This window comes from Niveispirillum sp. (genome assembly GCF_017996735.1).
GTDB lineage: Bacteria > Pseudomonadota > Alphaproteobacteria > Azospirillales > Azospirillaceae > Niveispirillum.
The window spans coordinates 1-57,671 of the sequence record NZ_JAGOGJ010000001.1; the positions used below are offsets into that span (position 1 = coordinate 1).

At 63.6% G+C, this 57,671-nt stretch carries 50 protein-coding genes; 24 read left to right on the top strand and 26 right to left on the bottom strand.

All coding sequences use genetic code 11. From position 1 onward, the window contains the following. Positions 1–213 precede the first annotated feature (213 nt). From KBA48_RS00005 to KBA48_RS00020, 4 genes are all read left to right on the top strand, one after another. A complete protein-coding gene (locus KBA48_RS00005) occupies positions 214–1,002 on the top strand; it encodes an SDR family oxidoreductase (RefSeq protein WP_292902480.1) in 789 nt (262 codons plus the stop codon). A 258-nt stretch (positions 1,003–1,260) separates the two neighbouring features. Continuing rightward, entirely contained in the window at positions 1,261–3,651 is a 2,391-nt protein-coding gene (locus KBA48_RS00010; RefSeq protein WP_292902482.1) for a TonB-dependent receptor, read from the top strand. A gap of 80 nt (positions 3,652–3,731) precedes the next feature. Next, positions 3,732–5,219 (top strand): aldehyde dehydrogenase, encoded by a 1,488-nt coding sequence (locus tag KBA48_RS00015; RefSeq protein ID WP_292902484.1) that lies wholly within the window; start codon positions 3,732–3,734, stop codon positions 5,217–5,219. Continuing rightward, positions 5,216–6,520 carry an MFS transporter gene (locus tag KBA48_RS00020; RefSeq protein WP_292902486.1) on the top strand — a complete coding sequence of 435 codons (1,305 nt, stop codon included), beginning with the start codon at positions 5,216–5,218 and terminating at the stop codon, positions 6,518–6,520. Before KBA48_RS00015 ends, KBA48_RS00020 begins: the two co-directional genes overlap by 4 nt. Here the strand turns inward: KBA48_RS00020 and KBA48_RS00025 are convergent, their stop codons facing one another. The 4 genes from KBA48_RS00025 to KBA48_RS00040 all read right to left on the bottom strand — a co-directional run bounded on the left by KBA48_RS00025 (position 6,521) and on the right by KBA48_RS00040 (position 11,044). Then, entirely contained in the window at positions 6,521–7,627 is a 1,107-nt protein-coding gene (locus KBA48_RS00025; protein WP_292902488.1) for an epoxide hydrolase family protein, read from the bottom strand. It abuts the gene before it with no gap. A 22-nt stretch (positions 7,628–7,649) separates the two neighbouring features. After that, a complete protein-coding gene (locus KBA48_RS00030; protein ID WP_292902490.1) occupies positions 7,650–8,507 on the bottom strand; it encodes a metal-dependent hydrolase in 858 nt (285 codons plus the stop codon). A 93-nt stretch (positions 8,508–8,600) separates the two neighbouring features. Beyond that, positions 8,601–9,830: a CaiB/BaiF CoA-transferase family protein gene (locus KBA48_RS00035; protein ID WP_292902492.1), complete on the bottom strand. Its 1,230-nt coding sequence runs from the start codon at positions 9,828–9,830 to the stop codon at positions 8,601–8,603. A 17-nt stretch (positions 9,831–9,847) separates the two neighbouring features. Continuing rightward, complete coding sequence (locus tag KBA48_RS00040) at positions 9,848–11,044, bottom strand: acetyl-CoA C-acetyltransferase (RefSeq protein WP_292902494.1); 1,197 nt, start codon at positions 11,042–11,044, stop codon at positions 9,848–9,850. A gap of 172 nt (positions 11,045–11,216) precedes the next feature. Here KBA48_RS00040 and KBA48_RS00045 point away from each other — a divergent pair, with 172 nt between their 5' ends. The 9 genes from KBA48_RS00045 (at position 11,217) to KBA48_RS00085 (ending at position 19,792) form a co-directional block, all read left to right on the top strand. Continuing rightward, positions 11,217–12,359: a 12-oxophytodienoate reductase gene (locus tag KBA48_RS00045; protein WP_292902495.1), complete on the top strand. Its 1,143-nt coding sequence runs from the start codon at positions 11,217–11,219 to the stop codon at positions 12,357–12,359. Next, positions 12,359–12,919: a nuclear transport factor 2 family protein gene (locus KBA48_RS00050; RefSeq protein WP_292902496.1), complete on the top strand. Its 561-nt coding sequence runs from the start codon at positions 12,359–12,361 to the stop codon at positions 12,917–12,919. Before KBA48_RS00045 ends, KBA48_RS00050 begins: the two co-directional genes overlap by 1 nt. Beyond that, complete coding sequence (locus tag KBA48_RS00055; RefSeq protein ID WP_292902497.1) at positions 12,916–13,680, top strand: SDR family NAD(P)-dependent oxidoreductase; 765 nt, start codon at positions 12,916–12,918, stop codon at positions 13,678–13,680. The genes KBA48_RS00050 and KBA48_RS00055 overlap by 4 nt, the downstream gene beginning before the upstream one ends. A 110-nt stretch (positions 13,681–13,790) precedes the next feature. Beyond that, positions 13,791–14,378, top strand: a complete 588-nt coding sequence (folE, locus tag KBA48_RS00060; protein ID WP_292902499.1) for a GTP cyclohydrolase I FolE — start codon at positions 13,791–13,793, stop codon at positions 14,376–14,378. Positions 14,379–14,468: 90 nt separating this feature from the next. Continuing rightward, positions 14,469–15,617 (top strand): acyl-CoA dehydrogenase family protein, encoded by a 1,149-nt coding sequence (locus tag KBA48_RS00065; RefSeq protein ID WP_292902501.1) that lies wholly within the window; start codon positions 14,469–14,471, stop codon positions 15,615–15,617. 4 nt (positions 15,618–15,621) lie between these two features. Continuing rightward, entirely contained in the window at positions 15,622–16,737 is a 1,116-nt protein-coding gene (locus tag KBA48_RS00070; RefSeq protein WP_292902503.1) for an acyl-CoA dehydrogenase family protein, read from the top strand. 16 nt (positions 16,738–16,753) lie between these two features. Then, the gene (locus tag KBA48_RS00075) at positions 16,754–17,788 is read left to right on the top strand and encodes an acyl-CoA dehydrogenase family protein (RefSeq protein WP_292902505.1); all 1,035 of its coding nucleotides are present in this window, start codon (positions 16,754–16,756) and stop codon (positions 17,786–17,788) included. Beyond that, on the top strand, positions 17,785–19,008 hold the full coding sequence (locus KBA48_RS00080) for an acyl-CoA dehydrogenase family protein (RefSeq protein ID WP_292902507.1): 1,224 nt from the start codon (positions 17,785–17,787) through the stop codon (positions 19,006–19,008). Before KBA48_RS00075 ends, KBA48_RS00080 begins: the two co-directional genes overlap by 4 nt. A gap of 28 nt (positions 19,009–19,036) precedes the next feature. Beyond that, on the top strand, positions 19,037–19,792 hold the full coding sequence (locus KBA48_RS00085) for an SDR family NAD(P)-dependent oxidoreductase (protein WP_292902509.1): 756 nt from the start codon (positions 19,037–19,039) through the stop codon (positions 19,790–19,792). A gap of 23 nt (positions 19,793–19,815) precedes the next feature. Here the strand turns inward: KBA48_RS00085 and KBA48_RS00090 are convergent, their stop codons facing one another. The 17 genes from KBA48_RS00090 to KBA48_RS00170 form a co-directional block, all read right to left on the bottom strand. Continuing rightward, positions 19,816–21,420 (bottom strand): GMC family oxidoreductase, encoded by a 1,605-nt coding sequence (locus tag KBA48_RS00090; RefSeq protein WP_292902510.1) that lies wholly within the window; start codon positions 21,418–21,420, stop codon positions 19,816–19,818. Positions 21,421–21,438: 18 nt separating this feature from the next. After that, positions 21,439–22,590 (bottom strand): serine hydrolase, encoded by a 1,152-nt coding sequence (locus KBA48_RS00095; RefSeq protein WP_292902512.1) that lies wholly within the window; start codon positions 22,588–22,590, stop codon positions 21,439–21,441. A gap of 18 nt (positions 22,591–22,608) precedes the next feature. After that, a complete protein-coding gene (locus KBA48_RS00100) occupies positions 22,609–23,874 on the bottom strand; it encodes a cytochrome P450 (RefSeq protein ID WP_292902514.1) in 1,266 nt (421 codons plus the stop codon). A gap of 16 nt (positions 23,875–23,890) precedes the next feature. Continuing rightward, a complete protein-coding gene (locus KBA48_RS00105) occupies positions 23,891–24,688 on the bottom strand; it encodes an SDR family oxidoreductase (RefSeq protein WP_292902516.1) in 798 nt (265 codons plus the stop codon). 25 nt (positions 24,689–24,713) lie between these two features. Further along, a complete protein-coding gene (locus KBA48_RS00110; RefSeq protein ID WP_292902517.1) occupies positions 24,714–25,925 on the bottom strand; it encodes a cytochrome P450 in 1,212 nt (403 codons plus the stop codon). Positions 25,926–25,982: 57 nt separating this feature from the next. Then, the gene (locus KBA48_RS00115; RefSeq protein WP_292902518.1) at positions 25,983–26,651 is read right to left on the bottom strand and encodes a TetR/AcrR family transcriptional regulator; all 669 of its coding nucleotides are present in this window, start codon (positions 26,649–26,651) and stop codon (positions 25,983–25,985) included. 479 nt (positions 26,652–27,130) lie between these two features. After that, complete coding sequence (locus tag KBA48_RS00120) at positions 27,131–28,306, bottom strand: serine hydrolase (RefSeq protein ID WP_292902519.1); 1,176 nt, start codon at positions 28,304–28,306, stop codon at positions 27,131–27,133. 42 nt (positions 28,307–28,348) lie between these two features. Beyond that, on the bottom strand, positions 28,349–29,509 hold the full coding sequence (locus KBA48_RS00125; protein ID WP_292902520.1) for an acetyl-CoA C-acetyltransferase: 1,161 nt from the start codon (positions 29,507–29,509) through the stop codon (positions 28,349–28,351). Between the two features lie 43 nt (positions 29,510–29,552). Continuing rightward, entirely contained in the window at positions 29,553–30,695 is a 1,143-nt protein-coding gene (locus KBA48_RS00130; protein WP_292902521.1) for an acyl-CoA dehydrogenase family protein, read from the bottom strand. 26 nt (positions 30,696–30,721) lie between these two features. Continuing rightward, positions 30,722–31,867, bottom strand: coding sequence for a CaiB/BaiF CoA-transferase family protein (locus KBA48_RS00135; RefSeq protein WP_292902522.1), 1,146 nt, complete (start codon positions 31,865–31,867; stop codon positions 30,722–30,724). Between the two features lie 4 nt (positions 31,868–31,871). Next, positions 31,872–32,360, bottom strand: a complete 489-nt coding sequence (locus tag KBA48_RS00140) for a MaoC/PaaZ C-terminal domain-containing protein (protein ID WP_292902524.1) — start codon at positions 32,358–32,360, stop codon at positions 31,872–31,874. A gap of 65 nt (positions 32,361–32,425) precedes the next feature. Next, the gene (locus KBA48_RS00145; protein WP_292902526.1) at positions 32,426–33,910 is read right to left on the bottom strand and encodes an aldehyde dehydrogenase family protein; all 1,485 of its coding nucleotides are present in this window, start codon (positions 33,908–33,910) and stop codon (positions 32,426–32,428) included. A 16-nt stretch (positions 33,911–33,926) separates the two neighbouring features. Then, positions 33,927–35,531 carry a GMC family oxidoreductase gene (locus tag KBA48_RS00150; RefSeq protein WP_292902528.1) on the bottom strand — a complete coding sequence of 535 codons (1,605 nt, stop codon included), beginning with the start codon at positions 35,529–35,531 and terminating at the stop codon, positions 33,927–33,929. Then, positions 35,512–36,411 (bottom strand): alpha/beta hydrolase, encoded by a 900-nt coding sequence (locus tag KBA48_RS00155; protein ID WP_292902530.1) that lies wholly within the window; start codon positions 36,409–36,411, stop codon positions 35,512–35,514. The genes KBA48_RS00150 and KBA48_RS00155 overlap by 20 nt, the downstream gene beginning before the upstream one ends. Positions 36,412–36,557: 146 nt before the next feature. Beyond that, positions 36,558–37,724 carry a thiolase family protein gene (locus KBA48_RS00160; RefSeq protein ID WP_292902532.1) on the bottom strand — a complete coding sequence of 389 codons (1,167 nt, stop codon included), beginning with the start codon at positions 37,722–37,724 and terminating at the stop codon, positions 36,558–36,560. Further along, entirely contained in the window at positions 37,721–38,152 is a 432-nt protein-coding gene (locus KBA48_RS00165; RefSeq protein ID WP_292902534.1) for an OB-fold domain-containing protein, read from the bottom strand. The genes KBA48_RS00160 and KBA48_RS00165 overlap by 4 nt, the downstream gene beginning before the upstream one ends. A 78-nt stretch (positions 38,153–38,230) precedes the next feature. Continuing rightward, the gene (locus KBA48_RS00170) at positions 38,231–39,034 is read right to left on the bottom strand and encodes an enoyl-CoA hydratase/isomerase family protein (protein WP_292902535.1); all 804 of its coding nucleotides are present in this window, start codon (positions 39,032–39,034) and stop codon (positions 38,231–38,233) included. 307 nt (positions 39,035–39,341) lie between these two features. Between KBA48_RS00170 and KBA48_RS00175 the strand changes: the two genes are divergently transcribed. The 6 genes from KBA48_RS00175 (at position 39,342) to KBA48_RS00200 (ending at position 47,916) form a co-directional block, all read left to right on the top strand. Continuing rightward, positions 39,342–40,844, top strand: coding sequence for an AMP-binding protein (locus KBA48_RS00175; protein ID WP_292902537.1), 1,503 nt, complete (start codon positions 39,342–39,344; stop codon positions 40,842–40,844). A 91-nt stretch (positions 40,845–40,935) separates the two neighbouring features. Continuing rightward, positions 40,936–41,847 carry a LysR family transcriptional regulator gene (locus KBA48_RS00180; protein ID WP_292902539.1) on the top strand — a complete coding sequence of 304 codons (912 nt, stop codon included), beginning with the start codon at positions 40,936–40,938 and terminating at the stop codon, positions 41,845–41,847. Positions 41,848–41,989: 142 nt separating this feature from the next. After that, the gene (locus KBA48_RS00185; RefSeq protein ID WP_292902541.1) at positions 41,990–43,624 is read left to right on the top strand and encodes an MFS transporter; all 1,635 of its coding nucleotides are present in this window, start codon (positions 41,990–41,992) and stop codon (positions 43,622–43,624) included. Between the two features lie 160 nt (positions 43,625–43,784). After that, positions 43,785–44,675, top strand: coding sequence for an enoyl-CoA hydratase (locus KBA48_RS00190; protein WP_292902543.1), 891 nt, complete (start codon positions 43,785–43,787; stop codon positions 44,673–44,675). Positions 44,676–44,694: 19 nt separating this feature from the next. After that, positions 44,695–45,513: an SDR family oxidoreductase gene (locus tag KBA48_RS00195; protein ID WP_292902545.1), complete on the top strand. Its 819-nt coding sequence runs from the start codon at positions 44,695–44,697 to the stop codon at positions 45,511–45,513. A gap of 231 nt (positions 45,514–45,744) precedes the next feature. Next, positions 45,745–47,916, top strand: coding sequence for a TonB-dependent receptor (locus tag KBA48_RS00200; RefSeq protein ID WP_292902546.1), 2,172 nt, complete (start codon positions 45,745–45,747; stop codon positions 47,914–47,916). A gap of 85 nt (positions 47,917–48,001) precedes the next feature. Here the strand turns inward: KBA48_RS00200 and KBA48_RS00205 are convergent, their stop codons facing one another. After that, positions 48,002–48,778: an enoyl-CoA hydratase-related protein gene (locus tag KBA48_RS00205; protein ID WP_292902548.1), complete on the bottom strand. Its 777-nt coding sequence runs from the start codon at positions 48,776–48,778 to the stop codon at positions 48,002–48,004. Positions 48,779–48,810: 32 nt separating this feature from the next. Next, entirely contained in the window at positions 48,811–49,575 is a 765-nt protein-coding gene (locus KBA48_RS00210) for an SDR family NAD(P)-dependent oxidoreductase (RefSeq protein WP_292902550.1), read from the bottom strand. A gap of 373 nt (positions 49,576–49,948) precedes the next feature. On the opposite strand from KBA48_RS00210, the gene KBA48_RS00215 reads away from it, so the two are divergent. From KBA48_RS00215 to KBA48_RS00225, 3 genes are all read left to right on the top strand, one after another. Beyond that, positions 49,949–50,779: an SDR family oxidoreductase gene (locus KBA48_RS00215; protein ID WP_292902552.1), complete on the top strand. Its 831-nt coding sequence runs from the start codon at positions 49,949–49,951 to the stop codon at positions 50,777–50,779. A gap of 74 nt (positions 50,780–50,853) precedes the next feature. After that, a complete protein-coding gene (locus KBA48_RS00220) occupies positions 50,854–51,675 on the top strand; it encodes an SDR family NAD(P)-dependent oxidoreductase (RefSeq protein ID WP_292902554.1) in 822 nt (273 codons plus the stop codon). Between the two features lie 69 nt (positions 51,676–51,744). Then, positions 51,745–53,229 carry an AMP-binding protein gene (locus KBA48_RS00225; protein ID WP_292902556.1) on the top strand — a complete coding sequence of 495 codons (1,485 nt, stop codon included), beginning with the start codon at positions 51,745–51,747 and terminating at the stop codon, positions 53,227–53,229. A gap of 22 nt (positions 53,230–53,251) precedes the next feature. On the opposite strand, the gene KBA48_RS00230 is transcribed toward KBA48_RS00225, so the two are convergent. Next, the gene (locus KBA48_RS00230) at positions 53,252–53,410 is read right to left on the bottom strand and encodes a hypothetical protein (RefSeq protein WP_292902558.1); all 159 of its coding nucleotides are present in this window, start codon (positions 53,408–53,410) and stop codon (positions 53,252–53,254) included. A gap of 50 nt (positions 53,411–53,460) precedes the next feature. Between KBA48_RS00230 and KBA48_RS00235 the strand changes: the two genes are divergently transcribed. Further along, entirely contained in the window at positions 53,461–54,288 is an 828-nt protein-coding gene (locus KBA48_RS00235) for an enoyl-CoA hydratase-related protein (RefSeq protein ID WP_292902560.1), read from the top strand. Positions 54,289–54,597: 309 nt separating this feature from the next. Here the strand turns inward: KBA48_RS00235 and KBA48_RS00240 are convergent, their stop codons facing one another. Next, positions 54,598–56,085 carry a PepSY domain-containing protein gene (locus tag KBA48_RS00240; protein WP_292902562.1) on the bottom strand — a complete coding sequence of 496 codons (1,488 nt, stop codon included), beginning with the start codon at positions 56,083–56,085 and terminating at the stop codon, positions 54,598–54,600. Beyond that, positions 56,082–56,645 carry a hypothetical protein gene (locus KBA48_RS00245; protein WP_292902564.1) on the bottom strand — a complete coding sequence of 188 codons (564 nt, stop codon included), beginning with the start codon at positions 56,643–56,645 and terminating at the stop codon, positions 56,082–56,084. The genes KBA48_RS00240 and KBA48_RS00245 overlap by 4 nt, the downstream gene beginning before the upstream one ends. 150 nt (positions 56,646–56,795) lie before the next feature. Between KBA48_RS00245 and KBA48_RS00250 the strand changes: the two genes are divergently transcribed. Continuing rightward, on the top strand, positions 56,796–57,599 hold the full coding sequence (locus tag KBA48_RS00250; protein WP_292902566.1) for a helix-turn-helix domain-containing protein: 804 nt from the start codon (positions 56,796–56,798) through the stop codon (positions 57,597–57,599). Positions 57,600–57,671 lie beyond the last annotated feature (72 nt).

Genomic DNA, 57,671 nt, shown 5'->3' on the forward strand with positions numbered 1-57,671 from the left:
GATCTCCTCCACCCGGATCTTATCCATTGCATCTCCCCGTATCGAGCCTTCCAGCCCGTCTGATTTCCATCTGTGTACGTCGAGCCATCAGGCGGGGGGAGGGGGTGGCGCAAGGTCATCGCCGATATGATCGTTTCAGGTCCTCGTCTGCCCACCACCCGGACCGCGTCGTATCAAAGGAAGGATAGACATGGCTGAACGGGGAGAAATGCGATGGAGGAATTGTTTTCGCTGGCTGGCCGGCGGGCGGTGGTGACGGGGGCGTCCAGGGGATTGGGGCGGGCCATCGCGCTGGGCCTGGCGCGTGCCGGTGCCGATCTGGTGCTGGCGGCACGTGATGGCGCCAAGCTGGCAGAAGTGGCATCGGAAGTCCGCGATCTCGGACGCAGCGCCGATATCATAACTTTCGAACTGGGCGACCTGCCGGGAGTGGAGGCGGCAGCGAAAGGGCTGGCCGCCGAACAGCGCCCCATCGATATCCTGGTCAATAACGGTGCCATCGCCGGCTGGGGCAGCCTGCCTGACAGCAGCCTGGAGGGCTGGCAGAACATGTTCGACGTCAATGTTGCGTCGATGTACCTGCTCTGTCGTGAATTGTCGGCCGGCATGGCGGCACGCGGCTGGGGCCGCATCATCAACTTCGCCTCCTATGTGGCGCAGACCGGCCGGCCCAACCTGTCCGCCTATACGGCCAGCAAGCATGCCGTGCTGGGCCTGACGCGGGCCGTGGCGGCGGAACTGGCACCACGCGGCGTCACCTGCAACGCCATTGCTCCCGGCTTTTTCGACACCGACATGGCAGCCCCCACGGTGGGCAACCCGGCGCGGGCGAAGATATTCCGCGACGCCATCGCCATGGGCAGATTCGGCAATCCGTCGGAAATCGTCGGTCCGGCCCTGTTCCTGGCGTCGGACGCCGCCTCCTACGTCACCGGTCACATGCTGCATGTGGATGGCGGTGTGGCTGGGGTCTTGTCGCTGCCGGTGGTGGTGCAGACCTGATTTTTGCTTGTCAGTGAAGGGTTTGCATGGTGCAAGCGATGGAGTTGGGGGGGGATCGGGGATCACGTATCTGATCCCTCCCGTCTAGGGACAGGCACCCGCTTCCCTTGTGGAAGGCTTCGATTTTAATGGGTGTCGGAGCGCATCGTTATCCATACAAAGGAATGAGGACAGGCCAATCCGCCGTCCCGGCTGTAGGGCCGAATTCATTCAGCGGGCGCTTAAAATAACAATGGATGAATGTAGGGGAGGATACTCATGAAGCTGCGCGGTTTGACCTTGGCGCTATTGGCGACTTCAACCCTGTGCGGCCCGCTGCCGGTCATGGCACAGGCGACATCCACCGAAGCGTCGCCGGCGAGCGGCCTGTTAGAAGAGATTATCGTCACGGCCCGCCGACGCGAGGAAGTGCTGAAGGATGTGCCCATCGCCGTCACGGCACTGTCGGGTGATGCATTGGAGAAAGTGGGCGTGGCGGATGTGCAGTCGCTGCAATATCAGACGCCGTCCCTGTCCATCACCACCGGGGCCAGCCAGCGCAACGTGGTCTCCTTTGCCATGCGTGGCCAGCGCGCCCAGGAAAGCCAGTTGTTCACGGACCCGCCCGTCGGCACCTATTTCGCCGAAGTGGTGCAGCCGCGTCCCTATGGTTTCGGCAATGCGCTTTATGATCTCCAGTCGGTGCAGGTGCTGAAGGGGGTCCAGGGCACATTGTTCGGCCGCAATATGACCGGTGGCGCGATCCTGGTGGAACCCCACCATCCGGTGCTGGAGGAGACGCAGGGTGAGATCAAGCTGTCGGCTGGCAATCGCGACATGCGTGAGGTCTATGGCATGGTCAATGCCCCGCTGGGCGAGAAGTTCGCGGTACGTGTGTCGGGCAAGGTGCGGCGCCGTGACGGCTGGTCGCAAGAGGTCACGACCGGCCGCGACTATGACAATCAGCATTATGACAGCGCCCGCATCTCCCTGCTGGCCAAGCCGTGGGAGGGGGTGGAGAACCTGACTGTGTTCGATCATTACACCAGCGACGAGCACGGCACGGCGGCCTTCCTGACCTCGATCGGTCTGCCATCGGCATTGTCCAACTATGAAGGGCTGCGCGCCGCGGGGCAGATCACCGACAATATCCCGGCACAGTTCGCCGCAGCCCAGCAGTTGTTCAAGAACAAGCGTTATTCCCTGGACATGGGTGCCGGCGAGGGTGGCAACCTTGACGCGTTCGGCCTGCCGTTCGAAAAGACCCGTAATAACGGTCTGGTCAACAAGACCACCATCGAACTGAACGATACGCTGACGTTGAAGAATATTTTCGGCTATCGGAACCAGGGCCGCAACGTCGTGCAGGATTACGACGGCATACCCGCCTTTCTGATCACACCGCGCCAGTTCGCCTATATCGAAAATATCAGTGAGGAGCTGCAGCTCCAGGGGGAAGCGGCCGACGGCGACTTTACCTATATCCTGGGCGGTTTCTATTTCAAGGAAAAGGGTATCGATGGGTCCTTCACCAACACCCTGCCGCAACTGACCTTCGCCGGCGCCCGCGTGCCGCAATCCACCTCCGCCGCGCTGTTCCAGGGATACAGCGCCGGCGAGGGCTACTCGACGACCTATGCGGGCTTTGCGGCCGGCACCTACAAGCTGACGCCAGACCTGACCGCGTCGGGCGGTATCCGGTACAATTACGACAAGCGGCAGATCACCGTATCACCGACCCGGCCCAACTTGCGCACCTGCGAGTTCGACCTGGACCTGCTGACCGCCGGGGTGCAGTCGGTACCCTACGACCAGTGCCATTTCAGCAGCCAGAAAAGCTTCGACGAGTTCACCTATGACGCAACGCTGCAATATCAACTCACCGGCGACGTGACCAGCTATGCCTCTTATCGCCATGGTTTCCGCGCCGGGGGCTATTCCACCCGCGCGCAGAACAATGCGGCCCTCAAACCTTTCCTGCCGGAAAAGGTGGATGAGTATGAGTTGGGCGTGAAGGCGGATACGTTCGTGGGCGACGGGCGCCTGACCACCAATCTGGCGCTGTTCCAGCAGAATGGCAGCAATGTTCAGAAGCAGCGGGCCAGCAGCCTGGACGTCAATGGGGATGGGGTTGCTGATACGGTGGTCACGGTCGTCGACAATACCGCCAAGCAGCGCAATCGGGGCGGCGAAATGGAATTCGGCTATACCACCGAGGCCTTCAGCCTGACGGGCTTTTATTCATATACCGACGTGGACATCCTGCGGGGGGCGTCTTCGCAGACCCTGCCCAACCGTACCGTCCTGCCGGAGTTCGAGCAGCGGGGCACGCCCAAGCACCAGTTCGGCCTGACGGGTGTGTTCAACCTGCCTGTCGAGGACCATCTGGGCTCCGCTTCCTTCACGGCAAACTACACCGTGCGCAGCAAGATCTATCTGGATGATTTTGAGATCCAGGGGCTGCAGCCGTCTTACAGTCTGGTCAATCTGCGGCTGGAATGGAACGACATCAACCGGTCCGGCATCAACGCGGCCTTGTTCGGCACCAATGTCTTCAACAAGGAATACCGCGTCGGCGTGCTGGGCCTGATCGCCGAGGGCCTGGGCTTCCAGTCCAGCGTCTATGGCGAACCGCGCATGTTTGGCGTGGAACTGGGCTACAAGTTCTGATCACCCGGCATGTTGAAGGCGGACGGAGAGACAACCCGTCCGCCTTTTTCTTGATGAGCATCCACCAGCAGGAACCAGACATGACCGCCAACCTCGCCAACCTGTCGCATCCCGATCGTCTGTTCATCGCTGGCCAATGGGTTCGGCCGCGTCCCGGCGGGGGCTGGATCGAACTGGTATCGCCTTCCACGGAAGCATCGCTGGGGGCCGTCGTGGCCGCCTCGCCGGCTGATGTCGACCGGGCGGTGGCGGCGGCCCGCCATGCCTTCGATCACGGTCCCTGGCCACGCATGACGGGTGGCGAGCGGGCGGCGGCCCTGCGCCGGGTGGCTGACAGTCTGGCGGCGCGGGCGCCCGATTTCGCCCAGGCGTGGACCTTGCAGGTGGGCATGCCCATCGCTCATTCCAGTATGTTCGCCCCCTATGCACGGGCCTATTTCGACTATTTCTGTGGATTGGCGGAAAATGTCGGGTTCGAGGAGTTGCGGACCCCGGGCCAAGGCGGAACCTGTGTTGTGGTGCGCGAGCCCGTGGGCGTGACCGTGGCCGTCGTGCCCTGGAACGCGCCGCTTGCGACTTTGCTGCTGAAGGTGGCTCCGGCACTGGCCGTAGGCTGTACAGTCATTGCCAAACCGTCGCCGGAAACGCCGCTGGAGGCATTGCTGCTTGCCGAATGTGTGGCGGAGGCCGGGCTGCCCGAAGGTGTATTTTCCGTCCTTCCTGCCGATCGGGAGGTGTCGGAATATCTGATCCGTAAACCGGAAGTGGACAAGGTCAGCTTCACCGGTTCCACCGCCGCTGGCCTGCATGTTGCCGCGATCTGTGCCGCGCGGTCGGCGCGGGTCACCACCGAATTGGGGGGTAAGTCAGCAGCCATTGTGCTGGAGGATGCCCCCATCGAAACCGTTGTGGCTGGCATCATGCCCAACCTGATCGGCTTGTGCGGACAGCAATGTGCCGCCTTCAGCCGTATTCTGGTGCCCCGCGCCCGCCAGGGGGAGATCGCGGAGGCCCTGGCCGCCGCCTTCCAGTCGGTTCAGGTCGGTGATCCGTTCGCGGCGGAAACGCAGATGGGGCCGCTGATCGCCAAACGACAGCTCGACCGCGTCTGTTCCTTCATCGACCGGGGCCGGGCGGAAGGGGCGCGGTTGATCAGCGGCGGCGGCCGCCCTGCGCATCTGTCGCGCGGCTGGTTCATCGAGCCGACCCTGTTCGCCGACGTCGACAATGCCATGACCATCGCGCGGGAAGAGATATTCGGCCCCGTCGGCAGCATCATTCCCTTCGATGATATCGAACAGGCCGTAACCATCGCCAATGACAGCCCCTATGGCCTGTCCGGGGGCGTTTTCACTGCGGACACCGATCGGGCCTATGCCATCGCACGGCGTATCCGGACAGGCAATTTCGGACAGAACGGCCGTGTCATCGACTTCACCTTGCCTTATGGCGGGTTCAAACAGTCCGGTATCGGCCGTGAAGGTGGCATCGAGGGGCTGCATGGTTTTACGGAAGTGAAATCGGTGTTCCTGCCGCACCCGCCGTCGCATCTGGGATCACGCGCATGAAGCCGGTCGACGGTTACGCCCCGGGCTATACGCCGCTGAAGGCCTGGTGGGCCGTGCTGGTGATCGTATTGTTCCAGATCGTCTCCCTGATCGACCGTACCGTCATCGCCGTGCTGATCCCGGAGATGCGGGCGGAACTGGGGTTGAACGATTTTCAGATCAGCCTGATCCAGGGCATGGCCTTTGCCCTGTTCTATGGCGCCATGGGTTTATTCATCGGGGGGCTGGTGGATCGCTGGTCGCGTAGGGGCATCATGTTCGCGGGTATCACCATCTGGTCGCTGGCGGCGGGAGCCACTGGCTTGGCGCGCGATTATGTCCAGTTGTTCGGTGCGCGGTTGCTGGTCGGGTTCGGTGAGGGGGCGATCTCACCGGCAGCGCAGTCGCTGCTGTCCGGCATCTTCCCCCGTCATCGCCTGTCCACCCCCATGTCCTGTTTCGTGGCGGCCGGCATCGCCGGCATCAGCCTATCCTTCGCCCTGGGCGGCTATCTGCTCGACCTGTTCACGGCACATCCGCTGGGCGGGTGGCTGGACGGGCTGGCGCCCTGGCGTCAGGTGCTCGTGGTCACCGGCCTGCCGGGCGTGGCCGTGGCGCTGCTGGCCTTCACCCTGCGCGAACCGGTCAGGGCCACGGTCAGCCGGCAGGAGGCCGGTTGGCGCGCGTTTTTCGGTTTCCTGCGTGGTCACGGGCGGTTGATGGGCGGTATCATGGGTGGCTATGGCTTGACGGCCATGGCCACGCAAGGCGCCATGATCTGGGCGCCGACATATGCCCGCCGTGTACTGGAATTGGGTCCGGCGGAAGTTGGCGGCATGATGGGGCTGGCCGTCGGGGTCGGCGGCATCCTGGGCGGGCTGTCCATGGGTCTGCTGGTCGACCGGATGTTCGCGCGCGGTCGGCGTGACATCGCACTCCGCCTCAGTTTCTGGATGCTGCTGCTGGTGCCGCCGGTCACCGCTGCCGGGTTCCTGTCAGGATCGGCGGATTGGATGTTTGCCGGCATCCTGTTGATGATGTTCACCATCGGCGCCTCCTTCGGGCCGGTGCTGGCAGCGGTGCAGATGATCGCACCCGACGCCATGAGGGGGCGGTTCGGTGCGCTGGCCGTGCTGATGGCCAATCTGGGCGGGCTGGCGCTGGGGCCGATGCTGATCGGTGCGCTGACCGATTATGTCTTCGCCGACCCGGCCCAGGTGGGGACGGCCATCGCCCTGTCCCTGCTGGGACTGGGGGCGGGGGCCGCGATGCTGATCGCCTGGGCTTTGCCGGCGTTCCGCCTGCGCATCGGTATGGCCTGATCAGAAATCCTTGAAGAACTCCGCAATCTCGCGCGTGAAGGCGACCGGTTCTTCCATGGCAGCGAAATGGCCGCCGGCCGCCATCTCCGTCCAGCGGGTGATATTGTAGCATCGTGCCGCCACCGACCGGGGCGGATAGGGCAGGAATTCCGCCGGGAACAGGGCGCAACCCGTGGGCACTTCCACGCGGGCGCCAGACCTGGGCTCGGTGAACATGCTGCGATAGATCCAGATCGACGATTGCACGGCGTCATTCACCAGATACAGCATCAGATTGGTCAGCAATTGATCCTTGCTGAACCGACCATCGATATCGCCCTTGGTGTCAGCCCAGCCGTGGAATTTCTCCATGATCCAGGATGCGAAGCCCAGTGGGCTGTCGGCCAGGGCCAGACCGATGGTCTGCGGCTTGGTCGCCTGTTCCATCATATAGGCGGATTGGGATTGTTGTACGGCCATCAGACGCTGACGCCAGACCAGCGTTTCCGGGTCGGTGTCGGCAGGGTCGGTCGGACCGAGGAACAGGTTCAGGTGGATGGAAGCCACCACATCCCCATGGTCGCGGCCCAGCCAGGTGGTCACCGCCGATCCCCAATCCCCCCCTTGCGCGCCAAAGCGCGGATAGCCCAAGACATCCACCATCAACCGGCGCCACAGGCCGGCGACATGGCGCGGCCCGACAATCCCGTCCGGGCGGCTGGAAAAGGCGAAGCCCGGCAGCGACGGGATGACGACATCAAATCCTAGTGCCGCCAGCGGCTCCGCCACCTGATCAAATTCGAAACAGGATCCTGGCCAGCCATGGGTAAGGATCAGCGGCAGGCGTGACCCGTCGCCGCGCAGATGGATGAAGTGGATATCGATCCCGTTGATGCAGGCCTTGAAATGCGGCAACCGGTTCAGGTGCCGTTCCGCCGCTCGCCAATCATAGGTATCCAGCCAGTACCGCCGTAACCCGGCCAGCCAGCCGGCGTCCGTACCATAGGCCCAGCCCTTGTCGTCGGCGGGCGCGTAACCGTCGCGCGACAGGAGCAACCGTGCCCGGATCAGGTCCAGGGTGGCGTCCGGGATGTCGATACGGAAGGGGCGCGGTGAAAGATCGGTCATGCTGCTGTTCCCTGGCCCCTGGTCAATGGGCTTGATTGCCCAGTCCCATATCCCCGCCCTTTTCGAACCGTGCCAGATATTCGACGATCCCGCGCGGCGGCGGCTTATGGGCAGGGTTGTAGAAGGGCGACAGCACGGCCAGCAGCGACGGCAGCATATGGCGGCGCGTATGGCGCGAAACCGCCTTCAGATTGTCCTGAGATTGTTTCAATTCCGCGGCTGACATGCGGGCGCGGTCGGTGGCGATCAGATAGGTGCGCACCGACCTGGAATAGGCCCCCAGATGCGCCACGGCGCAGATGAACCCATAGACGCGGTACAACCAGCCGTTCCAGAACCGCTGCCATCGTGTGCGGGCAAACAGGGTCATGAACAGACGATGGCAGATCTCGCGATGTTCGAACTCCTCCGCCATATGCCATTTCCACAGGGCCACGGCCTCTGCGTCGGCACCGGCCAGGAAATCGTCGGAATGTTCGAACCACAGGGCGGCGGCCGGCGGCCCCATGGATTCGAACCCCTCCGAATAGGCCAGATTGAATTTCAGGGACCGCTTGTCCAGAAACTCCACATAATCCTGTTTCAGCTTTTCTTCAAAATGGGCGATGCCGGGATAGCCCGCGGCACGGACGCGCCGGTTGAAGGCATTATGCTGCCGCAGATGCTGGGATTCTTGGGCGATGAACCAGTCGATCTGCTTATGCAGGTCCGCATGTTCCGCCGGCAGCGCGGCCTTGGCCCGATGCATCACCTTGATCAGGTAGGGTTCGACATATGTCGGAATGGTGGAGGCGGCATTGCGGTCATGGGCGAATTCACGGTTGGGCGCCCAGTCCGGTCGGATATTGGCATAGTCGATCTTGGGTGCACGGACTTGCATCGCGATTACTCCCCTTTGGCGATATCGATTATAGGGCGGACCGGCCACCGGACCGAGGGCAGGGGCATCGCAATCACAGGCGTGATGTTTCGATCAGATCACGCCGTCGGCCCGGAGTGCCTGCAGCGCCGCCGCATCCAGCCCCAGTTCGGCGGACAGCACGTCAAAGGTATGTTCGCCCAGCATCGGGGGGGCTTTGTACCGGTCGATCGGCGTTTCGGAGAAATTCAGCGGGCTGCGGATGACCGACAGGTCGGGCGCCAGCGGATGGTCAACGGGTACGGCCAGACCGCGATGGCGAACCTGCGGGTCGGCGAAGACCTGGCCGATATCGTTGATCGGGCCGCTGGGAATGCCGAACGTTTCCAGCCTGTCCAGCCATTCGGCGACAGTGCGGCGGCGGAAAATGGCGTCGAACGTATCGGTCAGGGCGTCGCGGTTCTCCACACGCAGGATATTGGTGCAGAACTGCGGGTGGTCGGCAAGGTCGGGGCGTTCCACCGCCCGGCACAGGCGTACATATTGCGTATCGTTACCGGCCGTCAGCATGATGGCGCCATCGGCACAGGGAAACAGGGTGGACGGCATGCCACCATTACCCTGCGTTCCTCGCCGCACCGGTACCTCACCGCTGGTCAGGTAGATCTGGGCATAGTGCGACAGGGCGGCGATGCCGCAATCCAGCAGCGCCACGTCTATTTGCTGACCCTGGCCGCCATTGGCGTCACGGCTGTACAGAGCCGCCAGGATGGCGTTGGACACGTTAAGGCCCGTCAATACGTCCACGATACTGGGGCCGACCTTCATGGGGCCGCCGCCCGGTTTGTGATCGGGCAAACCGGTCACGCTCATCAACCCGCACTGGCCCTGGAATACCGCGTCATAGCCGGGCTTGGCGGCATAGGGGCCCGTCTGTCCGTAGCCGGTGACGGAGCAGTAGATGACGCGCGGGTTCAGCGCCTTTACCGCTTCATAATCCAGGCCATAACGGGCCAGATCACCGACCTTGTAGTTTTCCAGTATGACATCGGCCTTGGCGGCCAGGGCGCGGACAATCTCCTGCCCCTTGGGATGGGCGATATTGACGGTCACGGAGCGCTTGTTGCGGTTGGCCGACAGATAGAAGGCGTTTTCCCTCGTAGGCTTGCCGTCCTTGCCGGACAGGTAGGGGGCGCCGAAGACACGGGCGTCGTCGCCATTGCCCGGCCGCTCGATCTTGATGACATCGGCGCCCAGGTCACCCAGCATCTGTCCCGCCAGGGGGCCGGCCAGCACGCGCGACAGGTCCAGTACCCGGATATTGTCCAAGGGCAGTTTCGCCATGGTTTCCGTTCCCCCGCTCACAGCCGTTCGAAGATGGCGGCCACGCCTTGTCCACCGCCGACGCACATGGTTTCCAGCCCGTAACGGGCCTTTCGCCGCTGCATCTCGTGCAGCATCGTCACCAGGATGCGCACGCCCGTGGCCCCGATCGGGTGACCCAGGGAGATACCCGAGCCATTGACGTTCAACCGCGACGGGTCGTCCCAGCCCCAGCCCTTCAGCACGGCCAGCACCTGCGCCGCGAACGCCTCGTTCAGTTCCACCAGATCCATGTCGTCCCATGACAGGCCGGTGCGGGCGAACAGCTTGGCGACAGCCGGCACGGGGCCGATGCCCATGATGGCGGGGTCGCAACCGGCAGAAGACCAGCCAACCAGCCGGGCTACGGGCGTCAGGCCCAGGGCAGCGACGCGATCCTCCGCCACCACCAGGCAGGCGGCGGCGGCATCATTCTGCTGTGCGGCATTGCCGGCAGTAACGGTGCCACCCTTGATGATGGGGCGCAGGGCGGACAGGCTTTCAACATTGGTATCGCCCCGCACGCCTTCATCCCGCTCGAACAGGTCGATGGCGCCCTTGCGTCCCGGCACGGGAACCGGGACAATTTCATCCGTGAACAGGCCCGTCTCCCAGGCCGCGGCGGCGCGGGCCTGGCTGCGGGCAGCATAGGCGTCGGCCGCCTCCCGGCTGATTCCGTCGCGCTTCGCCAGATTTTCCGCCGTTTCGATCAGTCCGGAAATGGGGCCGAACCGTTCTACCGGCTGCGACCGTTCGCGGCCCCGATCCAGCCGGTCGTAAAAGGCAACGGTCCCGGCGCGGGCACCCTTGCGCATGCTTGTGCTGTAATATTCAATGTTACTCATGCTTTCGACGCCACCGGCCAGCACGACATCGGCCGCCCCGGTCTCCACCATCATCACGGCACTGGCGATGGACAACAGGCCGCCACCGCAGCGCCTGTCCACCTGGATGCCTGCCACCTCCAGCGGCAGGCCGGCGGCCAGGGCCGCCCAGCGGCCGATGCAGGGCGCCTCGCTGTTGGCATAGGACTGGGCGAACACCACCTCGTCGATGGCGGCGGGATCGATGCCGGATCGGTCGACGACGGCCCTGACGATGTGGGCGGCCAGCGCCTCCGCCGGCACATCCTGCAACCGCCCCAGGAACTTGGCCACGGGCGTGCGCAGCGGGGTCGCGATGACGGCGCGTCTCATCTTCATGAAGTCCGGTGTCGTTGAAGGGCCCGGTCTGATTAGCGCATGGCCGGCTGGCCTGTTCAGCCCCCTGGCCCACATCATCACGTTTGCGATGGCTTTGGCCGGCCTCTTGTCCCGGCCGCGCGCTTGTCTTGATGTTCCGGGCGTTGATGGGAAGGGAGGGCCTTTGGTGGAACTGGAACCGTTGCTGCGCCCTTTTCGGCTGCGCGGGCTGGAATTGCCCAATCGGGTGGTGATGGCGCCCATGTCGCGTTACGCCTGTCCGGGAGGTGTGCCCGGCCCCGACGTCGCCGCCTACTACGCCCGCCGGGCAACCCATGGTGTCGGGCTGATCGTCACCGAAGGCGTGGCGATTGATCACCCGCTGGCGGTGGACCATCCGAATGCCCCGCGCCTGTTTGGCGCCGACGCGCTGACGGGCTGGTCCGGCGTCATCGACGCCGTTCGCCGGGCGGGCGGGCGCATCTGGCCCCAGCTCTGGCACCAGGGGCCGATGTGGAATGTGGAAAGTGCGCAGCCGGGGATGTTCGCGCCGTCCCTGCGTCCGTCGGGCATCTGGGGACCGGGGGACGGTACTATCTCCATCCCGCTGGCGGGGCGGGAAGCAGCCCTGCCGGCAACAGGGCCGGCCAGCGACAGCGACATCCAGGATGTCATCGACGCCTATGGCAAGGCGGCGGCCACCGCACGCCGGCTGGGTTTCGACGGCGTTGCGATCCACGGCGCGCATGGCTATCTGATCGATAGTTTCCTGTGGTCCTTCACCAACCAGCGGGATGATCGCTGGGGCGGGGATGCGGAACGGCGAGCGGCCTTCGGGGCGGCCGTGGTGCGCGCCGTGCGGGCCGCGGTGGGACCGGACCTGCCCATCTGTCTGCGCCTTTCGCAGTTCAAGATGCAGGATTACCGGGCCGTCCTGGCCGACAATCCGGATGACCTGGGCCGGCTGCTCAGGCCGCTGGCCGATGCCGGCGTGGACCTGTTTGATGGCAGCCAGCGCTATTTCGACACGCCGATCTTCGCCGGATCGCCCCTGAACCTGGCCGGCTGGATGCGCCGCCTGACCGGGCTTCCGGCCATGGCCGTGGGCGGTGTCGGGCTGGATAAGGCGCGAGGCCCTGCCCGTCATATCGATGATAGCCAGGGCGCCGCCAACAACCTTCCGCTTTTGCTGGACCGGATGCGGGCCGGGGAGTTCGACCTGATCGCTGTCGGCCGGTCTCTGCTGAACGATCCACGCTGGTTCGAACGGGCGCGCCACGGTGAACCGTTTCTGCCCTTCGATCCCGCCAATCTGCAAAGGCTGATTTGATGACATCCATCCTCGAACAAAGGCTCGACCGGGTGGAATCCCACCTGGCTATCCAGCAATTGCCCGTGCGTTACGCCCTGGCCGTGGATGGTCGGGATATCGACGCCTGGATGGGCCTGTTCGTGCCCGATGTCGATTGCGGCCGGCACGGGAGGGGCCGCGATGTCCTGAAATCCATCATCACGCCGGCCCTGCGCAGCTTCTATCGCTCCGTCCACCTGATCTGCGGACACAAAGTGGATTTCACCGACGCCAACCATGCCACAGGTGCCGTCTATTGCCGGGCGGAACATGAGGAGGCGGGCCGCTGGATCACCATGGCCATCATCTATTTCGATGAATATGCCCGTGTCGAAGGGGAATGGCTTTTTGTCCGGCGTCGGGAAAAGCACTGGTATTGCACGGATTGGGCTGACCGGCCGAGCCCCCCTTTCAACGACTGGCCGGGGCGTGATCTGCCGCCGCGCCTGCCGGGGGATTTCCCCGGCTGGATCGATTTCTGGCGCGGGGTGGATGTGACGGGCCTGACCGACCTGCCATTGGAAGGAGCAAAGAAATGACCCTTGCACAGCGTTTCGCAGGCCGTTCCGTCCTGGTGACGGGTGGTGCTTCCGGCATCGGCCGGGCCACGGCGCTGGCCCTGGCCCGGGAAGGGGCACTGGTGACCATCGGTGACCTGGACGGTGAAGGTGGCCAGACTGTGGTGGCGGAGATCAACGCCCTGGGCGGCAAGGCCCTGTTCCAGCGCGCCGATGCAACGGTCGAGGGTGACATTGCCGCCCTGGTTGCGGCGGCGGTGGCGACACACGGCCCGCTGGCCCACGCTTTCAACAATGTCGGCCTGTCGCGCCATGGCGGGATGGAGGATATGTCGCGGCAGGATTGGGACTGGACCCTGGCCGTATCACTGACATCGGTTTTCCTGTCGATGAAGCATGAACTGCCGGTGATGGCGGCGCGCGGTGGCGGGTCCATCGTCAATACCGCGTCCATGTCGGGAAAGATCGTTACGCCGGTGGCCTCGCCTGCCTATTGCGCGGCCAAGGCCGGGGTGGTTCACCTGAGCGCCTATGCGGCCCACAGCCACGCCGCCAAGGGCATCCGCGTCAACAGTGTATCGCCGGGGCTGGTCGCGACGCCCATCGTTGCCCTCATGCTGACACCGGAACAGCAGGTGGCCGTGGCGTCGGGATCGCAACTGATCGGCCGGGCCGTGACGCCGGACGAGGTCGCGGCCACTGTCCTTTTCCTGCTGAGCGACGATGCCGCCATGATCACCGGGACAGATACGGAGGTCTGCGGCGGACGGCGCCAGGGGTGAAGGATCAGAAGCATGATCCATTCGACTTCCGGTGGCGCCATCGCTGGCGGCCCCCGGATCGGCCTTTCTATGATGCGGGTCAGACATAGAGGCAACCGATCCCCGAGACCATGACGACATCATTCCAAGCCGGTGCCGAAATCCCGGATGACATCCAGGACGCCATCCGCCGCCTGATCCGCTGGGCCGGCGACGATCCCGACCGCGAAGGTCTGCTCGACACCCCGCGCCGGGTCGCCAAGGCCTGGAAGGAATATTGCCGGGGCTATGGCGACGATCCGGCTTTCCATCTGTCGCGGATCTTCCATGAAGTCGGCGGCTATGACGAGATCGTGCTGCTGAAGGATATCCCGTTCCAGTCGCACTGCGAACACCACATGGCGCCCATCACGGGCAGGGCCCACATCGCCTATCTGCCTGACAAGCATGTCGTCGGCATTTCCAAACTGGCGCGCGTGCTGCACGCCTTTGCCCGGCGGCTGCAGGTGCAGGAAAGGCTGACGGCGGAGGTGGCGGACTGTATCTGGGAAAACCTGAAGCCGCTCGGCGTGGCCGTGGTGATCGAGGCGACCCATGGCTGCATGACTTCACGCGGGGTCAATACACCGGGTGTCGCCATGAAGACCAGCCGCATGATGGGCGTGTTCCGCGATGACGAGAAAAGCCGCAAGGAAGTGCTGGCCCTGATGGGGGGCTAGGCAGCCATCACATTCCTGATGAGGTTTGCCGGCGGGCTTTACCGCGCAACGACGCGGACCATCATCAGCAGCGGCCAAGGAGAGGTAAAGATGCAGGATTGGAATGCGCTGTCCGATGAGGCGTTCCGCGCCGCGGCCCGCCAGTTCATCGAAACCCATTGCCCCGCCCATATCAGGCGCGGCGAGGAGCATGTGCGCTGGGAACAGTCGCAGGGCTGGTACAAGGCCATGGCCGCGCATGGCTGGCTGGCCCCCGGCTGGCCGGTGGAACATGGCGGCATGGGGCTGAAACAGGCCAAGCACCTGATCTATCTGGAGGAATGGGCGCGCGCCGGCATTTCGCGCGTCATGGAGCAGGGCGTGCTGAATGTCGGCCCTGTGCTGCTGGCCCATGGCACACCGGAACAGGTGGCGCATTATCTGCCCAGGATCGTTTCGGCCGAACACCTCTGGTGCCAGGGATTTTCCGAACCGGGGGCCGGGTCGGACCTGGCGGCGCTGCGCACCGAGGCGCGGATCGACGGTGATGAATTCATTATCAACGGGCACAAGATCTGGACCTCCGGCGCCGTCGATGCCAACCACATCTTTGTCCTGGCGCGCACCGACAAGAATGTGCGCAAACAGGCGGGCATCAGCTTCATCCTGGTGGATATGCGCCAGCCGGGCGTGACGGTGAAGCCCATCGTTACCATCAATGGCGACGCCGAATTCGCCGAGGTGTTTCTCGATGATGTGCGCGCGCCGGTGGCCAATCTGGTTGGCGGCCTGAACAATGGCTGGAAGGTGGCCCAGTCCCTGCTGGGGTTTGAGCGGGTCTGGGCCGGTTCCCCCCATATGGGTCGGCAGGCGATGGACCGCCTGGTGCGGGTCGCGCGTCTGGCCGGACGGGATCGCGATCCGGTCACGCTGGACCGCATCGCGCAGTTGCAGATTGATCTGGCCGACAATGCCGAGATGTATGAACGTCTGGCCCAGGAAATCCGCGCCGGCCATTCCTTCGGGTTCGAGGTGTCGACCCTGAAGATCGTGGCCACGGAAACCTATGCCCGGATCACGGAATTGACCCAGGAGATCGCCGCCGAGCGCGGTGGTCTGGGGGGCGAGGTGCCGTTTGATGAGGGGACGGCCGATTTGCTGCGCGATTACCTGACCGCGCGGGCCCCCATGATCTATGGCGGCACTGTGCAGATTCATCGCAACATCCTGGCCAAGCGTGTGCTTGGCCTGCCGGGTTGAGGACATGATGGACCCGATTTCCACCGATGACAGCATGATCGCCGAACTGCGGGACGGTGCGCAGCGTCTGGTTGCCGATTATACGGACCATGGGCGCACCCGTCGGATGCGACGGACCTTGCCGGGTCATGATCTGGAACTGGCGGCTACTTTTGCCGAACTGGGCTGGTTTGGAGTGCTGGTGCCCGAGGCCGATGGCGGCATCGGCCTGGGTCTGGCCGAAATGGCCACCTTGGTGCGGGAGCTGGAAAAGGGCCTGATCGCTGAACCGCTGCTGGCCCAGGCGGTGCTGGCTGCACGCGTGCTGGTCCATGCACCTGCCGGTCCGGCGCGGTCGCGGCTGCTGGCCGGGCTGGCTGCGGGTGAAATTCGCCCCGCCCTGGCCCTGGATTTCGATGATGCGCTGCCCACCGTGACCGCGACGGACGAGGGGGAGGGGTTCCGCCTGTCCGGCACAGCCTTGTCCGTGGCGGGTGCGGCGGGGGCCACCCATCTTCTGGTGCCGGCGCAGTTGGACAAAGGCTATGGCCTGTTCCTGCTGCCGGCGGATGCGCCGGGTATCACCCTGTCCTGGCTGTGGCGCGCGGATGACAGCCCCTTGGGCCAATTGACGCTGACCGGCGTGACCGTCCCGGATGAGGTGCTGCTGGCCCCGCCCATGGCGGCCGAGGCCGCGATCAGCCGGGCCCTGGATGAAACCCGCGTGGTGGCGGCGGGCGCGCTGCTGGGCCTGACCGAGCATATGCTGGCCATGACTCTCGAATATATGGGTATCCGCCGGCAATATGATCAGTTGATCGGCAGTTTCCAGGCGTTGCAGCACAAGGCCGTCGATCTTTACATCGAAAAGGAACGGGCCGTGGCCGCCCTGGGCTTTGGCCTGTCGCGGGCCATCGATCCCACGACCCTGCCGCTGGCGGCCCTGCGCGCCAAGGGCCGTTGTTCGGAGGCCGCCAGCCGTATCGCCCGCGAAGCCATCCAGTTGCATGGTGCCATCGGCTTTACCGAGGAACATGATCTGGGCCTGTATGTAAAGCGGGCCTTGACCCTGTCGGCCTGGCTGGGCAATGCCGGGGAACAGCGGCGACGGTTCGTGTCCATGGGACTGGCCTTGGCCTGACGCGCGGGGTGGTGAAATGAGTGACGGGATCGATCTGACCGAACTGCGCCAGGGTTTCCGGGAGGTTCTGTCTGCGGAGGCCGGGCCGGAGCGGGTGCGTCGGCATGTGCATGAAGGTGGTGCCTTCGACCGCGATCTGGCCGGAACGATCGCGGGTCTGGGGTGGAGCGCGCTGGGCGTCGCCGAAGCCGATGGCGGCCTCGGCCTTGGACTGCCGGCCCTGGCCGTCCTGTATGAGGAGTTGGGGCGCGGGCCGGCTTGCCTGCCACTGATGACGACCTTGCTGGTTATCGACGCACTGAAAGACGCGCCTGACTCGGTTCGGGGGCGATGGCTGCCCCCGCTAATGTCGGGTGATCTCTTCGCCGCATTGGCACTGGATGTGGGTCTGTCGGCTGGGGAGCGTGTCACGGGACGGGCCGTGCATGTTCTGCACGGGGATGCGGCGGGCCTGTTCCTGTTGTCCGCCACGGACGGGCGCCATCTGCTGGTTCCGCGTGAGGCAGCGGGCTTGACAGTCTTGCCAACGGCCCTGGTTGATCGCACGCGGGGGGCGGCCAGTCTGGACCTGTCAGACACGCCGGTCCTGCCGGTTCCGGTCGATGGCGCTGCCCTGCGCCGGCACACGGCCCTGGCGCTGGCCTGCGACAGCGTCGGCGGGGCGGACGCCATCCTGGAAAAGACCGTTGAATATCTCAAGATCCGCACCCAGTTCGGGCAGCCGATCGGCGGGTTCCAGGCGCTGAAGCACCGCACCGCCAATCACAAGCTGCGGCTGGAATCGGCGCGTGCCCTGGTCGATCTGGCGGTGCGGGGCGATGGTGACGGGCAACGGGTCCTGGCCCTTGCCCATCTGGCACGCGCCCATGCGGTGGAAGCCTATGTCACCATTGCCGACGATGCCGTGCAATTGCATGGCGGCATTGGCTTCACCTGGGAACATGAGTGCCACCATTACCTGAAGCGCGCCTGGTTGAATCGGGCGTTGTTCGGGGGCGAGGACGTGGCGCTGGACGCCGCTGCCGCCCTGTTGACGGAGGACGTCGCATGACGACCCATCCCATGCCGCTTGACCATCTACATGACGAGGCCGCGTTCCGGGCCGCGCTGCGGCAATGGCTGAGCGCTGTGCTGCCGGGCGACTGGAAGGGCAAACTGGTCGCGGCACCGGAAGCGGATTATGTCACCTTCCAGCATTGGTGGTTCGATCAATTGCGCCGGGTTGGTCTGGCGACCCCGCATTGGCCGCGCGCCTGGGGCGGGGAGGAACTGTCGCTGCGCAACGCCGTGATCCTGAACGAGGAACTGGCCCGCGCCGATGCCCCGCGCCCGGACATGTTCACCATTTCCCTGTTCCACCTGCCGGCGACCCTGTTCGCCCATGGCACGGCGGAACAGCGCGACCGCTATCTGACCGGCGTGCGTGATCATGGGGAGGTCTGGTGCCAAGGTTTCTCCGAACCGGGGGCGGGGTCCGATCTGGCGTCCCTGCGCACCAAGGCGGAGAAGCGGGAAACGCCCGATGGCCGCACCGTCTATGTGGTCAATGGCCAGAAGGTCTGGTCCTCCTATGGCATGTATGCCCGCTATTGCCTGCTGCTGGCCCGCACCAACCCGCAGGCGCCCAAAAAGCAGGCCGGGATTTCCTATTTTATCCTGGATATGGACAGTCCCGGTGTCACCCGCCGGCCGATCCCGCAGATCAATGGTGGGGCGGAATTCTGCGAGCTGTTCCTGGATGACGTGGAAATCCCGGCGGAAAACCTGATCGGGGCCGAGAATGACGGCTGGCGTATCGCCCAGTCCACCCTGTCGGCCGAACGCGGCCTGATCATCGTGGATCTGGCCGCCCGGCTGCAATTCGGGATGGACATGGTTCTGGCCGATGCTGGTGCGGGCAAGGTTGCCTGGTGGCCGGATATCGCGCATCGCCGCGCCTATATGCGGCTCTATGCCCGGCTTCTGGCCGTGCGCGCCATCATCGACCGTATGATGGCGGAGGTGATCGCCGACCCGCATATGGGCAATTCGCCCCTGCCCAGCTATGTGAAGCTGCTCTATTCCGAACTGCTGCACGACCATTGGGCCTTCATGTTGGCAAGGGGCGGGATGGAGGCGCAGGTGGCGATGCCCAGGATGACGGGCGACAGCAACCAGACCACCGACAGTTACGATGCTTATCTCTGGTCCTATGCCTGGACCATTTCCGGCGGCACCAACGAGGTGCTGAAGAACGTCCTGGCCGAACGCGTGCTGGGTCTGCCGCGCTGAGGCGGAAATCCAACAGGGGAGGGGACTTATGGCTCAATTGAAGGGCAAGGTGGCCATCGTCACCGGCGGCGGCCAGGGTGTCGGGCTGGGCATCGCCACCGCGCTGGCCGGCGCCGGGGCGTCGCTGGTTATCACCGGTCGCGACGCCGCCAAGCTGGAAGCGGCGGCGGTTGGGCTTCGTGCCTTGGGTGGTGCGGTCGAATGTGTGACGGCCGATGTCCGCCGCCGTGCCGATGCGCAACGGGTGGTCGCCAGCACCATCGCCCGGTTCGACCGGCTGGATGTGCTGGTCAATAATGCCCAAAGCTCCCATCCCGGCCAGAAGCTGGAGGAGATCGACGACGAGACCATCGCCCTGACATTGGAGAGCGGCCCCGTCGGCACGCTCTATCATATGCAGGCGGCCTTCCCCCACCTGAAGGAACGTGGCGGGTCGATCATCAATCTGGGCTCGCGCGAGGGTATTCACGGGGGACCCGGCTTCGGCATCTATGCCGCCGCCAAGGAGGGGGTGCGGGCCCTGTCGCGCGTGGCGGCCCGTGAATGGGGCCAATATGGCATCCGGGTTAATGTCATTTGCCCGGCTGCCCTCAGCCCCATCGCCGTCAAGTATCTGGAGGAACATCCGCAAGAGGCGGACATGTACCGCAAGGAAATCGCGCTGGGCCGCTTCGGCGATCCGGCTTCCGATATCGGGCCGGTCGCCGTTTTCCTGGCTGGCGATGACAGCCGCTATGTCACGGGCCAGACCATCAACGCTGATGGCGGTTTGATGATGCTGTGAAGAATTGGGACGGTGGGCACAACTCACCGCCCATCCTCACGGATCAGGTCGGCCGCGCGCCAGCCGATGGCCATGATGGGGCCGTTGGTGTTGGCCGACACCATGGTCGGCATCACCGACCCGTCGACCACCCGTAGCCCGCTGACGCCATGTACCCGCAGGCGGGCATCAACGGCGCCGCGTGACGGGTCGCCGATGCGGCAGGTGCTGCTGGCATGGTATCCCGCCTGCCCCTGGGATTTGAAAACCGACACGATCTCGTCGTCGCTTTCGACGCCCGGCCCTGGTGCCGTTTCCGCGCCCACCAATCCCGCCAGGCTGGGATGGCGCATCCATTCACGGATGAAGCGGAAGCCGGCGATGGTCACCTGCCGGTCATAGGGATCGGCCAGATAGTTGGGCTTGATCGCCGCCGGCAATGCGGGGTCGCTGGACCGTATGCGGATGCTGCCTTCGCTGCGCGGCCGCAGGGGATAGGCAAACAGATGCAGTCCGTGGGCCTTCTCAAAGCCGATGCCCTTTGAATTGACCTCCAGCGAATAGGGGGCGGCCAGCAGTTCCGTATCGGGCCGCCCCGCACGGTCGACCGCGTTGATGAAGGCGGCCGCCTGATAGGCGCCTGCCGCCAGGATGCCACGCCGGAACAGCAGATATTTCAGCGTGTTGGCGACAAGTCGCCAGCCGTTGAATTCCAGGTTCTGGCTGTGGGGCTGCAGCATCCGGTACTGCATCATCAACAGCCTATGTTCCAGCATATGGTCCCCGACATGGGGATTGTCGGCAACGACCGGCACATGCAGGTCGCGCAGCAGGGCGGCCGGTCCCACCCCGGAAAGCTGCAGAAGGCGCGGCGTATGCAGGGCACCGGCCGACAGGATCACCTCCCGCCCGGCCAGAAAGCGGCATTCCCCGCCGGCATTCCGTCCCGCCACGCCAATGGCCCGCGTGCCCTGGAACAGAACCCGGTCAATGGTGGTGCCGGTGACCACGGTCAGGTTGGGGCGGTTGCGCGCCGGCTTCAGGAAGGCCTGGGCCGCGCTGGACCGGCGGCCGGCATGGATGGTGCGCGGGGCGGGGCCGATGCCGGTCTGATCAGGACGGTTCAGGTCCGGCTTATAGGGGATGCCCATCGCCACGCCGGCATCCACCAGCGCCCGGGACAAGGGGTCCAGTGCCGTCGGAACCGAAACTTTCAGCGGACCATCCGTTCCGCGTTCGCCATCCGCGCCCAGCGCGTGGCTTTCCATAGCCTGGAAGCAGGATCGCATCGTGGCCCAGTTCCAGCGCGTGGCCCCCAGCTCGACCCATTCGTCGTAATCTTCCGGCTGTCCCCGGAAATACATCATGCCGTTGACTGAACTGGACCCGCCCAGCACCTTGCCGCGCACCCAGGTTTCCGAGGGTATGCCCTCGCTGGCGTCGGTCTGGAAGAACCAGACATGCTTGGGGTCGGACAGCAGTTTGCCAAAGCCCTTGGGCATATGCACCAGCGGGCTGCTGTCCGGCGGCCCCGCCTCGATCAGCAGGACGGAGACGCCGGGCTGTTCGGACAGGCGGTTGGCCAGCACGCAGCCGGCAGAGCCGGCACCGACAATGACATAGTCGAAGGTGGGCGAAGTCGTGGTCAAGGTGGGGACTCCCAACGGTCAGGACAGGCCGAGGGCGGCGCGGATCGCGTCCCCCACCAGGGTGCGGCTGTCCTGGTCCGGCGTGTAGGCGTCGAACATGCGATTATGGCAGAAGGCGACGGCCAGACGCCGATCCGGATCGGCCCAGCCCAGTGACCCGCCCATGCCGGGATGGCAGATGGCGCGCGGATTACGGGGGGCGGAGACGGGGGGATTGTCCCCGCCCAGCCAATAGCCGCCCAGGCCGATGGGAACCTGCATGCCGAAAAACACCGGGTCGGGTCCGAAATCGGGACGCGGCGTGCTGAACCCCGCAACCCTGTCGGTCGACAGCAGCCGCGTTCCCTGGAACTTTCCGCCATTGGCCAGCATGGCGAACAGCTTGGCTTGGCTTCGCGCGTTGGAGATGCCGCCGACGGCGGGGATGCAGGCCTGCTGCACAACGGGACGGGCGAAAGGCTCCGGCATCAGGTCCACCTGCATCGGGCAGGTGACGCGGTAGAGCGTGCCATCGGGTGCCACCTGCACCGCACTGTCATCCAGAACGGCGACCCGATACGCCTGGGCCGGCGGCAGGCCCAGCCAGAAATCCGGCGCGCCCAGTGGCAGCAGGATTTCCTCCCGCACGAAGGAGCCGAAGGGGCGGCGGCGGATGTCGGTGCGCCGGACCAGTTCGCCCAATATCCAGCCGAAACTCATCGACTGATAGCCACTCTGTGTGCCCGGCTCGAACAGGGGAGGTTGCGCCGCCAGCCAGTCCACCATCCAGTTCCAGTCACACATCTGCTCAACCGTGATGTCGGCCGGCAACTGCATCAGTCCGGAGCAATGGGTCAGGACCTGTGCGACAGTCAGCCTTTTCTTCCCGGCGGCAGCGAATTCCGGCCAGTAGCGGGCGATGGGGGCGTCATAGTCCAGGCGGCCATTCTCCGCCTGGATATGCACCGCCGTCGCCGTCAGCGCCTTGGACACGGAGAAGACATTGAACAGCGTGTCGGCCGTTACGGGTGCGCCGTTGCGGTCACAGTGACCGCTCCAGCAATCGACCAGCAGTTCATCGCCCAGATAGGCCGCCACCTGCACGCCGATTTCCCGGCCTTCGGCGACAAGCCGGTCCAGAAGCGATTGCACGGCACGATTGGCGGGATGGTCAGGGGTAGGGGGCGTCATATTCGGTAATCTCCCAAATCAGGCCGGATCGAACCGGACATGCACCTCGTGCGGACCGCGCAGCGCGAAGCCGACGACTTCCGGTGCGGGAAGGTCGGGATCGGCCCGCAGCCCCGGCAGCCGGTCCAGCAGGGCGTTCAGCGCCACCGTCATTTCCATACGCGCCAGATGCTGACCGATGCAGATATGCCGGCCGTGGCCGAACGGCATGTGACCCGTGGGTTTGCGGAAAATGTCGAACCGGTCGGGGGCGGGGAATGCCCTCTCGTCCCGGTTTGCGGCGCCCAGCATGACCAGTACATGGTCGCCCGGCCGCATGGTGACGCCCGCGATCTCGATCTCCCGCGTCGGTGTGCGGGAAATGCCCGGTACGGGCGCGTTCCAGCGCAACCCTTCCTCCAGCGCCTGGGGAACCAGTGACCGGTCCCGCCGCACCGCCTCCAACTGGTCCGGGTGGGTCAGCAGGGCGGCCAGCACGCTGGAAAAGCCGTGATAAGAGGTGTCGCCGCCCGCATTCATCAATTGCCGGAAAAAGGCGATGACGATGTCATCCTCTAATTCCCCGCCAGGACCCGACAGTTGGGCCAGATTGCTGATCAGGTCGCTGTCCGACAGTGGATGTACACGCCGGTGATGGACGATGGCGGTCAGATATTCCTTCAGCTTGGTGATGGCATCCATGCCATGTTCATGGTCGAAGATGATGCCGATCTGCCCGAAGGCCAGCTTGTGGAAGATGGCCCGGTCCTCTTCCGGCAGGGCCATCAGTTCATGGATGAAGTGAAAGGGGAAATGCAGGGTGAACTGGCTGACCAGTTCCGCCTTGCCATCGCCCGCGAACCCGTCGATCAGGCGATGGATCATGCGGGGGATCATGTCCTTGCCCCATTCCTCCACCATCTTGGGGTTGAAGGCCTTCTGGAACAGGCGGCGATTGTCGAAATGCGCCTGCCCATCCATGGTGGTGACGGAGCGTCCGAAATAAACACCCAGATTATTCTCGTATACCTTGTTGGAGAAGGTCCGGGAGTCGGCCAATACCGCCATCGCCTCCGCATGACCCAGCACCGCGAAATGCCGCAGATGCTGCATGGTCAGGTCGGGATAGAGGCCGAAATGCACCCGGATGTCTCCGTCGAACACCGGCGACAGGTGGCGCAGCCGCGCCAGTTCCGGGTAACAGTCGCGGATGCGGTATTCACCCCCCAATGTCCCCATGGCGTTGAACGGGTCGTAATCCGGATCGTCAAAATCGCGGATTCGGGGAATGGCATGCGTATCCATGGTGTCCTCCGCGCCATCAACTGATCAGGAAGCCGCCATCGACGGCCAGCAACTGTCCCGTCACGAAGCGGGAGGCGTCGGAGGCCAGGAACAGGCAGGCATTGGCAATCACTTGCGGATCGGCATTTTCCCCGCCCAGGGGAACACGTCCTGGCTGCAGAAAGGGGCCGCGCAACGGATCGCCCACCTGGGTGGAGGCGATGGCCGCCTCGGTGGCGATGCCGCCGGGCAGGATGGCGTTCACCCGCACACGGAATTCGGCATATTCCAGGGCCAGCGATTGGGTCAGCGCGTTCAGCGCGGCCTTCGACATGCCGTACTGAATATTGTCGTAGATGCCGGCCTTCAGCGACGTGACGGAGGAGATGTTGATGACGGAGCCGCCACCTGTCGCTTTCATGCGGCGTATCGTTTCTTGTGTGCATTGAAAGACGCCGCGCACATTGATCGCATGCATGCGGTCCAGAAATTCGGCGGTCGCCTTCTCGAAATTGCAGCGCGGATAGATCGCGGCACAGTTCAACAGAATGTCGATGCGCGCAAACACCTCATCCAGCCGGGCGAAGGCCGTCTTGATGCTGTCCGGATCGCCCTGGTCCATGGCGATGGCCGTGGCTTGTCCGCCGGCGTCGCGCACCTGGGCCGCGAATTCCTCGGCCTTGGCGATATTCAGGTCAAGGGCGGCGACATGGGCGCCGGCGGCTGCGAACAGTTCGGCGGTGCGTCGGCCGATGCCGGTGGCGGCCCCGGTCACGATGGCATTACGGCCGGCAAGGCCGAACAGATTGCCCAGCAGGGGCAGGTCGATGGACATGCGATCCTCCGTTATATTTTTGTTTTCAGACGTGAACGGGCCAGGACAGTTCCAGGCTCAGCACCCCGTTCACCATGCCGGTGGCCAGCCGCGGTTTCGTGCCCGGCTTGATCTCGAAATCCGGGATGCGCCGCAGCCATTCGGTCAGGAAGGCCTTGATCTCTCGCCGGGCCAGTACCGCACCGGGACAGGTATGGGGGCCATTGCCGAAGGTCGCGTGCGGGACGGGGAAGGGTCGGGTGAAATCCACCCGCAAAGGGTCTTCCACCTTACGCTCATCCAGGCCGTAGAGAAGATTGGGAGGCAGGATCATGTCGCCCGCTCGCAATTGTACGCCCTTGAACTCCATGTCGCGGGTGACGACACGTGCGGTGTTGGCCACCCCGTGCCGGCGCAGCAATTCCTCGATCGCCCCCTGCATGAAGCTGTTGTCGTCCAGCCTTTCGCGGAGCTGCCAGCGATGCTCCGGGTTGCGGGCCAGGAAATTGGCGATGAAACCCAGGGAGGAGGCTACCGTATCCAGCCCGCCGAACAGGACCAGCGAGGCAAAAGCGATGGCCTCGGCCTGACTGATCCTCTCGCCATTGATATCGGCATTGACGATCTGGGACAGCAGATCATCGCCGGGAGTGGCCCGCCTTGCCTCAATCCACGGCATCAGATAGGCGGCGATGCCGGCATGGGCCCGGTGCCGGGCGTCAACGCTGGTGCCGCGCACGGCATCCTCGGCCAGAGGCAGCAACACCGTACGGTCTGCTCGCGGCAAATCGACCAGATCCAGAAAAACGGCGATGGGCAGGATTTTGGCAAAATCCTCGATGAACTCACATTCACCGCGCGGTTTCAGTTCTTCGACCAGTTGGATGGCCATGTCGGTGACCTTCGCCTCCAGCGCGTTGACCACCCTGGGCAGCAGGGCACGGGTCAGCGGCCGGCGATAGGCCGAATGTTCGGGCGGGTCGACCTCCAGCGGGATCTGCCTTGGATATTCCGGCGGCATGGGTGGGATGGTGATGCGGCGATGGGAAAAGCGTTCATGGTCGCGCTGGATTGTCTCGATATCATCGGCGCGGGTCGCCACCCAGTGACCGCCATTGGCGGGAGTCCAGAAGATGTCCGGGTTGTTTTGTTGAAAGGCCCGGTAGGCCAGTTGGATATCCTCACTCGCGCCAGGTACATCATAGATATCGAAATGCACGACGCGTTCCGCCGGCACATGATCCGGTCGCATAGCCATGGCGCTCTCCCTGTGACTGCTTTTTATGCAGTAACACTACATAGCGGCAGACGCTGATCAATCGCTATTGGGACCGGATGACGCCAGAGCACGAACCATCATCAATCTGATATTTTCCACCAGCTTTTCCCGTTCCGGCATTCCGTCAGGAAACAGCCATTCGTTAAACAGAGTCGACGCCAGCAGCATCCCCAGTGCGAGGCGAACAGCGATGTCAGGATCGAAAGGGCATGTCTGGCCCTTGAGTTCATGGAACGTCTTAATTTGGTGTGCAGCGATACGATAATGTCGGCGCATTCCTTCCAAGCGCCGTTCAGTTTGTTCGTCGGCCGTTTCCGCCAACCCTTTAACTGCCAAGTCGCAGAGCAATTTTCGGTTATGCTCCAGGAATTCGATCATCTGGGCCAGTAAAGCTCTGCCTCTGGCCGGATCCAGATCCCAACCTTGATAGCCATCACGTACGTTGAGGAGTTGCGTTGCCAGCAAGTCAAACGGATCGAAGACGATCTGGTCGAACAGCCCCGCCTTACTTTTGAAATGACGATAGAGAAGCGTTTCGCTGACGTCTGCTTGCTTGGCGATTTCTTTTGTCGTCGTGGCGGCATAGCCAAGTTCGTTGAACTGCCGCTGGGCGGCCGCCAGGATACGGTCGATGATTTCTTCCTGTGGCCGCCGTCGACGTCGGCGCGGTTTCGCGGATGGGGTTGTCAAAGTGATTACTGCCAATTTTCTGAATGAGATAGCGAAACACCTAACATACCGTTTCCATACGAGCATTGTGAATGGGCTGCGGATTCACGGCCAATGAAATCACATTGATGTAGAGATGGGGAATAAATAGATACCGGATGACACCCTGGTCGAAATTTGCGTCAAAATCAGATTTTGCCCATTAGATGGTCTTTACATTGAGCCCCCTTTTATCTGGTGCTAAATCAAGCTCCACCTTGCCAGTCTGATGATCTCCATCCACCCGTTGTACGTATCGGCATCCGCATCGCGCATCGTGGGCTGATTGTTGGCCGGTTCGAGGCACCGGCCAATCCTGGAGTCCGAGCTGGGGCCCCTCATCTGAGTATCATCGCTCATGAGGGGAGCCTTTTGAACGGGGCTGGAAACCGCAAGGCGCGCTGGAAGCCCGGCACCATGTTGTCAACGCCGGACAGTTCAGCGCCACAACTCTGTTTACTCGGGCGCCCCAGGTATCAGTACATGGCGGCAAGAACCATGTCTCCAAAGCTGGATGCCTTTTCAACATGCCGGTCATCGGCCATCACACCGGCCATCAGCAGGCTGAAAGTGATATCGCGCTGTGGGTCTACCCAGAAGCAGGTTGATCCCGCCCCCCATCCGCCGAAGGAGCGGGGTGAGGCCAGGGTTGAGATGGGGCCGTGGGTGGGTTTGTCGCCGCGCAGAATAAATCCGATGCCCGCGCCATTCGGGTAGAGCGTCCAATTACGCGTCTCTGCGGCATAGGCCAGCAACCCGTTGGAGGTCAGGCCGGTATGGTCGGCTGTGCACCATTCCAGCATGGCCGGTGACAGGAACCTGAAACCATCGATCTCGCCGCCGCGACGCAGCATATTGGCAAACCGGTGCAGGTCGTGGGAACAGGTCAGGTAGCCGGCGGCAGGAATCTCGGCACCTTCGGTCTTGTAGAGCATGTTGATCGCATTGATGCGCTCGGGATGGAACGCACCCGGCTCCTTGAAGCGGGCGACGATCGGTGCCATCCGAGCCGCCAGATCGGCGCGCCCGCCAAGTGCGGTGCTGGTCATGCCGGCCGGTTGGAAAAGCTCTTCATGCATGAGCTGGGCAAGGCCGCGCTGGCGCCCGTCGACCTCCAGAAGCATTTCGGCCAGGACAGCGTGACCGGCGACCATGGAATAGTTGATCCGCTCGCCGGGCTGGAACTCCAGACGTTCCTTGCAGACATAGTCGAAGATGGCGCGGTTCGACACGGCTTCCGCCGCCGGCAGGGGCGGGGATTGCGCCATGATGCCGCTGGTATTCGTCAGAATATGGAATGGCGTGACCCGGCCCTTGCCCCGTTGCCCGAATTCCGGAAGCACCTCTGCGACCGGGGCCGTCAGGTTGAGCAGGCCGCGTTCGACATAGCTGAGAAACAGCGTGGCCAGAAAATTCTTGCCGGTCGACATTGAGGCGAAGACGGTTGTCGCATCGACGGGAGTACCGGCCTCTCGGTTTGCGTACCCGCGCTGGATATCGATCACCAGTTCGTCGCCGAGGGAAACCTTCAGCGCGACGCCGTCATAGCTGAGGGCGTCGATATCGCGGTCGATGATCTGGACCAATCGCTCTACGCGGGACGGATCGACGGAAAGCGGATGCCGGATGGGAAAGGATGAGGTGCGGGTCATGATGGGTCTTTCGATTTGATCCGGGTGACGCGGCTGGCGTAACTACAGTGCCTCAATGATGGTGACGTTGGCGATGCCGCCGCCTTCGCACATGGTCTGCAGGCCCCATTTCTGACCGCGGGCATGCAGTGTGTGGACAAGCGTCGTCATCAGCTTGGTGCCCGACGCCCCCAGTGGATGGCCCAGGGCGATGGCGCCGCCATTCACGTTCAGTCGCGCCGGATCGACATCAAGCGCCTTCATCCAGGCCAGCGGCACCGAGGCGAAGGCCTCATTGACCTCGAACAGGTCGATATCATCCAGGCGCAGGCCGGAGCGGGCCAGGGCCTTCCGGGTTGCGGGGATCGGTTCCTCCAGCATGATGACCGGGTCCCCCGCCGTCACGGTGAGACTGTGGATACGGGCCAGCGGCTTCAGGCCGAAACGCTTCATTCCCGCCTCGCTGACCACCATGACCGCAGATGCGCCGTCGGTCATCTGGCTGGCATTGGCGGCGGTGATGGTTCCGCCCTCGGCAATGGGCTTCACGGCGGCCATTGCCGCCATGGAGGCATCGAAACGTACCCCCTCGTCCTGGGTAAAAAGCCCGGTTTCGGTGGCGACGGGGACGATCTCGCGGGAGAAGGCGCCGGTCTCAATGGCGCTGACGGCGCGGCGATGGCTCTCCAGCGCAAAGGCGTCCATGTCTTCGCGGCTGAAGCCGTACTTGTCGGCCATGGCCTGCGCGCCGTGGAACTGGCTGAAGCCGGAAACGCCATAGCGGTTCCGGATCGCCCGGCTCCAGGGGCCTTCGCCCATGCCCGCCTGGGAATGCAGGGTCATGTTGGACAGCATCGGCACCCGCGTCATGCTTTCGGCACCGGCGGCAATGACGATATCCTGAGTGCCGGACATCACCGCCTGGGCGGCGAAATGCAGGGCCTGCTGTGAACTGCCGCATTGCCGGTCGATCGTTACCGCGGGCACGCTGTCCGGCAGGCGCGACGCCATCACCATGTTGCGGCCAAAGGCGAAGGCCTGTTCGCCCGCCTGCGTCACGCAGCCGACAATCACATCCTCCACCGCGGCGGGGTCGATGCCGGTTCGGTCAACCAGAGCATTCAGAACGGTAGCGCCGAGGTCGGCCGGATGTATTCCGGCCAGCGCACCCTTGCGCTTGGCCCCCGGTGTACGGACGGCCTCCACGATATAGGCTTCGGGCATCGGTCGAACTTCCTTGCTGTCTTTTGGCAGGTGGCGCGGGCGTTCAAAGGCTCCGGCCGATGACTTCCTTCATGATCTCGCTGGTGCCGCCATAGATGCGGGTCACGCGGGCGTCGCGGTAAAGGCGCGCGATCATGTATTCGTTCATGTAACCGGCCCCGCCATGCAGCTGCAGGGCAGCATCGACGACGCGACCCTGCAGCTCCGTATGCCAGAGCTTGGCGGCTGACGCGGCGGCCGCATCCAGCTTGCCGGCCACATGCCGGGCAATGGCCCAGTCCAGATGCGCCCAGCCGACCTGGAGTTCGGTTTTCAGGCCGGCCAGCACGAAGCGGGTGTTCTGGAAATCAAATATGCGCTGTCCGAACGCCTGCCGCCCTTTGGTGAAGGCAAGCGCCTCGTCGAAGGCGCGCTGCGCGGCGGCCTGGGCTGTCACCGCGACCGACAGCCGCTCCTGCGCCAATTGCGTCAGCAGATAGCTGAAGGCTTCGTTCTCCGTCCCCAGCAGGCTGTCGGCGGGCACGCGCATATCCGCGAAGAACAGTTCCGCTGTGTCGCCGGAACGCTGCCCGATCTTGTCCAGTTTGCGGCCGCGTGTGAAGCCGGGCGTATCGGTTTCCACCAGGAACAGCGACATGCCGCCGGCGCCGCGCGCGGTGTCGGTCTTGGCGGCCAGGATCACCAGATCCGCGTTGCAGCCATTGGTGATGTAGATTTTGGACCCGTTGATGACATAGTCGGTACCGTCGCGTCTGGCATGGGTGCGGATGGCCTTCAGGTCCGACCCCGCCGAAGGCTCGGTCATCGCGATGGCGGTGATGCAGTCGCCGGCCACCATCTTTGGCAAGTAACGCTGCTTCTGCGCCTCTGACCCATAGGCCTGAATATAGTCGGCGGTGATGTCGTTCTGGATGATCAGCCCGGCATGGGAACCGGCATAGGACAGTTCCTCCTGCACGATGGCGTTGTAGGTGAAATCCAGGCCGGGCCCGCCATAGGCCGGATCGACGGTCGGGCAAAGCAGGCCGGCGGCCCCGCATTGACGCCAGAAATCCCGCTCGACGATGCCGTCGCGCTCATGGTCGTCCAGGTGCGGCAGCAGCGCGCGATCGAACAGCTTGCGCACGCTGTCGCGGAAGATGGCATGTTCTTCGGAGAAAATGGTGCGTGTGGTCGTGTCCAGCATTGGTGCTTCCGCTTTCTTGCCCGCCGTCAGGCCTGCTTGGGATCGTTGGCGCCCAGAATTTCACGATTATGCTGCCCCAGGCGGGGGGGCAGACGGACAGGGGGCCGTTCCCCGTCGAACAGTACCGGCACGCCCGGCAGACGCACATCACCCAAGCCGGGGTCATGCAGGGTGGAAAAGAACTCCACCGCCTGCAGGTGCGGGTCGCTGATGATTTCGTCCAGCGACAGGACGGGGGAGGCCGGAACGCCGATCCGTTCACAGGCGGCAAGCCAATGGTCATTGTCATGCTGCGCCACCAGATCGGCCACCAGCTCGTAAAGCGCGTCGATATGGGCCGTGCGCGCCGCCATGGTGGCGAAGCGGGGATCGTCCGCGTACCCAGGCGCACCCGCTTGCGTGAAGAAGGCCCGCCAATGGGCATCGGTATAAGGCAGCATGCAGATGAAGCCGTCGCGGGTGCGGTAGGGGTGCCGGTGGCGCGACAGCACACGCGGATAGCCGGTATCGCCCTGCGGCGGCTCAAACTGCCGGCCATACAGATGCTCGACCAGATTGAAGCCCACCATGCACTCGAACATGGGCACCTCGACCAGCGCACCGCGACCACTGGCTGCGCGCCCGGTCAGGGCCGCCAGGATGGCCATCGCCGCGATCAGGCCCGTGGTCTTGTCGGCGGTGATGGTCGGAAAATACTGCGGTTCGCCCGATTGGCGGCGCATCAGGTCGGCACAGCCCGACAGGCCCTGGATGATGTCGTCATAGGCGGGGCGCCCGCCATAGGGCCCCGCCTCTCCAAAGCCCAGCAGCCCCGCATAGACCAGCCGCGGGTTGCGCGCCATCAGCCTTTCCGGCTCCAGCCCCAGCTTCGCCAGCTTCTGCGGCCGGATATTGTGCATGAAGACGTCGGCACCCTCGATCAGCCGGGCCAGGGCCTCGCGTCCTTCCGGCTGGGTCAGGTCCAGTTCCACGCTGCGCTTGTTGCGATTGGTGCTGAGAAACAGGGCGGCCATCCCTGGCTCCGTGGCCGGGCCGGTCTGGCGGGTGCTGTCACCGCCCGGCGCCTCCACCTTGATCACGTCGGCGCCGAAATCGCCCAGCCACTGGCTGGCCAGCGGCCCCATCGCGACGGTGGTCAGGTCGATGACCTTGATGTTCTGAAGCGGCAGCATGGCGTTATTCCGCCTCCGTCCGCCCGGCGATCAGCCGGCGTGAACTGTAGCGCATGACCGGTTCGGCCCGTTGATTGAAGATGGTGATGGTGGAATCGACGATGGCGCGATTGCCGGTCGAGGTGGAGCGCACGCCGGTGAATTCGATGATGGCATGCACCGTATCGCCGACATGTACCGGGGCCAGCGGTTCCAGCGTGTAGCCCAGCATCGCCAGCCCGGTGCCACGGATCAGTGATTGGATGATGAAGCCTTCAATGATCGACAGGGTCAGCACACCCGGCACCGGGCGCCCGCCCATCGGCCCGACCAGCGTCGCGTCCAGGAAGGCGCTGTCCGTCATGCCCGTCAGCGTCACGAAACTGACAAGGTCGGTTTCGGTGATCGTGCGTGTATAGGTGCGGAAAGTGGCACCGACCCGCATGTCCTGCCAGAACAGGCCCTGGCCCAGCAATGTGGCACCGCCATCCGTCGCGGTTGGTTCCGGTTGCATCGGGATCTCTCCTCTGTACGCGCGCGCATCACCCCGCCGGTTACGGACGGGGGCGTAAGGTGTGGCTACAGCCCGGTGATGACCGTCTTCAGCTCGGTAAAGCTGTTGATGCCGTCGGTGCCGTTCTCGCGGCCCCAGCCCGATTGCTTGAAGCCGCCAAAGGGCAGGTTCGGGCCGGCCACGGAGCCGGTATTGATATTGATGGTGCCGGCCTTGATCTTGCGCGCCAGCTTGTAGGCGGTGGAGATGTCGCGCGTCCAGATGCTGGCGGACAGGCCATAGACGGTGTCGTTGGCGAGCGTCGCCAGTTCATCCAGGTCGGCAACCGGCGTTGCCACCAGCACGGGGCCGAAAATTTCCTCCCGCACCACGCGCATGTCCGGGGTCACGTCGCTGATGATCGTCGGTTCGACGAAATAGCCCCGGTCGCCGACCGCCTTGCCGCCGGTGACCACATTGGCCCCTTCGGCGCGGGCGCTGTCGATATAATCCATGACCCGATGTTGCTGCGTGGCGGAGACCAGGGGTCCCAGGGTCGTGGTCGGGTCCAGGCCGGGACCCAGCCTGAAGCTGGTCGCGACCTTCACCAGCCCTTCCAGCACCTGATCGAATTTCTCCTGCGCGACGTAGAGGCGGGAGCCGGCCACGCAGATCTGGCCGCTGTTCAGGAAGATGGACTGGGCGGCGCCGATGATCGCCTTCTTCAGGTCAGCGTCGGGCAGGATGATCGTGGGCGACTTGCCCCCCAGTTCCAGCGTCAGGCGCTTCAGGTTGCCGCGTGCGGCGCCGATCAGCGACTTGCCCACGGCGGTGGAACCGGTGAAGGAGATCTTGTCGACACCATCATGTTCGGCCAGGGCCGCCCCGGCGACACTGCCCAGGCCGCTGACGATATTGACGACGCCGGGCGGAAAGCCCGCTTCCAGGATTGCTTCGCCCAGGCGAAGGGTGGTCATGGAGGTCTGTTCGGCCGGTTTCAGGATGACGGTGCAGCCAGCCGCCAATGCCGGACCCAGCTTTGATACCGCCGCCATCAACGGGAAATTCCAGGGGGTGATCAGGCCGACGACCCCGACGGGTTCCCGAAGCGTCATGGCCAGGAACTCGCCCGGCATATCGACGGACCGCGTCTCACCGGTGATTTTCCCGCACCAGCCGGACCAGTAGCGCAGGGCGGCGACGGAGGCGGGGACATCCACCCATTTCGCCATCGTGACCGGCTTGCCATTGTCCAGCGTCTCCAGTTCGGCGAATTCCTCCTTGCGGGCCTCGATCAGGTCGGCCAGGCGCCAGAGCAGGCGGGCGCGCTCACCGGCGGGCAGGCTGGCCCAGGGTCCGCTTTCAAACGCCCGCCGGGCGGCGGCAACGGCCCGATCAATATCCCGCGCACTACCGGCCGGAATGCTGGCGATGACGCCGCCATCGGCAGGGTTGACGACATCAAGCCGTTCGCCACCATCCGGGTCCGTCCAACGGCCATCGATCAGCAGTTGGAACGGTCGGTCCAGGCTGGCCCGGGTTTTCTCCGTCACGTCGATTGGGAGGGACATGCTGGGGTCCTCGTCTCTAATTGCCCAGGATCATGTCGGCGACCTTTTCGCCGATCATCACCGAAGGCGCATTGGTATGACCGCCGATCAGCCGGGGCATGATTGAAGCGTCCGCGACCCGCAGGCCGCGGATGCCGCGCACTCGCAATTGCGGGTCGACAACGGCGTCCGCACCGATGCCCATCTTGCAGGTGCTGGTGGGGTGGTGGGCGGTAGCGACTGTCTTGCGGATATAGGCATCCAGGGCGGCATCCTGGTCCAGGGCAGCGCCGGGAAAACTCTCCGCGCCCACAAACTCCGCCAGAGCGCCCTGCCGGACAAAGTCGCGCGTCCAGCGCAGCGAATGGCGAAGCAGGCGCAGATCGTCGGGGTCCTGCAGCAGGTTGAACTGGATGCGGGGCGGGGCGAGCGGATCGTCCGACCGCAATTTGACGCACCCCCGGCTGCCCGGCCGCAGCACGACATTGAGCGTTGTCAGCATGTCCGGCTGCTTCTTGCGGAAACCCGGAAACCAGACCTTGGCCATCATGTTTGCCGCCATGAACACGGTTTCCAGGTCCGGTCGGGACAGGCCGGGCTGGGATTTGTGATAGGCGATGTTGCTCAGCGGCACCGTGGCCGGCAATCCCCGCCCCGTCAGCAGCCATTGGAGCACGGACAGGGTCAGCCGGTCGGCGCGCAGTGCCTGGCCGAAGGCCAACGGCTTTTTGGTCACGAAACCCATGGGCACCAGCGGGTGCTCCTGCAGGTCCTGTCCGACGCCGGCCAGATCCCGCTCGACCTGGATGCCGACGCCGCGCAGGTGATCCCCTGGGCCGATCCCCGACAGCATCAGGATTTGCGGAGAGGCATAGGCGCCGCCCGACAGCACGATCTCGCCATCGGCATGGACCGTCTGTCTGCTGCCATCCTTGACATATTCCACGCCCGTGGCGCGGCCCTTTTCGATCAGGATGCGGGTGACATGGGCACCGGTGACCACCGTCAGGTTCAGCCGGTTCCGGATGGGTGTCAGGAAGGCTTGCGACGTGCTGGCCCGCCGGCCGCGACGGATCGTGCTGTCGGGCAGGGCGAAGCCTTCCGGATTACCGGCCTCGAAATCGTCCAGCAGGCGATAGTTCAGGGCTTGCGCCGTGTCGCGGATCGCCTTGGTGATCGGTTCGTCACTGGTATAGGGGATGACATTCAGCGGGCCGCTGCCGCCATGGTTCGGCCCTTCACCACGCCAATTGCGCTCCGATTTCTTGAAATAGGGCAGCACCTCGTCGTGGGACCAGCCTTCTGCCCCCATTTGCGCCCATTCGTCGTAGTCGCTTGGGTGGCCCCGCGAATACATCATCCCGTTGATGGATGAGGAGCCACCGAGGACCTTTCCACGCGGCGCCTTGATCTTGCGGCCATTGGCAAAGGGCTCCGGGTCGCTCCACAGACCCCAGTCCAGCGTCGGGTGATATTGCAGCATGGTGAAGACCAGCGGCATCTTCACCATGATATCCTTGTCGGCGCCACCGGACTCAAGCAGCAGAACCTTGTTTTCCGGCCGCTCGCTCAGTCGGGCGGCGACCACGCAGCCCGCCGATCCGGCGCCGATAACGACATAGTCATAGGTCAGGGTTGCCATTCATGGCCTCCAGCGCGTTCGTCGTGCCTGCCGGGAAATGTCGCTGCAGAAAGGACAGCACGCCTGCGCTGAACATGTCGTTCTGATCCCCCGCCACCATGTGGCCGGCGGCGGGGACCTCATAGATTTCCGTCTGCGGCACCAGGCGCTGCATCTCTTCAATGCCCTCGTCATTGACGATGTCGCTGCGCCCCCCACGGATCACCAGCGTCGGCACCGTCACCCGATGACTGACCGCCAGCAGCGCGTCGATGCGTGAAGGCGGTTCGCTGCCGGGCGGCATTCTCAGCATCAGCGGGTCCCAGTGCCAGTACAGCCGGCCATCTTCCCCTTGCCGCAGATTCTTGCGCAGACCAGATGTATCCTTCGGTGCCGGCCGATCCGGATTATAGGCGGCAACGGCCAGTCGGGCTTCTTCCAGATCGGCGAAACCCTTGTCATGGCCTTGCATGAATCGGCGGATGCGCTGTCCGCCTTCCTGGGCGATGCTGAGGACGATATCGACCATGACCAGGGCTTGTGCCAGGGGTGGGTCGCTGGTGCCGATGGCATAGAAGCTGGTCATCCCGCCCATCGACGCACCGACAAGGGCGACGGGACCCCGTACGGTCTCACGGATTGCACGCAGATCGGCCGCCAATGCCTGGATCGTGTAGTTCGCCACCGGCGACCAGGCGCTGTCGCCATGTCCGCGGGCATCATAATTGATGACGCCATAACCCTGGCCGACCAGACGATGCATCGTCCTTGTCCAGGAATGCCGCGTCTGCCCGCCGCCATGCAGAAGAATGACGGTCGGTGCATCCGGGGGACCGACGCGGTCCCCAACCAGCGTCAGTCCGTCCGGGGTGGTGAAATGCTGTCGGGAACTGGCTGTCACGCTCATATCCTTACTGTCGGCCGGGCAGTGAATGCCCCTGCGGCAGGCCTGACGGCGGGTCGTTGACCGACCGCACCGTCAGGCATCGCCCCCTGTGGTCCGGCTTCGCGTCGCAACGGGCCGGATCCGGCGATGAGGTCGCGATATCAGGCCTTTTCCAGGATATGCACGACGCAGGACGATCCCATCCCGGTCATGCCGCCGACCACATGGGTCAGGCCGATCCTGGCATTTTCGACCTGGCGGGCGCCGGCCTCGCCCCGCAGATGCAGCGATATCTCATAGATATTGGCGATGCCGGTGGCGCCCAGCGGGTGCCCCTTGGACAGAAGGCCACCCGACAGGTTGACGGGGATCTTGCCGCCAATGGCGGTGAAGCCCGTGTCGATCAGGCGGCCGGCCTCACCTTCGCCGCACAGGCCGAGATTTTCATAATGGACCATTTCGGCCGTGGCGAAACAGTCATGCAACTCCACCAGATGCAGATCCTGCGGCCCCACGCCCGCGCGCTCATAGGCGGCATTGGCGCAGTTGCGGGTCACCAGATTGAAATCAACGATGGCATCCTGGCGCGGAGTATAGGGATTGCTGGTCATCTCCGACGCGCGCACCCGGATCGCCCGGCCCATCAGCCCCAGTTGCCGGACCTTCCGTTCCGACGCAATGATGGCCGCCGCCGCGCCGTCGACATTGATGGAGCACATCAGCTTCGTGTTGGGGTAGGAGATCATTTCCGCCGCCATCACCTCTTCCAGCGGCGTTTCCCGTCGGCTCATGGCCTTGGGATTGAAGGTGGAATGGTGATGGTTCTTCACCGCTATCTTGGCAAACTGCTCGAACTTCGTGCCATACTTGCGCTGATGCTCCATCCCGACCTGGGAGAACATGGCCGGCGTCGTCATTGATCCGATGGTGCCCTCCTCGACGAAGCCATCGGTGCGGCCACCGCTGGCGGCCCCCAGCAGGCCCTTGCCCAACTGTTCCGTGCCCATGGCCAGGACCAGATCGTAGATGCCGCCCTTGACCGCTATATAGCCCTCGCGGAAGGCCGTGCCGCCGCTGGCACAGGCATTGGCGGTATTGACCACCGGAATGCCGGTCTCGCCGATCTCGTGCAGGATCTGCTGACCGACCATGCCGAAGGCCCGCATCTGGTTGCCGCAGTAAAGCGCCTGCATGTCCTGGATGGTAAGCCCGCAATCCTGAAGGGCGAGCAGTGCGGCTTCGGCACCCAATTGCGCCACGGTGCGCTGCGGATAGCGCCCGAACGGGATCATGTCGATCCCGATGATATAGACATCTTCGCTCATCATGCCTCTCCCTGGGCGGGTACAAACAAATAGCTCACGAACGGCTTGCCCTCTGGGTTGGTCTGGCCGCTGTCGCGGAAGACGACATTGACGGGCATGTTCCAGGGCAGTTGTGCCGGGTCTGGCTCCACCTCCGCCAAGGTGCCGCGCAGCGAACCGCCCCCTTCCAGGTCGACAATGGCCGACACGAATGGGACCTTCACGCCGGGATAGGAGCGGTGGACAATCGTGTAATTATAGAGGGTGCCCTTGGTGCCCAGCCGCACGGGCTCGATCGTCTCGCGCTTGCCGCAGGAGGCGCAGGCCATGCGCTCTCCAGGCACCGTCTCGCCGCAATTCCGGCAATGGCTGCCCATAATGAACGCCTTGCCATCGTCACCGATCCTGATCATGGGGATGGCGGGCAGGAACCCGCTGAAATCATTCGCCATGGACGCTTACTCCCTTCCAATTTTCAACATCTGCGCCTTGCCCGGGGGCTGTTGGTCGCATCTGGTTTACGGCGGGCATCACTTTCCATCCGCAACGGTAGTCTTGGCGCTACCGGACGTGCCGATCATTGGTGCGAAAGACCCGGATTCCATACAGGTGCGCTGTGTATGTTCCTCCAGACGGATGACCGCTGTAAGGTCCTCGATCTCGGCAGCGCGTGTCATCACTTCCTTGGTCTTGCGCAGGCCAACGGGGGAGGTGGCCAGCAGTTCGCCAATCACGCCACGCGCAGCCTCTTCCAGTTGATCATCTTCCACGACATCCGACACCAGCCCGACGGCCAGCGCGCGGTCTGCATGGATGAAGCGGCCTGTCATCATGAGCTCCGCCGCCACGGACGTACCGACCATGCGCGGCAGGAAATAGCTGGTTCCCAACTCGCAGCCGGACAGACCAAGTTTGATGAAGGCCACATTCATCTTGGCGCTGCGGCCGGCGATGCGGATATCGGAGGCCAGGGCGAAGTTGAATCCGCCGCCGCAGGCCGCACCATGGACCAGCGATATGATGATCTGCGGACAGGACCGCATCTTCAGGACGATATCGGCAAGTGACGGCGCCGGCCCATCTGCGGTGGCGCCTTTCGGCATCCCCTCCCTGGAACTGCTGTACCAGACGAGGTCGAGTCCGGCGCAGAATGCCCGTCCGGCACCCCGCATGACGACGATCCGGCGTGCATAATCGGACTGCAGCGTCTGGAAATAGTCCCACAGCTCCCGCACCATGGTCCCATTCAATGCGTTGAGACGCTCCGGCCGATCCAGGGTCAACCAGTCGACGGCACCATCGTGCACGACACTGATCGTCGTATAGTCGCTCATCTGATCCCTTGCTCTCATTGCCATCGGGCTTCTGCTGCCAGTAGTAGAGGGCCGGGTGCCGCAGCAGAAATTCTTAACCGACGGGAGGGATGCCTCGCAGGCATATCATGCCCGGTCCGCCATTGTCCGGGGCCGGCTCGCCAAGAGGCAAAGTCCGGTGTGTGCCTAAGCTATTCCTGTGGGTTATGGGTGAAGCCGATTTGTCCGGCCACACAATGTGCCCCCCTCTGCTAGTGTCATTGAAAAGACGGGCAGAACCGTGATGCAGGCCATGGGCCGGGTGCATCCCCAGGAGAGGAGCGTCGCGTTGCAGAACGATCAAGTGAAGATGGCACAGGGCGAGACCGCACCGATGCCGATTGGGGAACTGCTTGCCTATCATGCTGGCAAGGACCCGCTGCGTCCGGCCGTGACCTACCAGGACGTGACGATCACCTATGCCGAACTGGACAAAAGGTCGAACCGCAAGGCGCGCCAATTGGCGGTGCTGGGTGTCGGCGAAGGGGATCTGGTGACCCTGGCCATCCCGAACAGTCCCGAATTCTATGAGACCGCCTTCGCGGTATGGAAACTGGGCGCGACCGTCGGCATCGTATCCTCCAAACTGCCGGCGGCGGAGCTGCGGGCCATCGCGGAACTGGGGCAGCCCCGTCTGATCATCGCCGAAGAAAGCGCCAGGGCTGAGGGATGGAATTTTCTGCCCGTCGGTTCGCATCCGGCGGACGATCTGACTGCCGACCCGCTGCCGGTGAAGATTGCCCCGCGTTGGAAGGTTCATACCAGCGGCGGGTCGACCGGCCGGCCCAAGTTGATCGTGGACAGGCAAGCGGGCATTCATGATCCGGGCAAGCCGCCCGGCGGCCAGCGTCTTGGCGACACGATGCTCAATCCGGGCCCGCTTTACCATAACGCCCCTTTTGTCGGGGTCTTCCACTGCCTGTTCTCCGGCGGGCATGTCGTGGAAATGGGCAAGTTCGATCCGCTGGCGGCGTTGCAACTGATCGAGCGTTACCGTGTCAACTGGGTCAATTTTGTCCCGACCATGATGAGCCGTATCTGGCGCCTGCCGGAAGAACAGCGCCTGGCCTTTGACATGTCGAGCCTTCGCACGGTGTTCCATATGGCGTCAGTCTGCCCGCAATGGCTGAAACAGGCCTGGATCGACTGGCTGGGTCCGGACAGGATCATCGAAGTCTATGGCGGTACCGAACTGATCGGCGGCACAGCCATCACCGGGCGCGAATGGCTGGCGCATAAGGGATCGGTAGGCAGGCCCGGACCGGGATCGCAGATGCGTATCCTGAATGAACAGGGCGATGAATGCGCCCCCGGTGAGATTGGCGAAATCTACTTCCTGCCGGCGCGGGGACGAAACTCGACCTACGAGTATATTGGGGCTCAGGCCAAGGCCAAAGGTGACTGGGAAACCTATGGCGATCTCGGCTATGTCGATGCGGATGGCTACCTCTATATCGCCGACCGGCGTACCGACATGATCGTGTCGGGCGGGGCCAACATCTTCCCGGCAGAGGTGGAAGCCGCACTGGATCAGCACCCGGATATCCAGTCTTCCATCGTGATCGGTCTGCCCGACGCGGACCTGGGCCAGCGCGCCCATGCCATCGTGCAGATGCGGGAGGAGGCGCGCACCCGGACCGACGAGGACGCGTTGCGTGCCTTCCTGTCGGACAAACTGGTCCGATACAAGATTCCGCGCACTTTCGAGTTCACGGACGAGAACCTGCGGGATGACGCTGGCAAGGCCCGCCGGTCGAAATTGCGGGACGACAGGCTGGCGGCGGTATCATAATCTTGAAATTGCCACCCACTTGAAGTGCCCTCTGAATGGAAAACCCCTTGTCGCTGGGCAGTCAGATGTCATCCGGAGATAGGAACAGTGTATGACTGACCGACGCCTGCAATATGTCGTTTCCACTGCGCGATATGGATCGTTCACCGCAGCAGCGGAACGGGTGGGGGTCACCCAGTCGGCCATTACCAAAAGCGTGGCCGATCTTGAACAGCAACTGGGCTACGCGATCTTCAATCGAACGGCCCGTGGCGTCATCCTGACGGAGGAAGGGCGTAGTTTCGTTGAACGGGCATCGCGCGTTATCGAGGAGACGGATGATCTGCTACGCGGTGCCGCCGTGGGGTCGGATCATTATGCGGGCCTGCTTCGGATCGGGGTGTGTCCCCCATCGCTGGAATGGCTGCTGGTTGAACCCTTGTCGACGCTGGTTTCCCGGCATCCGAGCATCAGGCTGAACATTGTCGGCGGAAATTACGACCGGATCGTGCAGCAACTGCGTGTGGGCACGATCGATGTCGCACTGGGATATGAGGCTGCGTTCAAGGAACAGCCCGACTTCCGGTGCGAACAGATGGCACCGATGCAGACGACATTCTTTGCCAGGCGGGGGCATCCCATCCTGGACTGCCCCGATGTGACGAAGGCGGAGATCGCCAAGTATGACCTCATATCGCCCTCCGGCGCCTCGCCCTACAATTTCATCTGGCGGCAGATATATGAGGATTGCGGCGTCGACGTTCAGGAACGGCTGCATACCGTCGATTACTTCCCGATCGTGGCTCGGCTGATACGCAACACCAATGCCATCAGCGTCGCGGCGATCCACTATACGCAGACCAGCATTTTCAAGAAGCACTTCGCGGTGGTGCCGTTTACGCTGCCGCCATCGTCGCTGTGCTGCGCCACGCGCCTTCGCTGGAGCCCCCGGCCCGCGGTCCGCGCCTTCATCAAGGCGTGCCGCGAGCGGCTGCCATCATCGCAAACGTTGGATGGCGTCTAGCGGCCGTCCCTTGCGTGTCGGGCCTTCACCTGCTTATGGCGGACTTATTCCCTGCGGGCATGGCTGCGTCGGGGAATGAATTTGATGATCTGGTCGGATCAGCCGGACACTGGTCCTCAGGTTTCGCAAGTTCGCAGAGGTCGTGATCAACGGGTGGCAGCACCGGCGCGGCCGTCTGTCGGCTCTTCGCTGCCGGTTGGAGAGCGGCCACCCTCTGTCGGCAGATACAGGGATCTGCACGAAAACATCTGACAAGAAAAAGGTTCATAGAATGCAGATGCAGGATATGGGGGAAACGTTGCCGTCCGCGACTGTTGGTGCCGGGATGGGCGCAGGTGAAAACAAAACTTCCCTGCGACCGGCTCGTCTGCCGCTGGGTCGCAAGACCGGGTATGGGGCGGGGCAGCTTGTCGAGATGATTGTCGAAAGCATGCTCAACATCTTCGTGCTGTTCTATGCCACAGCGGTTTGCGGCCTGCCGGGCGCCTTGGCCGGGCTGGCGATCGGCGCCGGCATTGTGGTCGATGCGGTCGCAAATCCGTTGATCGGTTCCCTCTCGGATGGCTGGCGTTCACGCTTCGGTCAGCGTGTGCCCTTCATGGCCCTGTCGCTGATCCCGATCATCCTGACCTTCAACCTGATCTTCTCGCTTCCCGTCGGGCTTGGACAGACGACCTTGTTCCTCTGGTTGACCCTGCTCTCCGTGTCATTGCGCATCTCGCTGTCGATATTCACCGTTCCTTATCAGGCGTTGGGTGCTCAACTCACTGATGACTATGGCGAGCGTTCCTCGGTGGCGGCATGGCGCTGGGGTATCGGTATCCTGGGAACGGTGGCCGTGATCTTCCTGGGTTATGGCGTGTTTCTGGCGGGTCCGGCGGGGGTGTCACAACGTGACGCCTATATGCCCTTCACCTTGACATTGAGCGCGCTGCTGCTGACCGGTGCACTGATCGCCATACGGCAGGGGCTGGCAGTGCGGGAGCAGCCGCACGGGTCCCAAACGCCGGCCGGGCCGATCCATCGCCGGCTATGGGGCGAAATGCGTGAGATTGCCCGCAACCGGACTTTCCGCATCCTGTTCGTGGCGGGCCTGCTGTTCAATATCGAAGCGGGTGTGCATCAGGCTCTGGGCCTGCATGTCGTAACCTTTTTCTGGCAACTGAGTCCTGGACAGATCCAGGGATTGGGGATGGCCGCCGTCCTCGGCCTGGTGCTTGGCGCCCCCCTTGCCGGGCCGTTCGGAAAACGGGTGGAAAAGCGCACAATGCTGCTGATCAGCATGATCGGCATGGTTATATGCCACGGATTGCCGGCCACCCTGAAGCTTCTCGGTCTGGTACAATTGACGGGTGGGGGGCTGATGGGCTTCCTGGGGGTCCTGGCATTCTCTGGCGGCGCGATGATGGCACTGACCATCATCGCCTTCGTGTCGATCATTCCCGACGCGGCGGACGAGCACGAACACCTGTTCGGAACGCCCCGCCAGGGCCTCTATTTCGCGGGCTGGTCATTTGCCACCAAGACGGCCACGGGGGCCGGCGTCCTGATTGCGGGCACGGTCCTGCAACTGATTGATTTCCCGGTCAATCTGGTCGAACAGGATCCCACGATGTCGCTGCCGACGCAGATGACGGATTGGCTGGCCATTGCCCATGGACCGGGTGCGGGCGTGCTGTCGGTGATCGGTATAGCGCTGGTGCTGCTCTACCGGATCGACAAGAAGGCCCATGCCCGGATCATGGCGGACCTGACAGTGCGCCGGCGCACCCGCTGACGCATCGCCTGCCGGTTCCAGCCGCGAGGTATTACTTCATCTCATGCCTGGCGGTGCGTTGGAATTGGACGCTGGCGCATGAAAAGGGAAAGCTTCCGAAACAACCCGCCACGACAGCCTTGAAAGGCGCGTCGGCGCCGACAAGCAGGGAGAATAGAATATGGCCTCAGGAGGTCGCGACTATCAGCAACTGATTTACGAAGAACCCGCGCCGAAGGTGGCCCGCATCGTGATGAACCGGCCCAGCCGGCGCAACGCCCAGGGCATCACGATGACCTATGAACTGGACGACGCGCTGAAGCGCGCCTGCCATGACGACAAGATCAATGTAATCATCCTGGCCGCAACCGGCGACCATTGGAACTCCGGTCACGATATCAGCGGCGACGAGGCACGGATGCCGCCGCCGGAACAGATCGTGGGGCTTTGGGGTGATTATAGCGGCAAGGGGTGGCAGGGCTACTATGCCCGCGAACGGGAGATCTATCTGGAGATCACCGAGCGCTGGCGAAACGCGCCGAAGCCGGTTATCGCTGAGATTCAGGGTTCCGTTATCTCCGGCGGCATCATCCTCACCTGGATGTGCGACCTGATTGTCTGTTCAGACGATGCCCGCTTCCGCGACGCGACCGCGGCGGAGATGGGCATCGCCGGCGTGGAATTCTGGCAGCATCCGTTCGAGATGAGCGTCCGTCAGGCCAAGGAATGGCTGATGACAGGCGATTGGATGACGGCGCAGGAGGCAAAGCAGCGCGGCATGGTCAACCATGTCGTGCCCCGTGACCAGTTGACGGCGCGAGCCCTGCAACTGGCGGAGACGATCGCCGCCCGCAATCCCTTCACCATGCAACTGGTCAAGCAGGCGATGAATTTCGCGCAGGATCAGATGGGGCGCAAGGCGTCGGTGGATTTCGGCTTCCACCTGCATCAGATCGGGCACATGCAGGCCATGCTGGCCAATGGTTTCCCCATTGATCTCGACAGCATGCCGCCGGCCATGCGCGCCAATATCGAAAAACTGATCGCCGCGCGCCAGGCTTCAGCCGGCTAGCCTTGGGATTGGAACTCACATGACCGAGATTGCTGATCGTACAGCCTTCATCACGGGTGGCGCCAATGGCATCGGCCTGGGCATCGCCCGGTCCCTGGCCCGTGCCGGGGCCAGACTGGCGCTGGTCGACCTGGATGCCGATGGACTGGCCCGGGCGAAGGCCGAGTTGGACGAGGTTACACAGGTCTTCACGGCGGTCCTGGATGTCCGCGACCGCACGGCCTACGCAAGCGTGGCGGCCGATGCCGAAGCACAAGTGGGGCCCGTATCGATCCTGGTGAATAATGCCGGTGTTGCCGGCGGGGCGCCCGCGCACAAGTTGAGCTATGACCTGTGGGACTGGGGCATGGGGATCAACCTGGACGGGGTGATCAACGGCATCCAGACCTTCCTGCCCGGTATGGCGGCGCGCGGTGCCGGCGGGCACATCGTCAATACGGCATCCGGCGCGGGGCTGGTGGCCCGCACGGGAGGCGTCCTGTACTGCACCGCCAAATTCGCCGTCGTGGGGATGAGCGAGGCGCTGGCCCTGGAGCTCCCGCCGCAAGGCATCGGTGTGACCGTCCTCTGTCCCGGTCCGGTTGCGACCGACATCGTGACGCGGACACAGGCTGCACAACCGGTGACGGCCAGGAGGCCGCTGTCGGCCGCGCAGCAGGCACGGATCGAGGAAACATCGAAATATCTGGCGAAGGGGACCTCACCCGATGTCGTCGGTGACATGGTGCGGGACGCGATCCGGAAGAACCAGCTCTATGTCCACACTGATCGCCTCGCCATGGAGATGATCATGGAGCGGAGCAAGGCACTGCTCGACGCCATGCCGCCGGCGGCTTGAGTTGCAGCCGCGGCTGTAAGCAGCAGGGGCGACAGCATCGCCCCCCGTCAGATTGACTGTGACTACGAACCACGATCAGCGCAGGCCAGCGTCCGGCGCTGCGTCGGGGAGATGTGTGCGCTCCCGTGAAGCCATGATTTTCAGGTATGACCTGCCGGGATGGGGATTTGACTGGTCTCACCGCGCAGACATGAAGGCAACAACAACGAAAGTCCGGGGAGGACGGTTACAATGAAGGCGAGAATAGTCAAAACGTTCACGTCGCTGTTGGCGATTACAGGTGCTGCCAGCGCCTACGCGCAGAATGCCACCACAACACCGGCGATGCCGCCGGCCGCCGGCGACAGTTTGCAGGAAATCAGCCTGGACTATATCGTCGTCACGGCCCAGCGCCGATCGCAGCGGCTGGTGGACGTTCCGATCTCGATCACCACGGCCACGGCGGAGGATCTTGAGCGCATCGGTCCTGCCTCGCTGGAAAACCTGACCAAGGCGGCACCGGGCGTTTATCTGCAGCGTAATATCTATGGCCTGTCGCCGACGATCCGCGGCATCGGCTCGACGCTGGCCGCCTCGGGCGGCGAGCAGAACGTATCCGTCTATGTAGACGAGATCTACTATCCGACCCCGTCGGGCAATATCTTTGATCTGGCCAGCATCGCCGGTGTGGAGGTGCTGAAGGGACCGCAGGGGACGCTGTTCGGACGCAACGCCACCGGCGGCGCTGTCCTGCTGCGCACACTCGACCCCGGCTCGACGGTGGAGGGCCGTTTCAACGCCTCCTACGAACGTTTCGATCAGGTACGCACCAGCGCCTATCTCAATGTTCCGCTGGATGACAAGGTCGCCGTCAACGGCTCCGTAGCCTATCGTTATTCCAATGGCTATGTCCGTGACCTGAAGACGGACAAGATCACCAACCAGGGCGACAGTTTCACGGCGCGCGGTAAGCTGCTGGTGGAACCGACGGATGACCTGTCGGTCGTCTTCACGGTGGCCCATGCCGATTTCGACGATCCGTCGGGCAGCGATACCAAGAACATCCGACCGGCCCGGCTTGTCGCGGCCATGGGCGGGCCAATCGCCCAGGACCGTTACCATTCGTCCAACAATACCGAGCAGTACATCAAGACCGAAACCGACGAGTACAGCGCCCGGGCCAGACTTGATGTCTGGGGCGGCACGCTGTCGTCCTTCACGGCATTCCTTCGTAACGATCTTGCGGCGCGCAATGAGATTGACCTGAGCTATCTGAACCAGGATGTCGCGCTGAAGGTCGCGACCAAGACCTTCTCCCAGGAAGTGAATTTTGCCTCGGCTGAGAACGAGCCCTTCACCTATGTCGCCGGTGTCTACTACTTCCGAAGCCGGAGCAAAGTGCCGATCCTGACGTCCACTGGCACGCCGCTGTCCAATTCCGCTGGTCGTTTGAATTCCATTGCCGGTTATGCGGACGGAACCTACAGGATCGGCGATTTCTCGATCATCGGTGGCATCCGCTACAGTGATGAGGATCGCGGAAATTCCAGTGCCATGGGTGTCCTGGCGCCGTCCCCTTATACCCGCATACAAAAACAGACCGACCGGCAATGGACGCCGCGCGTGGGCGTCAGTTATGCGCTTACCGAGGGGTCCAAAATCTACACAACCTACAGCAAGGGCTTCAAAAGCGGCGTGTTCGATGCGACGTCGGCAAACGGACCCAGCGTCTCGCCGGAGAAGGTGGATGCGTTCGAGATTGGCCTGAAGTCGGCGACACGCGACATCTCGTTCAATGCTGCGGCTTTCTATTATGATTACAAAGACACGCAGGTGAATGCGACAATCTCCGGCCAGAACGGCGCGGTGTTCAACCAGTTGTTCAATGTGCCGAAGTCCCGCATATACGGCGTGGAAGCCGATATGACGGCGCATCTCAGCGAGGCCTTCGATCTGCGTACCGCCGTCGCCTATACCCATGCGCGCTATGTTGATTTCAAATCCGCACCGGGCTATGTGGATAATCCCAGGCTTCCGGCGACGGCGGGCGGGTTGCTCTACGCCAATGTCAGTCTGGATGTCAGCGGTGCCACCATGGTGCGGGCACCGGAATTCACGGCCAGTTCGACACTGACCTATTATGCGTCCTTGGATGCAAACAAGGAACTGACCGTGGCGCTGTCGCCCTATTACAGCAGCCGCGTCTATTTCACCTTCGATAACAGCCTCAGCCAGCCCGGCTATGTGGCGCTCGACGGGTCAGTGACCTTGACGGTGAATGATAACATGACCTTCTCGGTCTATGGCCGCAACCTCACCGACAGCAAATACAAGATCAGCATGAGCCAGAACGCACTTTCGCTGGAAGGAGTGCGCTACGTCCAGCCGCGGGTCTTTGGCGTGTCGTTCGGATATTCCTTCTGATCCGGCGGGGCCGGTCCTCAGGTCCTGATTTCCGTTCGGGCAGCGATGACGGTTTCGTCATCGCTGCCCGAACCCGTTTAAGGGATCAGCGTCCTTTCCATTCTGGTGTCCGCTTCTCGGCGAAGGCGGCGGGGCCTTCGACATAGTCCTGCGAATTCAGCATTGTCTTCATAGCCGGGTATTCCCACTGTCCGGCAATGCCCTCCACCACTGTTGTGCCACGACCGCGCAGGGTGGCTTCCTTGATGGCGCGAAGGGACAGGGGGCCGCAGGCCAGCATGTCGCCGGCCCAGCGGCGGGCGGTGTCCAGAACATCAGCTTCCGCCACCTCGTTCACGAAGCCAAGCGCCGCGCCCTCCGCAGCGCTGACCCGGCGACCCGTCAGCATCAGCCCCATGGCGCGGTGGAAACCGATCGTGTGTGGCAGTCGCTGGATGCCGCCGGCCAGCGGGGCAAGGCCGACACGGGGTTCGGGAAGCGCGAAGACGGCATGGGCCGCCGCCACGATCACGTCGCACACCAGCGCGATTTCAAACCCACCACCCATGGCAACGCCATTCACGGCGGCGATGACGGGCTTTGTGAGATCGAAGCGGGAGGTAAGGCCCGCAAATCCCGTTGGCGGTAATTGCAGCCCGCCTCCGGCCGCCTGCTGCTTCAGATCATGGCCGGCGCAGAACGCCTTGGTCCCGGACCCGGTGATGATCGCAACCCATTGATCATCATCGGCCGCGAAGGCATCGAAAGCCGCCTCCAGTTCCAGGTGGGCGGCAAGGTTCAGCGCATTATGCGCCTCGGGCCGGTTGAGGGTGACAATGGTGAGCCGCCCCTCGCGGCTCACATTGATATATTGATAGCTCATGGGCTGGTTCCCTGCTTGGACAAGGGGCTGCGTTATTTCGGCGCCATGCGGATGCAGCCATCCAGGCGGATGGTCTCGCCATTCAGCATGGGATTGTCGATGATCGCTGCCACCATGCGGGCAAACTCATCCGGCTGACCCAGGCGGCTTGGGAATGGTGCCTGTTTGCCCAGGGAGTCCTGCGCGTCTTGCGGCAACGAAGCCAGCAGCGGGGTCAGGAACAGGCCCGGTGCGAGTGTGACCACGCGGATGCCGTACCGCGCCAGTTCCCGTGCGATGGGCAGGGTCATGCCGACAACACCACCCTTGGAGGCGGCATAGGCGGCCTGGCCGATCTGGCCGTCGAAGGCGGCAACGCTGGCCGTATTCACGATAACCCCACGTTCCTCCGGGCCGATCGTGTCGGCATCCTGGATGCGGGCGGCGAATTTCGACAAGACGTTGAAACTGCCGATCAGGTTGATGCTGATGATCTTGGAAAATGTGGCAAGCGGCAGCGCTTTGCCGTCCCGTCCGATCACCTTTGCCGGGGGGCCGACACCGGCACAGTTCACGAGGATCCGCGCCTTGCCATTCAGGCCCTCCGCCTCCTGGATCGCCGCCTCCACGGCTTTCTCGTCCGTCACATCGACCGGGATGAAATGACCACCGATCTGCCGGGCATGGGCCGCGCCAAGTTCGGCATTGAGGTCGAAGATGGTGACTTTCGCGCCGGCCTTGGCCAGAAGCGCCGCCGTGGCGCCGCCCAGTCCCGAGGCGCCGCCAGTGACGATGGCGCCAACTCCATTGATATCCATTGCAATCTCTCTGTCGGTTAATTTGAAGGCCGGTGGCGTCATGCAGCCGATGCGCGGGGAAACGACGTTTCGCCCCCGCGGTTATGCGATCCGGATGCAGGGCACAGGTGAAGCCGTCGGCATCCCGCCCCGGGCCAATGTGAAGATTATAGGGTGCGGGGTGTGTTGAGGTCCGACTAAACGGCAGCACCTATTCCCCCGGGGCATTGCCCGGCTCCGCTTTGCATTTGGTGAACACCCAGCCGTACCCTAGCGTTGGAGCGAATTCATCCAGGCCGATTGCCCACAGGGACATGGGTGCGAGGGTACAGCCCCGCACCTGTGATCGTTCTGTTCAGGCGGCGAGAAGATATGAAGGTTAGGGAGACACTGAATGACCGATGTGCATGGGCGGACCGCCTTTATCACCGGTGGCGGCAACGGGATCGGGTTGGGAATTGCGCGCAGCCTTGCGCGGGCCGGGGCCAAACTGGCCCTGGTCGACCTGGATACCGATGCCCTGGCCCGCGCCAAGGCGGAACTGGAGCAGATCACGCCGGTGGAGACCTACCGGCTTGATGTGCGTGACCGCGCTGCCTACGCCGCCGTTGCGGCGGCGGTTGAGCAATCGCTGGGGCCGGTATCGCTGCTGTTCAACAATGCCGGTGTTGCCGGCGGTGCCCCGGCGGCGAAGCTGACCTACGATCTCTGGGATTGGGGGATCGGGATCAATCTCCATGGCGTCATCAATGGCATCCAGACATTTCTGCCGGGAATGGTCGCGCGGGGTCTGGGGGGCCACATCGTTAATACCGCGTCCGGCGCCGGACTGGCAGCGACCACGTCCGGTGTGCTGTACAGCACGGCCAAGTTCGGCGTGGTGGGCATGTCCGAGGCGCTCAATGCCGAACTGGGGGGCGCCGGTATCGGCGTCACCGTGCTGTGCCCCGGTCCCGTCGCGACGGGTATCATCCAGCGCTCGGCCAGTACATCGCCCAAGGCCGGCCTGGTCCTGACCGAAGAGCAGAAGCGGGCGAGCGCGGAGCGGGTCGCCAAGATGACCGTGGCCCTGAACCAGGGTGTCGGCATTGATGATGTCGGCGAGATGGTGCTCAAGGCCGTGCGTGAGAACAGCCTCTACATCCATACCGACCGCGTCATGGAAGCCCCCATCAAGGCCCGCACCAAGGCCCTGCTGGATGCCATGCCTGCCCCGGCCGCCTGACCGGTTACGCAACCATGGTCCCGGCCGGGAGGCACTTTCCGGCCAAGTTGGGATATGACGTCAGGAGAGATCGGATGACTGATATACAGGGACGTGTCGCCTTCATCACCGGCGGTGCCAATGGCATCGGCCTTGGCATCGCCCGGACTTTTGCACGCGCTGGCGCCAGGTTGGCGCTGGCAGATCTGGATGGCGACGGTCTTGCCCGCGCCAAGGCCGAGTTGCAGGAGATCACCCAGGTCGGGACCTATCGGCTGGACGTGCGTGACCGCGATGCCTATGCCGCCACTGCGGATGCGGCCGAAGCAGCACTTGGTCCTGTGTCGCTGCTGTTCAACAACGCCGGTGTCATTGTTGCGGAAACGCCGGGGAAACTGACCTACGACCTGTGGGATTTCGCCATCGGCATCAATCTCCACGGTGTCATCAATGGCATTCAAACCTTTGTGCCCAGGATGCTGAAACGGGGGCAGGGCGGACACGTCGTGAATACGTCTTCCGGCGCCGGTCTGGTGGCGACCGGGTCGGGCGTCCTTTACTGCACGGCCAAATTTGCCGTGGTTGGCATGTCTGAATCGCTGAACCTGGAACTGGCGTCCGCCGGGATCGGTGTCAGCGTCCTGTGCCCAGGCCCCGTGGCGACCAATGTTATCCATCGCTCGCAGGAAGGCGTGCCGAAGGGAGCGGAACCCCTGTCGGAGGCACAGGAAAAACGGCGTGCGGAGCGGCGGGAAATGCTGAGTAAGGTGCTGCAGCAGGGGACCAGTGCGGACGAGGTCGGACGGATGGTCCTGACGGCGGTGGAACAGAACAGACTGTACATCCACACTGACCGCTTCATGGAAGAGCCCATCAAGGCCCGGACCCAGGCGCTGCTGGACGCGCTGCCCGGCTAGAGCAGCGGTGGCCGGGCCTCGTCCGGCAATCCGGCTGTGTGTCCGACCATCGGAATGGAAACGGAAAACATGTCTTTCAAGTCCATGTCGTCGATCATCCAGGACCATGCGAAGCGAAAAGGGGCGGCGCCCGCCGTCACCTACCCCGACGGGTCGCTGACCTGGGAGGAACTGGATCGGCGTTCGAACCGTCGGGCCCGGCTGCTGGCGTCGCTGGGCGTCAGGCAGGACGATCTGGTGGTGATCATGCTGCCGAATGGTGCCGAGTTTCACGAGGCCGTGGCCGGCGTCTGGAAAGCCGGCGCGACGCCGTGTCTGCTGCCATCCAAACTGCCCAGCCGCGAGGCGGGTGAAATCATTGCGCTGGCATCACCGTCGGCCGTGATCGGCGACGTGTCCTTTCCCTATGACGGACCCAGGGTACCGGCCGGTGCCCCGCTGGAGGCGTTCAGCGATGCCCCCATGCCCGACCTGGGAGCCAAGAGCTGGAAGGCCATCGCCAGCGGCGGTTCCAGCGGGCGTCCGAAGATCGTTGTCGATACGATGCCGGCCTTCGTCAACATGGACGCTCCGCCATACGCGCCGCTCGGCCTGGGCGAGGGTACGGTGGTGCTCAATCCCGGTCCGCTCTATCACAACATGCCGTTCCTGTTTACCGCGCTGGCCTTGCTGGCGGGGGCGCATGTTGTCGGCATGAGCCGTTTCAATCCCGAGGAATTCCTGCGTCTGGTGCAGGACCACAAGGCCAATTTCGTGGCCATGGTGCCGACGATGATGCAACGCGTCTGCGCGTTGCCGGACAGCGCCCGCCTATCCTATGACATGTCATCGCTGAAAAGCGTCTGGCATATGTCGGCGCCATGCCCGCCCTGGGTCAAGCGCGCCTGGATCGACTGGCTGGGCCCGGATCGGATTTTCGAGGCCTATGGCGGCACCGAAGGCAGCGGCACCGCCATCACAGGCCGGGACTGGCTGCGCAAACCGGGGTCGGTGGGCAAGGTCGCACCGGGAACGGTACGCATCCTGCGCGAAGATGGCAGTGAGGCGGATGTCGGTGAGGTCGGAGAGGTTCATTTCACGGCCGCAGGTGCGGCCCGGTTCCGCTATATCGGCGCGGAACAGAGCCGGGACGCGTCGGGCGGGTTCTGGATCGGCGACCTTGGCCATGTCGATGCGGATGGTTACCTGTTCCTGGCGGATCGCCGGTCGGACCTGATCATCCGGGGCGGGGCCAATGTCTATCCGGCTGAAATCGAAGCGGTGCTGGACGAACATCCCCTCATCTCATCCTCCGCAGTGATCGGCCTGCCCGACGATGATCTGGGCCAGCGTGTCCATGCCATCATCCAATTGCGTGAGGGCAAACAGTTCGACTTTGCAGCCATTGATGCCCATGTCGAAGAGAGGCTGGCGAAATATAAATGGCCGGCAACCTTTGAGTTGAGCGCGACGCCCTTGCGCGATGATGCGGGCAAGGTCAGGCGGACAGCATTGAAGGCCGAGCGTGAAGCTTGGCTGGACGCGGGACACGCATTCGAGATTTCGCGAGCCTGAAGCGGGAGGCGCGCCGGTTTCTTCATTCGCGCGGTCCGAACCGGGCCTTTTCATCGTTGATCTGGCGGGGGGATGGCGTGGCGCGGAACGGGCAGGGGCGGCGCAGCTTTCCGATATTCTTGACAGGGCCGCTGTGCTGTTCGCGTTCGAGCAGGTCGGCGGGGCGTCTGCCGCCGGACATTCGTGTTGATCGCGATATTCCGTTCAAAGATCTGCCGGTTGGAGTGTGAAATGTGGGATGATGACGCCAATCCAGTCCAACTGGAGCGCAAGGGTGCGGTAGCCTCAATCACGCTCAACCGCCCGGATGCCGGCAATGCCTTCAACGTGCCGTTGGCGCGGAGCCTGTTGGCGGCGGTGAAATCGGTGGAGCGGGATGCTGCGGTCCGCTGCGTGGTTGTCCGTGCCAATGGCCGGATGTTCTGTGCCGGCGGGGATGTGAAGGCCCTGCATGCGGCCGGCGATACGCTGCCCGCACTGCTTCGGGAAATCCTGTCGTACCTGCATCCGGCGATCGCCGGTCTTGCGATGATGGACAAGCCCGTGATCACCGCCATCCAGGGACCGGCGGCAGGGGCGGGGATCGGACTGGCGGCCGTTGGCGATATTGCCCTGGCCGAACCCGAGGCCCATTTCACCATGGCCTATTCGCGGATCGGGTTGACGCCCGACGGCGGGGCGACATGGTTGCTGCCAAGGCTTATCGGACTTCGCCGCACCCAGGAACTGACCCTGACAAATCGCCGGGTCTGCGCGCAGGATGCCGCGGCCATGGGGCTGATCACGCGGGTTGTCGCCAGTGGCGGACTTGCGCGTGAAGTGTCGGCATTGGCAGACGAACTTGCCGATGGCGCAACGGGGGCGCTCGGCAGGTCCAAGCGACTGCTGCTGACGGGGGCCAATACCGGTATGGAAGTGCAGCTTGATGCGGAATGTGAACAGATCGCCGAACAAGCTGCGACGTCAGAAAGTGCAATAGGGTTGGCGGCCTTTGCAGAGCGGCGGAAGCCGGATTTTCGGCTGGCCGCTTCGGCGGCCTTGTCGTCCTGGGCGTCATAGACCTTCTTCAGGGCGGCGGCGACCGGCTTGCGGTTCTTCAGCACGCGTTCCGCAAGCACCTTCTTCAACTGGTCAAGAAGGCCGTTCTGGTCAAATGCTGCCTTTGGTCCAGAACAACGTCGGGGATAATCGGTTCCTTGCGTCGTGCCATCTTGACGCTCCTTTCGCATCACTATGGCCCCGCCAAGCACGGAATTCCTGATCGTCCCCGGCGCCGTCGGTACAATAGGCTCTCGTGCGCCCCATAACGCCGAGCAATCTCCCCGCAGGAGCGCGCATCCGTGCTGGTAACGACTGTACTGGTTGGCATCAGGATCGCTTCGCCGACCTAGCCGACGCCGCAATCAAAGCGGCACCGACGAGAATTGCCGCATCGACGGCCCACGCCATCGGGTCCTGAGCGTCTCCGCCCCAGCCTATCGCATGCAGGATCGCAAGTGCTGCCATCAGTGCCGCCGCGGACCAGCGGAAGGCAGCATCGAAGACAGTGCCAGGCAGAGCGATGCACGCTGTTGCGTAAGCCAGCGCCGTCATGAGCATCCATGCAAAGAGAACGTGGTCACCGGCGCCGGCCAAGGATAAGACGGCGATAAACGCGAAGATGGCAGGCTGGCCCCAGGCCGTTGCCACCCAGAACCGTTCCCACGCGGGAACGGGCCGCCCCTGGTCGCGCCGCCGCGCGAACCAGATCGTCATACCGCTCGACGAGACGATACACAGCGCCAACCCAAGCAGACCATAGGCGATTTTGGTGGCGAGGCCGCCAAACCATCCAAAGTGGAGCGACGGCAGCGACAGCAACGCGCGCGATCCGATCGACCTCGGTTCTGTCCTCGGTGAGAAGATCACCTGGCTGCCCGCATCGAAGACATAGCGCTGGTCGTGTGTCAGCCTGCCTGCTTCCTCAAAGATCACGGAGATGGTCTGTCCCCGCGTGCCGGGGTGCTGGATTTCGATCGACAGGATCTGTGCCGCCGGCTCCTGCGCGCGCATGAACGCCATGATTGGTGCCACCGATGGTATGGCGGCCGGCGTCATGTCCTCCCGGCTTTCCAGAGGTCCGACGATCTCGGTGAGCGCCTGGCGGTAGTCACCCTTATAGGCGGTTGCCGCCATGCCGCCGAACATGAGGAGGAATGCCCCAAGCACGGCGCCGGTCAGCGTCACGAGGATGAAGAAGGGCATGCCCCATGTGCCCAACCGGTTATGCAGGTCGGCTTCCTGCACGCGCAGTGAACCGCCGCGGCGCAAGGTGAACGCTTCCCTGAAGATGTGAGGATGCGCGAGCACGCCCGACATGAGCAAGGCCAGGAGAGCGACGCCGATCAGGCCGACCACGGCAAGGCCGGCGAGGCGCGGGAGATGCAGATTGGCATGCAGTGCCACGAGAAAGTCGGTGATCGGATGGGAAACGGGCGCGATCAGTCGCCCATTCGCGTTCGCCACCCATTTATTGCCCCCGCCCTCGACCGAACCGCCCACGAGGACAATGCGGGGGGTGGCGCCGCTGGGAAGCAGGACGGAAATCGCTCGGGCGGTGCTCCCGGCCTTGGCGTGAATTTCGGATAGCCCGCGATCAATGGCATCTGGCGTGACGGCGGTCAGGACGGGCCCGGCAGGCTGTTCCCAACGCTCCAACTCCTGCGCGAACACAACGATCGTGCCCGACAGGCAGATCAGGTAGATCAGCGCCGAGATCGCAAGCCCCAATACCGAATGGCCTGACAGAACGGTGCCGATGATTGCGGTGGACAACAGCCGCTTGCGGCCTTGCTTTGCCGAGAGAGGTGCGTTCATGCGAGCATCTCGACCGAGATCAGGAGGCCGGAGGCGCCGATGATCGCGCACAGGCCCAAAACCGGCCGGCGCAGGCGCGCTTCGCTCAGCACCCAGATGATCAGCCCCGCCCATAGTATGGGCAGGACAAGGGCGCCGATTGTCACCCGGTTGACAGGCAGACCGATGGGAAGGCCGGCGGCCGCCGCTCCCATCGCAATCGTCGCAATCATGGCGAGGAAAAAGGCGGCAGAGCCGCGACCCCAGCCATTCCCGAACGCTTGTGGGCTGGCGTCCTGTGTGGCGATGCGTCTGTATGTGTTGCGAAGCGGACGCCGCTCGGCGTTGAGCGCGACCAGGCCATAGCCATACAGACCGAAGGCCAGCGTCGCGATCGTCAGTCCGATCAGCGTGCCCAACGCCGACGAGAGCAGATAGAGTGAGACCAGCAGAGCGGACCAGCCCGATGCCACGCGAGCGCGCCCGCGCCGTTCACTGTTCTTCCAGCCCGATCGCAGGAGCGCCAAGCCGAGCCCCATCGTGAGCAAACCACTCACGAGAGCCGGATAGATGGAATCCAACAAGGATGCACCTCAGTTGAGAATAGATCGCAGCCAGTCTAGCTGTCGTCGCTGGGGGCTGCGTCCTCATCGGTGCCAATAAATAGCAGATCGATGCCACACCGATCGGTAGCGGTGGCGATAACGGCACGGCCTGGATAATCTATCCCGATGGAGATAGCAAAACCCCGCCAGCTTCAGGAGATCACGCTTCAGCCGGACGCTGCCGATCGGGTCGATGGCCCGATCATCATTGCGGCCGCCGGGACGGTCGAGGCGGAGCGCTTTTCGGTGCCGGTGCATCGCCATGCTCGCGGGCAACTGATGGCTTCGATGCGCGGATTATTGGCGGTCGATGTCGAGAACGAGCATTGGGTCGTCCCCGCCAGCCATACCGTCTGGGTGCCGCCGGGCCATCTTCACACCGTTGCCTCTCACGGTGTCTTCCAGGGCTGGAGCGTCTTTGTGGCGGAAAGCGCCTGTCTCTCCCTGCCGTCTCGACCCTGCACCTTCCGAACATCGGCGCTGCTCCGCGAAACCGTCCTTCGTGCCGCGACATGGAGTGGCGAAACGCTCGGCCCCGCACAGCAGCATATCGCCGCGGTCATCCTGGACGAGGTGCGGTCTGCGCCAGCCGAGGCACTGGGCCTTCCCCTGCCGGCTGAAGCCCGACTGATGCGCATAGCGCGCGCCTTCATCACCGACCCTTCGGACGGGCGCGATCTCGACGCCTGGGCGGCCTGGGCGGCCGTAAGCCCACGGACGTTGAGCCGACGCTTCGTGCAGGAAACAGGTTTCACCTTCACCGCGTGGCGACAGCGGGTCCGTCTGCTGCGTGCGCTTGAAATGCTGGCGGCGGGCGAGCCGGTCACGACCGTCGCAATGGACCTTGGCTATTCGACCACCAGCGCCTTCATCGGCTTGTTTCGTAAGGCGTTCGGGATCACGCCAGCCGCCTATCGCCGACGTCTCTGACGCACCCAAGGCTTTGGCGCAGCAGTGCTATTAAATGGCGGCTCAATGATATCGCCGTCAGTCCCCATCCAC

Excerpts from the sequence above, each read along its gene's own strand:
- KBA48_RS00200 (WP_292902546.1), top strand. The coding sequence starts at position 45,745 with ATGAAGGCGAGAATAGTCAAAACGTTCACGTCGCTGTTGGCGATTACA.
- KBA48_RS00180 (WP_292902539.1), top strand. The coding sequence starts at position 40,936 with ATGACTGACCGACGCCTGCAATATGTCGTTTCCACTGCGCGATATGGA.
- KBA48_RS00055 (WP_292902497.1), top strand. The coding sequence starts at position 12,916 with ATGACCCTTGCACAGCGTTTCGCAGGCCGTTCCGTCCTGGTGACGGGT.
- KBA48_RS00170 (WP_292902535.1), bottom strand. The coding sequence starts at position 39,034 with ATGAGCGACTATACGACGATCAGTGTCGTGCACGATGGTGCCGTCGAC.
- KBA48_RS00235 (WP_292902560.1), top strand. The coding sequence starts at position 53,461 with ATGTGGGATGATGACGCCAATCCAGTCCAACTGGAGCGCAAGGGTGCG.
- KBA48_RS00190 (WP_292902543.1), top strand. The coding sequence starts at position 43,785 with ATGGCCTCAGGAGGTCGCGACTATCAGCAACTGATTTACGAAGAACCC.
- KBA48_RS00015 (WP_292902484.1), top strand. The coding sequence starts at position 3,732 with ATGACCGCCAACCTCGCCAACCTGTCGCATCCCGATCGTCTGTTCATC.
- KBA48_RS00020 (WP_292902486.1), top strand. The coding sequence starts at position 5,216 with ATGAAGCCGGTCGACGGTTACGCCCCGGGCTATACGCCGCTGAAGGCC.
- KBA48_RS00130 (WP_292902521.1), bottom strand. The coding sequence starts at position 30,695 with ATGCTGGACACGACCACACGCACCATTTTCTCCGAAGAACATGCCATC.
- KBA48_RS00135 (WP_292902522.1), bottom strand. The coding sequence starts at position 31,867 with ATGCTGCCGCTTCAGAACATCAAGGTCATCGACCTGACCACCGTCGCG.
- KBA48_RS00065 (WP_292902501.1), top strand. The coding sequence starts at position 14,469 with ATGCAGGATTGGAATGCGCTGTCCGATGAGGCGTTCCGCGCCGCGGCC.
- KBA48_RS00035 (WP_292902492.1), bottom strand. The coding sequence starts at position 9,830 with ATGGCGAAACTGCCCTTGGACAATATCCGGGTACTGGACCTGTCGCGC.
- KBA48_RS00110 (WP_292902517.1), bottom strand. The coding sequence starts at position 25,925 with ATGGCTATGCGACCGGATCATGTGCCGGCGGAACGCGTCGTGCATTTC.
- KBA48_RS00145 (WP_292902526.1), bottom strand. The coding sequence starts at position 33,910 with ATGTCCCTCCCAATCGACGTGACGGAGAAAACCCGGGCCAGCCTGGAC.
- KBA48_RS00100 (WP_292902514.1), bottom strand. The coding sequence starts at position 23,874 with ATGGATACGCATGCCATTCCCCGAATCCGCGATTTTGACGATCCGGAT.
- KBA48_RS00250 (WP_292902566.1), top strand. The coding sequence starts at position 56,796 with ATGGAGATAGCAAAACCCCGCCAGCTTCAGGAGATCACGCTTCAGCCG.
- KBA48_RS00195 (WP_292902545.1), top strand. The coding sequence starts at position 44,695 with ATGACCGAGATTGCTGATCGTACAGCCTTCATCACGGGTGGCGCCAAT.
- KBA48_RS00205 (WP_292902548.1), bottom strand. The coding sequence starts at position 48,778 with ATGAGCTATCAATATATCAATGTGAGCCGCGAGGGGCGGCTCACCATT.
- KBA48_RS00095 (WP_292902512.1), bottom strand. The coding sequence starts at position 22,590 with ATGACGCCCCCTACCCCTGACCATCCCGCCAATCGTGCCGTGCAATCG.
- KBA48_RS00125 (WP_292902520.1), bottom strand. The coding sequence starts at position 29,509 with ATGCCCGAAGCCTATATCGTGGAGGCCGTCCGTACACCGGGGGCCAAG.
- KBA48_RS00070 (WP_292902503.1), top strand. The coding sequence starts at position 15,622 with ATGATGGACCCGATTTCCACCGATGACAGCATGATCGCCGAACTGCGG.
- KBA48_RS00005 (WP_292902480.1), top strand. The coding sequence starts at position 214 with ATGGAGGAATTGTTTTCGCTGGCTGGCCGGCGGGCGGTGGTGACGGGG.
- KBA48_RS00240 (WP_292902562.1), bottom strand. The coding sequence starts at position 56,085 with ATGAACGCACCTCTCTCGGCAAAGCAAGGCCGCAAGCGGCTGTTGTCC.
- KBA48_RS00165 (WP_292902534.1), bottom strand. The coding sequence starts at position 38,152 with ATGGCGAATGATTTCAGCGGGTTCCTGCCCGCCATCCCCATGATCAGG.
- KBA48_RS00080 (WP_292902507.1), top strand. The coding sequence starts at position 17,785 with ATGACGACCCATCCCATGCCGCTTGACCATCTACATGACGAGGCCGCG.
- KBA48_RS00040 (WP_292902494.1), bottom strand. The coding sequence starts at position 11,044 with ATGAGACGCGCCGTCATCGCGACCCCGCTGCGCACGCCCGTGGCCAAG.
- KBA48_RS00225 (WP_292902556.1), top strand. The coding sequence starts at position 51,745 with ATGTCTTTCAAGTCCATGTCGTCGATCATCCAGGACCATGCGAAGCGA.
- KBA48_RS00010 (WP_292902482.1), top strand. The coding sequence starts at position 1,261 with ATGAAGCTGCGCGGTTTGACCTTGGCGCTATTGGCGACTTCAACCCTG.
- KBA48_RS00150 (WP_292902528.1), bottom strand. The coding sequence starts at position 35,531 with ATGGCAACCCTGACCTATGACTATGTCGTTATCGGCGCCGGATCGGCG.
- KBA48_RS00105 (WP_292902516.1), bottom strand. The coding sequence starts at position 24,688 with ATGTCCATCGACCTGCCCCTGCTGGGCAATCTGTTCGGCCTTGCCGGC.
- KBA48_RS00230 (WP_292902558.1), bottom strand. The coding sequence starts at position 53,410 with ATGTCCGGCGGCAGACGCCCCGCCGACCTGCTCGAACGCGAACAGCAC.
- KBA48_RS00030 (WP_292902490.1), bottom strand. The coding sequence starts at position 8,507 with ATGCAAGTCCGTGCACCCAAGATCGACTATGCCAATATCCGACCGGAC.
- KBA48_RS00140 (WP_292902524.1), bottom strand. The coding sequence starts at position 32,360 with ATGCAACCGGAACCAACCGCGACGGATGGCGGTGCCACATTGCTGGGC.
- folE (WP_292902499.1), top strand. The coding sequence starts at position 13,791 with ATGACGACATCATTCCAAGCCGGTGCCGAAATCCCGGATGACATCCAG.
- KBA48_RS00160 (WP_292902532.1), bottom strand. The coding sequence starts at position 37,724 with ATGATGAGCGAAGATGTCTATATCATCGGGATCGACATGATCCCGTTC.
- KBA48_RS00210 (WP_292902550.1), bottom strand. The coding sequence starts at position 49,575 with ATGGATATCAATGGAGTTGGCGCCATCGTCACTGGCGGCGCCTCGGGA.
- KBA48_RS00215 (WP_292902552.1), top strand. The coding sequence starts at position 49,949 with ATGACCGATGTGCATGGGCGGACCGCCTTTATCACCGGTGGCGGCAAC.
- KBA48_RS00085 (WP_292902509.1), top strand. The coding sequence starts at position 19,037 with ATGGCTCAATTGAAGGGCAAGGTGGCCATCGTCACCGGCGGCGGCCAG.
- KBA48_RS00220 (WP_292902554.1), top strand. The coding sequence starts at position 50,854 with ATGACTGATATACAGGGACGTGTCGCCTTCATCACCGGCGGTGCCAAT.
- KBA48_RS00120 (WP_292902519.1), bottom strand. The coding sequence starts at position 28,306 with ATGACCCGCACCTCATCCTTTCCCATCCGGCATCCGCTTTCCGTCGAT.
- KBA48_RS00050 (WP_292902496.1), top strand. The coding sequence starts at position 12,359 with ATGACATCCATCCTCGAACAAAGGCTCGACCGGGTGGAATCCCACCTG.
- KBA48_RS00075 (WP_292902505.1), top strand. The coding sequence starts at position 16,754 with ATGAGTGACGGGATCGATCTGACCGAACTGCGCCAGGGTTTCCGGGAG.
- KBA48_RS00025 (WP_292902488.1), bottom strand. The coding sequence starts at position 7,627 with ATGACCGATCTTTCACCGCGCCCCTTCCGTATCGACATCCCGGACGCC.